This window comes from uncultured Roseobacter sp. (assembly GCF_947495275.1).
Taxonomy (GTDB): Bacteria; Pseudomonadota; Alphaproteobacteria; order Rhodobacterales; family Rhodobacteraceae; genus Roseobacter.
Genome location: NZ_CANLYL010000004.1, coordinates 1 through 57,671 on the forward strand (window position 1 = coordinate 1; position 57,671 = coordinate 57,671).

A 57,671-nucleotide genomic window follows, 5' to 3' on the forward strand; every position below is an offset into this window, starting at 1 on the left:
GCCCGCCGCCTCGCCCGCAGGCGCCTGCCGTGGATGGTCTTCGACTACATCGATGGTGCCGCGGGGGGGGAAGTCGGTGCCGAAAGAAACCGAAGAGAACTGGATAAGATGACCCTGAGCCCGCGCATCTTGCGGGACGTCAGCAACCGGTCGCTGGCCACCACGCTGTTTGGTGCGGATGCAGAGCGACCCTTTGGCATCGCCCCCATGGGGATGTGCAACCTCTCCGGGTCCGGTGCTGACCTGATGCTGGCGCGGCTGGCTGCGCGATACAAGGTGCCGCATGGGGTGTCGACCGTCGCGTCGACACCACTGGAAGAAATAATTGAAGTGGCACAGGGGCATGCGTGGTTTCAAATCTACTTCAGCGGGGACGGGACCGGAACATTCAAGCTGGTGGAACGGGCCAGGCAGGCCGGCTATCAGACTCTTGTGCTGACGGTTGATGTGCCAGAGGTCGGACGCCGACCGCGCGAATTGCGGCATGGGTTCAAAATGCCCTTCCGGATCGGGCCGCGACAGTTTGTGGATTTTGCCCTGCATCCGCGCTGGTCGCTGGCGGCGCTTTTTAAGGGCAAGCCACAAATGGCAAATTTTGACATGCCTGGCTATGAGTTCGATCGAACTGAAAGCCGTGCCCGAGCAGATTGGGAAACGCTGGCACGCATGCGAGACGTCTGGCCGGGCAAGCTGGTCGTCAAGGGCGTCCTCAATCTGGAAGATGCGGTGGCGTTGAAATCGAAAGGTGTAGACGGGATACAGGTTTCAAGCCACGGAGCCCGGCAACTGGAAAGTGCGCCATCGCCCTTTGCCCTGTTGCCGCAAATGCGTCAGGCTGTTGGCCCCGAATTCCCGCTGTTTTTCGACAGCGGATTGCGCAGCGGTGAAGATGCGCTGAAGGCCTTGCTTTCTGGCGCAGATTTTACCTTCTTCGGGCGGATACTCCAATTCGCCATCGCGGCAGGGGGCGAGGAAGGCCTGAACCGGCTCTGGGACATTCTGAGCGAAGAGATGAGCATTGCCATGGCCCAGATCGGCCTGTGCGATCTGCAAAACCTGCCTGATCCGAAAAGCTGAACCTGCGCCACAGGCGACGGGCTTTGTGAAAACGCGTCTTCCGTCAATCTGCCCGGTAATCCGGTGCCGAGGCCAGAAATTCTCCGTAAGCCGCCGCGTCGGGATACGAAAACTGCTCTGCCAGTGGATTGCTGCGCTTTGTTTTTCTGGCCCCCATGTCTGCGAGCAATTCATCGAAGTGCTTGAAATGAAAGGGCGCTGAACACAGGCCACCGTAGATTTTGGCCGCGGGCCGTTCATTTCGTTTCCAGTCCAACATCATGTCGATGTTGCTTTTCATCTCATCTGCGGTGGGCTGCCGGGCCAGCTTGCCATCTGCGTATCGGACCAACCAGTTGGCGATCAATTCAGCGGAGAGAACCGTGCAGAAGCTGGAATTGAAACCAACAAAACCCATGTCCGGTAAATCCGGGTTCACGGATAGGCGGTAAACCCGGTATTGCCCGTCAGCCTCGATCAGCTTGCCCTGACACTCTTTTGACAGATAGGGCACTCCGAGCTTCCAGCCCGTGGCCAGGATCGCCAGATCACAAGGGACCGTCTCGCCGGTGCTGAGCTTCAACCCCTCTTTCTGGTAGCTGTCAAACGTGCCGATCACCGGGATGATCGTGCCCGCATTCAGACACTCAAAAAGACCGGGCGTCACAATCGGAACGGAGCAGGAAACCTCTTTTTCAATTGGCGTTGTCGGCACCATATTGTGTTTCTTGAGGCCCAATTGGAACTTCAACAGCGTCTCAAGCCCGCGAAAATTGACCCATACCAGAGGTTTGAAAGCAGCAGCGATCACCCGCTGCAACGGGGTTTTGCCCCATTGATTGAACTGCTGCTCCTGCGCCCGCATGTAGAGCAGCCGTTTGAAATTTATCCCACCGACAAAATAAGGGATGCGCCAGACGTTTTTCAGATAGACCAGACGTACGGATTTCGCACCGGAATTGACCGCATTCACCGCGATATCTGTGGCGGATTTTGACCCACCCAGAACAACCACGTCCTTGTCCTTGACCATATTGGGGTCTGTGTAATCCGACGAATGCATCACCTGACCACCCTGCGCAATAAATTCATCCTGGCCGGGGTGGGAAAGCACGTTTTTATCCGAAAACTGCCCCGTGCAGACGGCAACAAAATCGAAATCTTCCGTCCATTCTCCACCGGTAGCCTCTAAGGTCAATGTCCAGCCCGGTTGGCCGTCAGTGCGGGGCTTCATCGCTGCGACGTTTGTGTTGAGCCGAAAGAGACGCGCCAATTTGTGTTTTGCGGCATAGGAATGAAGATAGGCGTGGACTTGCGGCCCTTTGGGCCATTCCGGATAGGTATCCGGCATTGGGTGGTCGGTGAAACAATAAAGATCCTTGGGAGATTGTGTCTGAACATCCGGGTAAGATCTGGACAACTCCCAAACCCCGCCAAAATCGTGGCTGCGTTCAAACCCGACCACGCGATGTCCTTTTTCATCAAAGGCTTTGGCGGCGGCAAGCCCGCTTACCCCGCCGCCGATGACTGCGACCTTTTTCCTTTTGGGCATGATTGTTCCCCTGAATTCAGTGTTGTTACGCGTCCGCAGGCGGCGGCAGGAAATCGACTTCGTGCAATGCAGAAAGGCGGACCAGTTCTTGCGGATCTGTAACGCCATCCAGTTCGATGAAAAGGTCAAAGAGTTTACGAGCGGGTGCCACGCCGAATATGCATTTTGCTTCCTTGCCGGAGCGGTTGAAAATGCCATGAGCTTCGCCTTTCGGCATCCGCACTGTATCGCCCGGTCCCGCTTTGTGAACATCACCTAGGAATTCCACTTCGAGAGCGCCTGATTGGACGATGATCCACTCATCCTGGGTCGGGTGAACATGTGGCGGGACGAAAGTATCGGGCGGCAATGTAGCTTCCCAGACGAACGCGTCATTGCTCAGTAATTTGGGCACGTAGGTCTGCCCGACCACATTCCACGACAACCCCTCAATTCCGTTGTTGGCCTTTGTGATGCCTTTTTCCATGAAATATCTCCCGTTGATTTGCCATAGTCTGCGACAGGTTGGTCAAACGACTTATCCAAAAAACGAACCTTTCCGAGGATTGCCGCGATCTTTCTTGCAAAAGACCTCTGTCTGATTAGGCTTCCGGATCAGCACGAAAGGATCAAATGACATTTGAGGCTTTGCAGACCAGCGAGGTATTTCTCGCCGACCATCCCCTGCTCAGAACGGGTGATCTCGACGAAGCGCGGTATTGTGTCGGCCAGAAATTCTGCGATCACCGGCTTGAAATCGCAGGTTGCGGTGCGCCGCTTGCGGTGCAACACAATCACGTTGCGGGTAAAAACATATCGGTGAACTACCTGCACTATGGGGCGGACGTGAATATTGATCCGGGACGTCTTGGCTCTTTTTACCTGCTGCAAATCCCGCTGTCCGGCCGTGCCCTCATTCAGCACCGAGGCACTGAGGTACAGGCCGGTGTTGACTGTGCATCGTTGCTTAATCCTGACCGGCGCACGCATATGCAATGGCAGGGCTCTTGCCGGAAGCTCTTGTTGCAAATCCGCAAATCACACCTCGATAACGTCGCCGAGGAGTTAACAGGTGTGCCCTTGCCGGGGCCCATAAGGTTTGATGCCGAGGTCGATATGACGACAAAAAGCGGGGCCGCTCTGAGGCAGATGGCGTTGTCATGTGCGAAGGCTATAGATGGCGGCCATTTGTTCCGGGGGCCGTTCAGCGGAAGAGACCTGCGGGTTGAATATGATCTGGCGCAAGCCCTGTTGATCCACCAAAGGAGCAACATTTCGCATGTCATCGACCGCGCGGACAGCGGTGTGTCGCCGCGTGGTATTCGTCTGGCAATTGAGTTCATCCACGTAAATCTGGGCGAGCCGATTTCCTTGCGAGATATTGCCGGGGCGGCGGATATGAATGTGCGTACACTGCAAAAAGGCTTCAAAAGGCGTTTTGGAGTGACGCCGATGCAGTTTGTGAGGAATGCACGCCTGGATGCGGCGCGCTACCACTTGAATGTGCGTCGGGATCCGCCGAGCGTGACCAGCGTCGCCTTTGCCAATGGCTTCTCGCATCTGGGCCGGTTCTCTCAGGAATATAAGCTCCGGTTCGGCCATCTGCCGAGCGCGCTGCATCGGTGAACGCCCGCGATTTTGGTCGCCGATCACAGCGGGGATGTGCATGTTGGTAATGGGCCTGTTGGCGGCCGATTGGCGGGAACAGCATTTGCAGCGTCGGATGGCAAATCAACTGTATAGCGAATCTTTCAGTGGCCAGTCTGTAGCTCAGGTCACGCGATAAGGGAGTTTTCTTGTGAAAAAAATCATCTGGTCGCCTGTGTTGTTTTCGACGCTTGTCTTTTTTGGTGTCTCCGCCGGGGCCCAGAATCTGGTTCTGACAAACGCCGCTGTATTCACAGTCAACGACACCAGAGACTGGGCGGAAGCGGTTGCGATCGATGCTGACGGTTTCATTGTTGCGGTGGGATCAGCGACCGAAGTGATCGCCCAGGCCGGGCCACAGGCGGATGTCGTTGATCTGGCGGGCAAGATGGTTCTACCGGGGTTCCAGGATATTCATGTGCATGCTGCCGAGGCCGGGATAAATGCCGTTTTATGCCCCTTCGAAGCATTTGATGATCTGGAAGGCCATATCGCGTCGGTCACGGAATGTACCAAAAACGGTGAAACCGGACCATGGGTGCTGGGCGCGAACGTGAATATGGTCAATCTGCTGGAGCTGCATGATAACCCCGTCGCCGTTTTGGACGTGGTTGTCCCGGACAGACCCGTCTTGATCCTGGATGACATCGGGCATGGAGCCTGGGCCAATTCGCGGGCATTGGAAGCGGTGGGATACGACCGGGCCGTGGATCAGAACAACGGCAACATCATTTTGCGGAATGCAGCGGGCACGCCCAATGGCATCGTTCTGGAAAATGCACCGCATAATCTGCGGTCGGCGGCCTTTCCGCCAACTCAGGGAAATCTGGATTTTGCTTACGACAGCCTGCTTGATGCAGCCGCAGAACTTAATCGCAACGGCATAACGTCCGTGAGTGACGCGGGTGGCTACTGGCCTCAGGGCCACCATCAGGTGTGGAACTGGGCGGAGGACGCAGGTGTGCTGACACTGCGTGCCTCCAACGCGTTCTATATCTATCCGGATCGCCCGTTGGATGATCAACTCTCTGAACTACGCGCGATTTTTCACAATGATCCTGACCGCAGGGTGCGGTTCAACGTGGCCAAAATCTATGTGGATGGCATTCTGAGCCAGGCAACAGGCGCCCTGCTGGAGCCTTATGAAAAAGCTTTGGCTCTGCCTACCGAGGAAGAACGCGGATTTCTGTATTTTGAAAAGCAAGCGCTCTTTCGAGCCGCGCGGGAGCTGAGTGCCGCTGGATTTCAGCTCCATTTTCACGTCACCGGAGATTATGGAACCCGCCTGGCGCTGGACGCGATTGAACAGGCCGACCCTCAATCCGGTCCACATCGGCTGACGCACATCTACCTTGCCCATCCCAGCGATTATCCACGCTTTGCCGAGTTAAACGTGATTGCTGATCTGCAACTTGCGCCAAGTGCGTTGAGTGCGGAATATCAAAACTTCATCGGCGCGTTTATCGGGGACCGTGTGGACCGCTTGCTGCCCGCCGGCGCTTTGCTTGACGCGGGTGCGACAGTCACCTTGAGCAGTGACTGGGACGCCGATGAGTTGAATCCCATGGTCAAAATCGCGGCGGCGGTCGGCCGGGAAAACAACGGGTTCCCGGATGTGGCCAGCGCCATTGAAGCGATGACAATCAATGCAGCCATTGCATTGCGGCACGCGGATCGCACCGGGTCTATTGAGGTCGGTAAATTTGCCGATCTTGTGGTGTTGAGCGGCAATATTCTTGACATGCCGATATCTGAGATCGCCACCGTCACGATAGAGGCAACACTCCTGCAAGGAGAGGTGGTGTTTGATCGGGTTGGTCAGTTCGAAAGGTAGAATGGCCGCGCCGTATGATCAGAATAATATTTTATTTTCAGTATATTAAATGCGTTATCTAATGTAACGCGTAGCGAATTTTTCTGATCCAAAATGCGCGCCGAGAGACAGGATTTGCGTGCGCGGCGTGTCGCATCTAAAGCTGGTGTTGTGCAGAACAGGAGAGGTGTAGGTCATGGTCAAAACTGAACGCCAGAAGATGGCGGCGGGTGAATGGTACACCTGCCTTGACGATGAACTTGAGGCACTTAGGGTGGCGGCCCGTGCAGCGGTCCATCAGCACAATTCTCTACCGCCTGAGGCGCGCGGTGCCATCGGGCCAAAGCTTGGCCAACTCATCGAGGCACAGGGTGCCATTATCGAAGCTCCTTTTCATTGCGCTTATGGGATCAATATCAAGCTTGGCCATCACGTCTTCTTGAATGCCGGCTGCACCATTCTTGATTGCGCTGAAGTGATCATCGGCGACCAATGCCAGCTTGGACCAAACGTTCAGATCTATTGCGCGGAACATCATAAGGATCCGGTCAAACGATGCGTGGACGGTCTTGAGATCGCGCATCCGGTGCATATCGGCCAACGCGTCTGGATTGGCGGGGGAGCGATCATTCTTGCGGGTGTTACGGTTGGAGATGGCGCGGTCATCGGCGCGGGTAGCGTTGTTACAAAGGATGTAGAGCCCGGACAGCTCGTCGCTGGAAATCCTGCGCGGAACTTACCGCCCCGGCATCGCTGAGCTTTCGCAATCATGGCGTTATGCGAAAAAGCTGCGTCACCCGACGCTGCCTGAAATCAGAGATTTCAACGCATTAGGTGCTGCGTGATGTCTCACGCATTTCGTCAAACGCTAAAATTGGGCAGATCGAGTTATTCTTGACCCGATCCGGGCAATCTGATCGCGCAGCAAAGGTCTGGCTTCAACTGCTACGGAGCGTTTGTGGCGGGAATACCCGGGGCTCAGATACAGGGCGATAAATCGGCCAACCACAGCTATCGGTTGTTTTTTTTCCGCTTACCGCGTTCAATGGGCCGAAGACTCAAAATGATACAGGAAGTTCAGCTCGTCATTTCGGTCAGTTGACATGCGTGGTTGTCGAACCTGTGCGGAACAAAGTCTTGAGTTACGCAGAACTGATCATGGCAGGTCAGGGAATGTGCCCGGTTTGCAGGGCGCATGGGTTGCTCAAACGTCACGGCCATAACGGGAGGACATTTCATGAAACGACATCGAACCAGGTTTTCTGGGGCATTCATTGCGCTTGTTGCGGCAGCGGCTTTTCTGAGCGCTGCCTCGGTGCATGCGCAGACGGCAGAAGGTTCATCTGCATCGTCGCAACCGGAAATCACCTTCACTTCCTGGACCGGTCCTTACATGCGCAGCCAGATGCTGGGGTTTGTCAGGCCGTACGAGGAAGAAAACGCGGTCCGCATCCATGTCGACCATTACAATGGCGGCATTGATGAAATCCGAAATCAGGTGGAAAGCGCGAACGTCATCTGGGATGTTGTTGATCTGACGCAGGCGGATTCTTTGCGGGCTTGCAAAGAAGGGCTTCTGGAAGACCTGTCTGGGATCGCTTTGCCGAATGGTGCGGATGGTGCTGCATCGGGTGACGATTTCGTCCCGGGCGCGCTGAATGATTGTGGCGTTGGGGTGATCGTCTGGGCGACCGCTTTTGCCTATAGCAATTCGGAATTTGCCGACAACCCACCAACTACCATCGCGGATTTCTTCGACACGGATGCCTACCCAGGCGCGCGCGCCATTCGGGATGACCCCTCGGTGATCATGGAGTGGGCGTTGATGGCAGATGGGGTGGCGCGCAAGGACGTCTACCCGATGCTTGAAACCGAAGAAGGTGTCGCGCAGGCCTTCGCCAAGATGGACGAGATCAGGTCCGGCCTGCAAGTCTGGCAAGCGGGCCGGGAACCGGTGCGGATGTTGAACTCGGGCGACGTGACCATGTCGATGATCTGGGCCACGACGGGTGTGACGGCCTCGCAGGAAGAGGGCGCGGATTTCACCGTGAACATGGACGGGCGCGTGATTGAGCTGGACCTGTTCGGCATTCCGAAAGGCAGCCGCTACAAATCGCAGGCAATTGAGTTCATTCGGTATGCGAGTAGCACCAAAGCCCTGGCTGACATGGTGTCTCATCTGCCCAACGGGCCGACGCGCAAATCATCCCTGGCGCTTTTGTCGGACGCGACTTTGAATCAGATCCCCAACGGTCCGGCCTATGAAGACAAACAGTTCATTCGGTCGGATGCAGAATGGTGGGCCGAAAATCATGCCCGTCTGGAGGAGCAATTTGACATCTGGATGTCTGCCGGAGCCCGACAGGGTGCCGCTGGCACAGTCCGCTAAGCCGGAAAACAGGACATAGAGGTACTAACAAGATGAGTGATCAAACAAGTAACAGACCGGAAAATCTGGTCGCCAGCTCGGGGCTCTTCAAGGGGATGAACCCATTGATGGGAATCCTGTCGATGCTGATGATACTCGGCTTCGTGCTCTACACGATCATGGATGTGGAACGGTCGAGCGAGGTCTTTTCCGCCGGTAAGAACTTCATCATTGGGACAATGGACTGGTTCTATGTACTGGTGGTGAACGCGGCTCTTTTCTTCGTTTTCTGGCTGATGATCAGCCGGTTCGGAGACGTCAAACTGGGCAAGGATGACGATGAGCCCGATTTCTCCACATTTTCATGGATCTGCATGTTGTTCAGTGCGGGTCTGGGCTCCGGCCTGATCTATTGGGGCGTCGCCGAGCCGATGTACCACATTCAGGGCAGCCCGTTTCTGGACCGGACCGGTGCGGAAGCCGGGAGTGTGGATGCCGCAATTGCCGCCGTGACCGTGACCAATTTTCACTGGGGTTTTCATGGCTGGGGGCTCTACGTGCTGGTTGGTCTGTCGCTTGCCTATTTCTCTTATCGGCGCGATCTGCCCCTGACCCTACGCACCGCTCTCTATCCCGTGCTGAAGGAACGTATTTACGGGCCTTGGGGGCATCTCGTTGACCTGATCGGTGTCTTTGGCACGATCTTCGGATTGGCCACATCCTTGGGTCTGGGAGTGACGCCGATTGCAGCGGGTCTGGAAAGCCTCGGCTGGATGAGCAACACGCAGACCAATCAATTGATTCTGGTTGCCATCATCACCTGTCTGGGTACGGCTTCGGCCGCATCAGGGGTGGGCAAAGGCGTGCGTATCCTGTCTGAGGCGAATGTGATGGCCAGCATCGGATTGCTGATCCTCTTCATTATTCTGGGGCCAACCGCGTTCGTGCTGGGGATCACGATTTCCGGATTTGGCGACTATCTGTGGAATGTCATCCCGATGGGGTTCTGGATCAATGGCGATCCGGAGAACCAGTGGCAAAGCTGGTGGACCATCTTCTACTGGGGCTGGTGGATTGCCTGGTGCCCATTTGTGGGGCTGTTCATTGCGCGGGTCTCCAAGGGGCGCACGATCCGGCAGTTCTGTTTCTGCGTGCTGCTGATCCCGACATCGGTTGTGATGCTCTGGATGGGCGTTTTCGGCGGGGCCGCGGCGGGTGTCGATCTGTTCTACAAGGCCGGCGTGATGGATGCCGTGAACAACGATTACGCGGCGGGCGTGTTTCAGACCGTGGCAGGGTTTGGTTATACGTGGCTGACCTATCCGATCACCGTCCTGATCACCGTTCTGCTGATCTCATGGTTCGTGACCTCCTCTGACTCCGGTACGTTGGTCATGTGCACCATGTTGTCGATGGGTGACGAACACCCACCGGTGAAGTTCCGTATCTTCTGGGGGCTCACGGCGGGTATCGTGGCTGGCGTGCTGATGCTTGCCGGGGGCCTGAGTGCCCTGCAGACCGCATCCATTGTGGCCGGCCTGCCCATTGCGGTGATCTTGCTGTTCATGATCTACGGCATCGTGAAATCGCTGCACGAGGATCATCCGGTCCCGGATGTGGAGGATAAATACGCGCTGGAGTTCCTTAATCGCTAAAGGGGCGCAAAGCGTTGGAAAGGGGCAGGGGCGGATTTCCGCCCCTTGCTACATGAGGCATTCACAACCGGAAATGGACCCGGTTATGCTGCCGGTCGCAGCCTCGGACGGCTTGGGTGTTCAATCCGCCTGATACAGTCTAGGGTTGTAGTGTCACGCAGAAAGGAAATTCAACTTGGCAAGTTCAGTCATCGAAGAAGACCTGACGATTGAAGGCAACATCAAATCGGATGAAGGCAGTGTTGACGTCAAAGGCAAAGTCGTTGGTGATGTCACGGCGCAATCCGTCATTGTGCAGACAGGTGGGGCCATAAATGGGGCGCTGTCGGCGAAATCCGTTTCGATTGAAGGTAAGCACAAAGGGAAATTGCAGTGTGATGACCTGAAATTGGCCTCTACATCGACAGTGCAGGCGGATGTGACAGCCAAAACAATGACTTCCGAAAGCGGTGCAAGAGTGGCGGGCAACGTTCAGATTACTGGTAACTGACATCCATTCTGCTGGACCGACGCGGCGGGTTTGGACCTGTGTCGTCTGCCCCTTGGTCGGGGCAGAGCAGGGCCGTCAGATCGGTGGCAAGGCGCATTAGGTCCGCAGAAAATCTTCGACCAGCATATTGAAAATCTGTGGTTTCTCCAGATGCACCGCATGGGCGCATCCGGGGACCACAGCAAGATGCGCGTTCGGAATATGCCGCCAAAGAAGTTCCGGCTGGCTCCATTGATAGGTGCGGTCGCTGTCTCCCCAGATTACCAGAGTTTCGGAAGCGACCGTCTTCAGGAATTCCATGCCCGACCAGTCCCGCATCGCATCTAGACCTGTGGCCAGCGCCTTGGCTGCTGACTGTTCGGCAATTGCCGCGCAGGCGGGGTACTCGGGTGCGATGGTGCTGTCGACAAACCAGGTGGCGGAAATTCGGCGCGCTGTTTTTCGCACGCCGTCCTGTTGCGCGCGGATTTTGCTCCGCTCGATGGTCTCAAATCGCCCCGGCAAAAGGCCGTTGGGCCCCGTGCCATAGAGGACAAGCTTTTCAATTCGGTCTGGTACCTGATGCGCGATCTGTTGCGCAATCATGCCGCCCATCGAATGGCCCATCAGGTTGAACGTGCCAATCCCCTTGGCGTCGAGTTCTGCGACCACCCAATCAGCGAACCCCTTGATCGTGTTGATCACAGGCAGGTCGCGGTTCTCTCCAAAGCCTGGCAGATCAACCGCAATCAGCTCTCTTGAGGCTGCAAGCCTGTCCTGTTGCAGCGCCCATTGAGCGCTGCCGCCCATGAACCCATGGACGAAGACCAGAGGTGTCACTTTCGCTGACCCTGAACAATGCGGTCAAGGATCATCGCGCAGAACAGGATCGCAAATCCGGCCAGAATACCCTGACCGACGTTGGCATATTGCAGCGCCTCCAGGACGTCCTCACCCAGCCCTTTGGCTCCGATCAGCGAGGCAACGACAACCATTGCCAGCGACAGCATGATGGTTTGGTTGATCCCGGCCCGGATGGACGGGCTGGCGAGAGGCAGATCAACCCGCGTCAGCAGGTACCATTTGTTCGCGCCAAAGGAGATTGCCGCTTCACGCACGCTTTCCGGCACACCTCGCAATCCCAGCACCGTCAGGCGCACCACAGGTGTGCCGCCGAAGATCATCGTTGTCACAACCGCTGCCGGTTTGCCGGTGCCGAAAAAGGCGATCACTGGGATCATGAAAACGAAAGCAGGCATGGTCTGCATGAAATCCATGATTGGCTGGATGAAGGCATAAAAGCGCGGACGCCGGGCGCAGAACATGCCCAGCGGTATGCCGATCAGGATCGACAGGCAGGCCGCTGTGCCAAGCAGGGCCAGCGTTGTCATCGCTTTCTCCCAGAACCCCAACAGCCCCATGTAGGACAGAAACGCCGCCGACCATATGGCGGTGCGAATGCCCGCAGTCAGCCATGTCAGCAGGATGATCAGGCTGGCAATCACGATCCAGGGGGTGCTGACGAAGATCAGTTCCAACGCGTCGAGAATCAACCTGATGCCATAGGTGATGAGATCGAAAAGCGCTTCACCGTTGGCGACGCAAAAGGCGAAGAAGGCTTCGACCCAGGCAATGCTGTTCAGCCGGTAATTGGGATTTGTCGGGAAGTCGCTCAGAAGCGTAAAGCGTCCCGGCAAACTGTAGTGAAGCATGGCGGCACAGACGATCAGCACCATGAAAATCGCGCTGAAAACAATATGCGAAACCGGCAGACCAGAGCGGACTGTCCGGTCAGACAGCCAATCGGAAAAGCGGGCTTCGAGCGCCCAGTTGGCAACCGTTGCCTGAAAGGCCTTGGCGACGATCAGAATGGCCAGGCCCGAAAGGGCAATCCAGACACCCTGGCTTGCAATCACTTCCGCTTCGGCGCGAATACCGCCGATGGCGGCTTCCAGAGAATCCACGGTGCGCTGATAGACGTCCACCTTGTCCGAGCCGCTTTCAATGGCGGCTGCAAGCTGCTGTTGTCGCAGTTCCAGCGTCCCCTCGATAGAGGCGATGCGGGCGCGCGCATCTGCCGCGAGATCGCCAAAAAGACCACGTGCAATCTGAACGAAGGCCATTGTTTCCAGGATCAGGAAGGGCAGGGCCCAGGACCACAAACCCCGCGCGCCAAACCAAATGGGGCCAAACAGCCCCGCCATGGCATTGAATGTTGCGGTAAACTTCGCACTGGCACCGATTTTGTCGAATTGGGTGATGTAGTATTCCGGATTGGTACGCACGAAGGTCCGGATGTTTTCGCGGCGCTCGGCGGCATAGGCGCGTGCCACATCCGTGTCTGTCGCTTCCAGCGGGTTTTGAGCTGCGTCAGTCATGACATTTCCGTTCCTTCAACCACAGTGCGCAGGATGTCTGCACGGGTAATGACACCGATATCTTGCCCCTGATCCTCAACCAGAATGGGACTGTCGTGATCGATTGCGAGATTGATAAGCGTGCTGAGCGTTTCGCTTTCGTTGACCCGTGGTGCCTCCGTAGCGATGGGTCCGGAGCTTTGCACGAAGGCCTCGAGTTTTTGCATGACCGCATGGGCTCTGACGACTTTCAGACGGGAAATACCGGCTACGAAATCTGCAACATAGTCATCTGCCGGGTTCATCACGATTTCTTCCGCCGTGCCGATCTGAACCAGTCGACCGTCGCGCATGATCGCAATGCGGTCCCCGATCCGAACAGCTTCGTCAAGGTCGTGGGTGATGAAAATCGTGGTCTTCTTGAGGATTTGCGAAAGGCGGATGAATTCATCCTGCAACTGACGGCGGATCAGCGGGTCAAGCGCGCTAAAGGGTTCGTCCATCAACAAGACATCGGGGTTGGCGGCAAGGGCTCGGGCAAGACCCACGCGCTGTTGCATGCCGCCAGAGAGTTCATGCGCAAACTTTGACCCCCAGGCACCCAGTTCCACGATGTCCAGAATGGCGGCCGCCTGCCGCATGCGGTCATTCTTGCTGACCTGACGGATCTCCAATGGCATGGCGACATTGTCGAGAACAGAGCGGTGCGGCATCAGCGCGAAGTTCTGAAAAACCATCCCGATCTTGCGGTTGCGGAACGTTTGTAGATCGCCGGGTTCAAGACCCATCACATCCGTTCCCTCGATCAGGATTTTCCCGGCGGTCGGCTCCAGAAGTCTGTTGAAATGGCGCACTAGGGTGGATTTTCCGCTGCCGGAAAGCCCCATGATGCAAAAAATTTCGCCGCGATTGACCGACAGGCTGACATCAGCAACACCGACGACGGCGTTGTGCTGGGCCAATACCTGGGCTTTATCGAGACCTTGCTCTCGAATGGCTTTCAGCGCGGCTTCGGGGTGGGCGCCGAAAATTTTCCAGACATTGGAAATCTCGACAACAGTGTCATCGCTCATAGCGTTCCATCCATTGGCTGGCGTTTGATGGGGAGGCGCATTCGGGGCGCAGCGACCGGGCTCAAAGCTGTCAAGCCCGGTCGATGTTCAGAGGATCAGAGGCCCAGCCAGGCATCCACACGCTCCGGGTTCGCATCGACCCATTCACGCGCGACCTCTGCGGCATCACGGCCTTTGCCGCTGATCTCATAGGCAAAGTTGCTGACGTCATCCGCGCTCAGAGAGAACCGTTCAAAGAACTCTGTAATGGCAGGGGAGCGGTCGGCCAGTGAATTGGACCAAGCGATCTGCACGGCCTTCAGCGCGTCCTTGGAGGCAACATTGGATTTCTCATACCAATCCGCGTCATCGGATGGTTGCACCATCACGTATTTGGCCGGATCAAAGGCAGGCTCGCTCAACATCTCGACATCGAACTGATACCAGATGGCGTGCGGCTTGTAGCAATAGAATGCGTAGCCCTCTCCCTTGGCGATGGAATCTTTCACACGTGCTGTCTTCACGCTTTCCTCTGCGCGGATCGGTTCTACGAAGTCGAGCAGACCGTAGTCGCGCACCTTCACCTCGTTGACATTCGCCGAGGCCCAGCCGGGTGCACCGATCCACATTTCACCCTTGCCATTGCCATCACTGTCCATCAGCGCGGCCACATCGGGACGGCCCAGATCGGCGATGTCGGTGATGCTGTTGGCCTTTGCGAAATCCTGGGAAACGCAGAAACCCTGATTGCCCTCATAGGGATTGGCGGACAGGGTGACCGTGCCAGCTTCATCCACATACTTCTTGGTGAAGCTTTCCTGATTGGGCAGCCAGACATCAGGGTGCACGTCAATGTCGCCTTTGCCCTGATCCATGGCCTGGAAGATTGTTGCGTTATTGCCAGGCACCATTTCCGCGGTCCCGCCAATACGCATTTCAACAACGGCTGCCAGCAGATGCGCGATAGCCTGTGCACCGGTCCAGGACGGCACGCCGATCTTGACTTCCTCGGCTGCAAAAGCCGGGGCGCTGAACAAGCCAATCGCCGTTGTTGCCGTGATGAACGTTTTTCTAAATGACATGAATGTCTCTCCTTGTTGGTTCTTTTTTCGTGTTTATTGTTATTCGGTGTAGCCGTGCAGATCGAAGGTTTCAGGATAGCCGAAAAGCGCGGCACTTCCTCCAGTATGCAAGAAAACGACGTTTTCCATATCTCCAAAATGACCGCCGCGAACGAGATTTATAAGGCCATCCAGCCCTTTGCCTGAATAAACTGGGTCAAAAAGCAGCCCTTCGGTGCGGGCCAGCAACTTGACGGCTTCCTTCATCCCATCGGTTGGCAACCCATATCCGGGACCCACGTAGTCGCAATTGGCTCTGACCATGGCGCGGTCAATATTGATGCCGGTTCCCAGATAATCCGCCGTACGCTGGGCCAGATCAAAAACCATCTGCTCCTGCTTTTCCTGCGGCGCGCGCACACCGATACCGAGCAGGTGAATGTCGCTGCGGATTGCGGCCAATCCCGTCACGAGACCCGCTTGGGTCCCCGAACTGCCTGTCGCGTGCACGAAGGCATCAATTTTCAGGCCGATGTTTGTTGCCTGCTCCGCGATTTCACGGGCACAGTTGACGTAACCGAGCGCCCCGATCGGATTGGAGCCACCACCGGGGATGACGTAGGGCGCACGCCCGTCTTGCAGGAGTTTTTCGGCAAGCGTCGCCATTTCCGCGTTCATGTCGGTGCCACCGCCACGTTTTGAAACGGTCGCGCCATGCAGACGGTCCATGAGCACGTTGCCACTCAGATTGTAGCTGTCGTCGTTGTAGCCCGTGCGATCCTCCAGCAGGATGTGGCAGGCCATGCCCAGTTTCGCTGCCGCTGCCGCGGTTTGACGCGCATGGTTTGATTGCGTCGCACCCTGCGTAATGATCGTATCTGCGCCCTGAGCCTGCGCGTCGGCCATCAGGTATTCCAGCTTGCGTGTCTTGTTGCCCCCAGACGAAAGCCCGGTGCAATCATCCCGTTTCACCCAAAGCCGGGGACCCCCCAGAATTTCGCTCAGCCGGTCCATCGGTTCCAGTGGTGTTGGCAGATGCCCCAGACGCACTTTTGGGAACTTCGCTAGCGCGATAGAGAGATCCTTGCACAGGCTGAGCGTCAACTCCGGCGACTGTTGGTCATTCCGCTCAGACAAGAGATTGTTTTCAGGCACGCATCCATATCCTTCAAAATGTGATCAGGCAAAGAATGCCAAAGACCATGGCTTAAAAATAATGCTTTTTCTTTGGGCCACCCATACATATTGTTTGCCTGGGGGTGCCAAATGGATTTGCAATGGCTTGATGACGTCCTTGTTCTTTTGGAAGAGGGCAACATGACCCGCGCCGCGGCGCGCCGCAATATTACACAACCTGCCTTTTCCCGGCGCATCAGAGGGTTTGAAAACTGGCTTGGTACGCAGGTCCTGACACGCGCAGCAAACTCGGTTGAGATCAGCCCGGCTTTGGGTGCAAACGAGGCGGAAATACGGGCTTTGATCGGGCGCATCAGGGATTTGCGTGGAAAGATCGCCCATTTCGATCCGGCTAGCTCGACGGTCTCGCTGGCGGCCCAACATGCCTCCGTGATTTCAACATATCCAGACATGGCATTGCACGCCAAACGGCATTTTCCGTCTCTGAAATTCCGGTTGCGCCCGGGAAATCTGGGTGATTGCGTCACCATGTTTTTGCGCGGTGACGCGCATATTCTACTCTGCTATGAGGCTGATAACGCGACGCCCCTGCCTTTCGCCGGCACAATCAGACGGGCATTTTGGGGACATGACTATCTCGTGCCGCTTGTCGGGGGTGGGCTGCGCTACGCGGTCCGGGATGATGGTTCGCTACCCGTTGATGCGCCAGCCATCGTCTATCCTGAAAGCAGCTATTTCGGGGAGGTTCTGAACGCTTCGGAACGCCCGTTTGGCACCCAAACCTTCAGCAATAACGCCGTATGCGAGACCGCTTTCTCCAGTGGTATCAAGGAATTGGTTCTCAATGGTATGGGGGTGGGGTGGTTGCCATTCAGCATGTCGCACAAGGAGATCGAGAGTGGCGAATTGATCTCTCTGGCCAATCACATGGGCCGCGAAAGGCTCAAAATCGTACTCTATGCCGATATGCAGGAGCAGATCGCCATGTCGCTTTTGGATATCTGGAGCGCCGACCGGCGATAGAGCTATACCTATTTTCTTGTCAGCGTATTGATGGCATGCAGCAGATCGAGCGTATCGATCGGTTTGGCAAGCGTAATGTCCGCGCCCAGATCCCTTGAAATCTTCAGAAGATTGGACATGCCGGGATTATGGATGGCCCCGGATACCGCAATGATCGGCATTTTTTTCATCCAGGGTTCAAGTTGATTGTTGAGCGGCCCGCGCAAGCGCGCAATCAGCGAGATGCCGCCATCGGGAATGGGGACCTTGTTTTTCTGGACAATGATATCCGTGATCAAAAGATCAAATTGGACTTTTTCCAGAGCTGCAAAGGCTTCGGTTGCGGATTCGCAAATGGTGACGGTATGACCTTCTTCACTCAAAACTTCCCGCAAAACCGACGCGAGATCCGCGTCATCTTCCATCAATAGTATGTCGAGCAAGAGCCACCCCATTAATTTTGCGACAACGGACCGTATTGCGAACCGATTGGGGTAAAAAACGCCGATGGTTGGTCGCCCGGAATCGATGATCCGATGATATTAATGCAATCTTAGATAGAAGATTTTGAATTGGCCAGCGCGTTACTCAGAACTTCTGCCAATTCCACCGGTGGGCAAGGTTTTTGTAACAACGGGGCCACGACATCGCCCATCTCCGCTGATGTGAACCCGGTATATCCCGACATGTAAACAATCGGCACATCCTCTCGGAGCAGTCGGATACGATTGGCAAGCTCAAACCCGCCAATGCCGCCGGGCATGACAATGTCGGTCAGGACGAGATCAACTTCGTCGCCGTTCTCTATGATCTTGAGCGCTTCCGCCCCCGATGCCGCGGGCACGAAATTGAAGCCCAGTTCCATCAGCAGATCTTCCATGACGGCTAAAAGGCTTGGCTCATCTTCGACCACAAGAATGCGTTGTCCCTGGCCCTGTCTGGCGGGCAAACGCACCATGGGGCCCTCGCGTTCATTTTCCGGCGTTCCACGCGGCAGGATCAGGCGAATTGTCGTGCCAAATCCCATTTCCGAATAAATGCGTAACTCGCCATCGGAATGCTGAATGAACCCGTAGACCATCGACAGGCCGAGACCGGTGCCAGAGTTGCTGTCTTTGGTGGTAAAAAACGGGTCTATGGCGCGGCTTTTGACTTCCTCCGACATGCCGGGGCCGTCATCCGTGACCGAGATTTCAACGTAGCGATAGGCCTTGGCGTCGTGCCGGGCCACATCCTCGGCGTGCTCTTCGCGCATGCCTTGAGTGATATAGGCGTGTGGATTTTCACGGCGCAGCAGGAGGTCGACATCAACCTCGTCAATAGCGCGGGCCTTGATCATGATCTTGCTGCCTTTGCCGCTGCGCATGATCGCGTCGCGGCTGTTCAGCACAAGGTTCAACAGAGCGTTGTCCAGCTGCCCATGATCGCAGTAGACAAGCAATTCCGGATTGGGCGCTGCCAGCGATATCTCTACCGTTTCCTCGATCGCAGGGCGGGCCAGCGCTTCGAATTCCGCAAATGTCTCGGAAAGGGGGCGTGATCGTTCAAGGCCGGGCTGGCGTTTGGCAAAGGCAAGCAGACGTCCGGTCAGGTCGCGACCGCGTTCAACCGCTTTCAGGGCTGTGGCAAGCACCCGGTCAGACCGCTCGGAAATATTGTCAGCCCGGGTCAGCTGCATCGCATAAAGAATGGTCGCGAGCAGGTTGTTGAAATCATGTGCAATACCGCCGGTCAGCTGACCCAGTGCATCCAGCCGCCCTTTACGTTCGATCTGCTGGCGGTTTTTCTCCAGCAGCGAGACGTCGTCCAGCACGATTACGGTCCTCAAGGGGCTTGTGGGGTCGCTGACAATGGCGCTGGAGATTCGAACATAGCGATTTTCGACCTGTCCAAGCCTTGTCATGAGATGGGTCTCGCCCTTCAGGATTTGCCCGGCCAGCGCGCGGTTGATCGGATCGGAAGACGCATCCAGCGGATGCATGTCCGCGATGTCGAGAAACTTGATTGGCGATGGCCAGCTAAAGGGGGTGCTTTCGGATTTTCCGGCCAGCATGTGACGGGCAGCGGGATTGATGACCTGAACCATCCCCTCAGAGTCCAGCCCGATAATGCCGTTCACCGTGGTATCCAGAACAACCCGAAGCTGGGCGGAGGCCGCACTCAGGTTCTTGTCATAATCGACCATGCGGGCGCGCGTTTCATTGACCGCCTGAGAAATCGCATCGAGGTCGTCTTCTCCGGAGATATTTTGGCGATCCAGTTTGAGTTCCGGTCCCTCCGTCAGCCACTTGGGTTGCGACACGTAAGATGCGATGTCGCGCAGGTGACGGCTGACAATGCGCTGAAAGATGACAAGAATGGCAATCGCCGCAAAACCTGTCTTTGCAAGATTTGACAGAAACACCACCAAAACGAGCGCGTAAAGGTTTGACCAGATGCGCGCGCGGCTCAGCCCCAGTTCCAATTGCCCCAGAACCGTCTCGCCCAGGACAGGGTCCGTGTAAGATAACTGGACTTCCTGCATTTGCAGCTGCTCGTCAGGATCAACCGGCCCGCGTTCCCAGACCAGATCATCTGATGACAGTTTCAGAGATGAAATATCGGCTTCGGCGAAAATACCGTCCAGCAGCAGATCGACTTGCTCTGTGTCGTAAGACCACAATGCCGAGCTGAGGCTCTGGGCAAAACCGTTCTTGATCTGTGCGGTGACGTCAAAGAGAGCTTCCTCCTGACGCTGGAAGTTCGCATATAGCTGAACTGTCGTCGCCAAGGCGGAAAGCAGGGCACTGCAGACCAGCACCCAGACCAGTAGCCGTTTTGCCAGGCGGTTGTTTAATGGATCCCCCACGTGCTGCGCCTAATCGATCTGGTGTTTTTTGAGAAGTCGCGCAAGCGAACCGTCTTCCCGCATTTCTTGCAGAGCTGCATTAAAATCAGACACGATACGGTTGTGATCGTCCCGAAAGCCTGAAACGGCCATGTGTATTTCCTGCCGCGCAAGGGCAGGGTCCAGAAATTCGATCTGATCAAGAATGTCCGGGTCTTGCAACCGGATCGAATGCCGGACAACCTCCATACTGTCCAGCGTCAGGTCAACCCGGCCGGCAGCGACCATTCGCAGGCCCTGAATGGGTGTTGTGACTTCTATCTTGTCGAGGAAATCGGCGGTATCGAATGCCTCCTCATAGACATAACCGGCAGCAACGGCGATGCGATATGCCTGCAGGGAATTCAGCCCTTCGAAGGTGATCGGCCCACCTTTGCGTTGAACGAAGCGAACGGTTGTCTCAAAGAAGGGCTCAGAATAGGTCATTACCTTTTGTATCTCAGGGTCGCGAAACAGGCTGGTAATAACATCATATTCGCCGGTCTGCGCGCCGCTCATGATCCGCGCCCAGGGTAGCACGGCAACTTCTACATCGTAACCTGCGCGCGTGAGAGCCGTACGCGTTATATCGAGCGAGAGACCCTTATCTGGCAGGTTTTGACCTGAGAAGGGCGGCCATTCATCGGCGACAATCAGGAGGCTGTCCTGCGCCATGCCGGGCGTGGTGGCGAGGGACATGAGCACCGCACAGCTCAGCAAAAGCCGTTTCAGACCAATCATTTCAGGAATTCCCATTTCCACCCCAGAGGCGCTAGAACTACGCAATTTTGCAGTATATTTCAAGTGATGGTTGTATTGTCGGCCATGAATACTCCCCAATTGAAATATTCTGCGCAACCAGCCTCATCCGTAGATTGATCTAGAGCAAAGTCACGTCACGGAGCAGGGGGTAGTGTTGTCACGCGCGAGGGATTTTTCAGACATGACTGAGCACCTCTACTGCCTGTGATGTGAGAAATGGTTTTCTCGCCCTTGTTTGAAGAGGAGGAAAGCATGACCACGATGATCGTTTATGCGACGATAGAGGGCCAGACCGGAAAAATCGCCCGGTTCGTAGAAGACCAGCTGCGCCGTCAGGATATTGCGGTTCAAGTTGTCGATGCAGGGGATAAGGCGGTCTCGGTTTCCTTTGAGGGGGTCGACAAGGTCATTCTCGCCGCGTCGGTGCATGAACGCCGTCACCCGAAACCTTTCGAAGTTTTCCTGACCGCGCATCGGCACGAGCTGGCCCCGATCGACACGCTTTTGCTGTCTGTCAGTCTGAGCGCTGCCTTCCCGGAAGGCCTTGAAGAGGCCAGGGAATATGTGATCGAGATGAACATGCGCACCGATATGAAAGCCGATAGGGACGTGCTTGTGGCGGGGGCCGTTCGCACCAATCAATATGATTTTTACGCCCGCCAGGTTCTGCGGCACGTCGTTCTGCGCGACAAGGACTTCGATCCCAATGTGGAAGAATACGAGTTTACCGATTGGGACGTGCTGGCCGTTGAGGTTTCAAAATTCATGGAACCGGCCACATCGGCCGCGTAATTCGGGGGCGCTTCCCCCACATGGGGATCAGTCGGAGCTTTCCAGATAGGCTTTGAGGGCAACCCGGTCGTCATCCGGTCGAAGTCTTGCACTGCCCATATCGGGCAATTCATGCGCAATGCCCTTGTGACAGGAAATGCAGGTCTTTTCGCCCGTCAGCAGGAACCGTTCATGCGCCTCCGAGGCGCGTTTACTCTGCAAGGTGATGTCCATACTCTCAGCGGAATGGCAATTGCGGCATTCCAGGCTGTCATTGGCCTCAAAGCGGGCCCATTCGTGCTGGGCCAGTTCCAAACGCTTTTCAAGAAACTTTTCCCGGGTGCTGATGGTGCCGAAAATCTTGCCATAAACCTCCTTGGAAGCGGCCATCTTGCGGGCAATTTTTGAGGTCCAGGCGTGCGGAACATGACAGTCGGGGCAGGTAGCACGGACGCCAGAGGCATTGGAGTAATGCACGGTGGGTTGCAGTTCGACAAAAACATTGTCCCGCATTTCATGGCAACTGACGCAGAATTCTTCGGTGTTGGTCAGTTCCAGGGCCGTATTGAAACCGCCCCAGAAAATCACGCCCATGACAAACCCGCCCATGGTCAGAAACCCAAGGGACAAATGGGTTGCGGGCCTGCGCATGATCCACCAGATGCGGGAAATCAGGCCACGCATCAGTTATTGCCCCCACCATGCGACTGTATGTAGTCGAGAACCTGATCCACATCGACAAATGTGTTGTCCAGTTTCGGTGCGGCTTCGGACTGTGGCACGTGACATTGGGTGCAAAAGAAACGACGTGGGGACACAGACGCGAGGAATTGCCCTTCGCGATCCATGAAATGGGTAATCGACACCATCGGCGCCTGGCTGACGTCGATTGCGGAGCGGGCATGACAGGTCAGGCATTGATTGTAATTGGTGTCGATCTGATAGCCGTCAATCTTATGAGGGATCACGGGGGGCTGTTCGGGGTAGTTGCGCACCTGACGAATATCCGAGTTGACGACCTTGGGAATGACCGGTGCGCGCTCGGTCTCATCCAGTGGCGCCGCGCCGCGCAGCGTGGCCACCTGGTTTTGCGCGGCAGCTGCGGTGACAGACAATGTAAAGAGCATCGGAATCAAGATAGTTTTCATGATCTTACCCCACCACCGGCTCAATTTTGACGGCACATTTCTTGAAATCCGTCTGTTTTGAGATTGGATCGGTCGCGTCCAGTGTGACCTTGTTGATCAACTGGCTGGCGTCGAACCATGGCACAAAGACCAACCCGCGTGGCGGCTTGTTGCGTCCCCGGGTTTCAACGCGCGTGATTATCTCGCCGCGCCGCGAGGCGACCCGCACTTCGGATCCACGCCTGAGACCCTGCGCCTTGGCGTCATCGGGGTGCATGTAGCACAGCGCATCCGGGACGGCCTTGTAGAGTTCCGGCACCCGTTGCGTCATGGAGCCGGAGTGCCAATGCTCCAGCACACGGCCCGTTGAGAGCCAGAAGGGATATTCGTCATCCGGGCTTTCGGCAGCAGGCTCAAAGGGCAGGGCAAAGATGACCGCCCGCCCGTCCGGCTTGCCGTAGAAATCGAAATCCGAGCCCGGTTTGGCGTAAGGATCAGAGCCTTCCTTGAACCGCCAGAGTGTTTCCTTGCCGTCCACAACCGGCCAGCGCAGCCCGCGCGTTTCGTGATAGGTCTCAAACGGGGCCAGATCGTGTCCATGACCGCGCCCGAAGCGCGCATATTCCTCAAAAAGGCCTTTCTGGATGTAGAAACCGAATTCGGCGGCTTCATGGTTTTCATAGTCTGTGCTGGTCTCTTCCAGCGGGAAGGCGTCAACCTGACCATTGGCGAAAAGCACGTCATAAAGCGTCTTGTCTTTGTATTCAGGGTTGGCATTCAGGATATCCGCCTCCCAAACCTCATCGGTCGTAAAGCGTTTGGAAAACTCGACCAGTTGCCACAGATCGGACCGGCTCTCACCCGGCGCGTCCACCAGTTGGTGCCAGAATTGCGTGCGCCGCTCTGCGTTGCCATAAGCGCCTTCCTTTTCCACCCACATCGCCGTGGGCAGGATCAGGTCGGCGGCCTCTGCAGTGACGGTGGGGTAGGCATCCGATACGACGATGAAATTGTCGGGATTGCGGTAGCCGGGATAGCCTTCTTCGAGCATGTTCGGGGCGGCTTGCATGTTGTTGTTGACCTGCACCCAGTAGCAATTGATCTTGCCGTCTTTCAGCAGCCGGTTCTGCAACACTGCATGCGCGCCCACTTTGCCCGGAATGGTGCCCTCGGGCAGTTTCCAGATGTCTTCGGCGAACTTGCGATGCGCCTCATTGGCGACCACCAGATCAGCCGGCAGGCGGTGGGAAAACGTTCCCACCTCCCGCGCGGTGCCACAGGCGGATGGTTGACCTGTGAGGGAGAAAGGGGAGTTGCCGGGGGTCGAGATTTTCCCGGTCAACAGATGGATATTGTAGATCATGTTGTTGACCCAGACACCGCGTGTGTGCTGGTTTACCCCCATGGTCCACAGCGACATCACCTTGGTGTCGGGGTCGGCATAGAGTTTTGCCATTTCCTCCAGACGATGAGCTGGCACGCCCGACATTTCGGCGGCATATTCCAGCGTGTAGGGTTTCACGAAGGCGGCAAAATCCTCGAAAGTCATCTCGGAGGAGCCGCCCACTTTGTCATTGTTCGTCGCGGCCTGTTCCAGGGGGTGTTCGGGGCGCAGCCCGTAGCCGATATCCGGATTTCCCAGGCGGAAATTGACATGTTTGCCGACGAAATCATGGTTCACCGCGTCATTTTCGATCAGGTAATTGGCAATGTAATTGAGGATCACCAGATCGGTCTGCGGCGTGAACACCATGGGGATGTCCGCCAGATCGAAACTGCGGTGCTTGAAGGTCGAAAGGACCGCGACTTTCACATGTGGGTGACTGAATTTGCGATCCGCGATCCGCGTCCAGAGGATCGGGTGCATCTCTGCCATGTTTGACCCCCAGAGCATGAAAGCATCCGCATTCTCGAAATCATCATAACAGCCCATCGGCTCGTCGATGCCGAAGGTGCGCATGAACCCCCCCACGGCCGAGGCCATGCAGTGCCGCGCATTCGGGTCGATGTTGTTCGACCGGAACCCTGCTTTCATCAGTTTTGACGCGGCATAGCCTTCCCAGACCGTCCACTGGCCGGAGCCGAACATGCCGATGCCCTTGGGGCCTTTGTCCTTCAGGGCCGCTTTCCATTTCTCGGCCATGATGTCGAAAGCTTCGTCCCATGAGACGGGCGTGAATTCCCCCTCCTTGTCGTAGACCCCATCGGTTTTGCGCAACAGCGGTTGGGTCAGGCGGTCCGCGCCATACATGATCTTGGACAGGAAATAGCCTTTGACGCAATTCAGGCCGCGATTGACAGGTGCTTTGCTGTCGCCATGGGTTGCCACGACACGTCCCGCTTTCGTGGCGACCATGATCGAACAGCCCGTACCGCAGAACCGGCAGGGTGCTTTGGACCATTTCAATTCCGTCAACTCCGCGTCGGTCACAAGGTTCTGCGCCGAGGCAGGTATCGCAACACCTGCTGCGGCGGCCGCAGCCGCGACGGCCTGGGCCTTGATGACGGCACGGCGGGTAAGATCGGTCATGCTGGGTTCCCTTCAGCTGGCTGTAACGGCGGGACTTTGGCGAGAGCCTCCGCGTGGTGATAAACCAGAGCAGCGCTGACAACGCCGTCCAGAAGTTGAATGTCTGTGAGTGCCTGAACGATCACGCTCTCGTCTGGCGTTTCCAGAACGACGATGATCTTGCCGACCGCATCCGCGTGGGCCACGTCAGCGATCGTCATAGCGGATAGTTTCGATACCACCTGGGGGACCAGTTCAGGCCGCGCCGTGACCAGCAGGCTCGAAATATGGACCTGTTCCGTCATGCCGCATCAGCCCTGATAAATGGCTTCAGAGAGATGGCCGATGTCGGGCAGGCCGCGACGCACATACCGCAGCTTGTACAGGTTTCCTGATCGATGCGAAGCGTGCCGACGGGTGGGTGGTTCATATCAAACCTCAGTGCCTCTACGTCGCAGAAATCCGTGCAGAGCTGGCATGAAACACCGCTTTGCAAAAGACAGCTGGCTGACACGATTACATCCGCATCCCAAGCGGGTCCGTCTGTGATCTCGAAAACTTCGTGAGTGCAGGCTTTCGCGCATTCTCCGCAGAATGTGCAGCCGGTTTCAGTAAAATCCACTGCAGGCTTCCGATCGGCGTCCAAGTGCAAAATATCTTCCGGGCAGGCCGTCACACAGTCGCCACAAGAGGTGCAGGATCGCAGGCTCAGCTGCGTTACCCAAGGCGGACGCAGGGGCAGTTCTGTCGGTCGCGGTGTCCCGCGCAGGAATTGCCGACGGTTGATCCCGGATGGTTTCATGCGCGCCTCAATGGCTCGGAGGCCCGAGCAAAAGCTGCGACATCCAGATTGTGAAGCCATAGCCGCCAACAAGGACGACGCTCAGAATTGGGGCCAGGAATACCGCCAGAAAAACGAATGTTCGGCGTTCTTCGGCTTTGCTTGCTACATACGCTTCCGTTGGAACCGTTTCGCTGTCTTGGGTCACGCGACTCTCCCGTGCTAAGCGTCCACGGTAGGTCAGCTGCGATGAGCTTGCCTTGACTTATGTCAAGTGATTTGGGTTTTTTGCGGTGAGGTCATTCGTTGTCGAGGAATCTTATCAGATTTCCGATGTCGTCGATGGTGACGCGGGTTGCGTCGACCCGGACACCGTGTTCTTTCAGCCTGTTGAACGAGCGGGAAAGCGTCTCCGGCGTCATTCCCAGCACACCGGCGATGACGACCTTGTCATAGGGCAACTGAACGGTGGCTGATCCGGTTGGCCCGTCGCACAGAGCGACCAGAAACCGTGCCACGCGCTTTCGCGCAGAACTTGCCTTGAGTTGCGCCACCTGATCGACCAGCTCATGCAGATGCTTGTAGGTGGCGGCCAATACAGCACCAATCGTTTCCTGCGAGTGCATCAGTGTGGCGCGAATTGTCTCGCAGCCAAAGGCCAGATAGCGGCTTTCGGTGAGGGCGGTGCAGGTGACCGGATATTCATTCGGGCTGAAGGCCAGCGCGGTTGCGATGCTGTCCCCCGGTCTTTGAATGGCAACCACCGCTTCATTGCCTTGTCCATCAATGCGGGACAGTTTCAGCTGTCCTGCCAGCACGACGTAAACATTGACGGCAGGGTCACCTTCACGGAACAGGACCTCTTGGGCATTCAGGCGCCCGGATTGCGCGATCTTGAGCAGCGTTCTTGCCGATGCTCCCGGCATGTTGCGCAGCAGCACGGAGCCCATTGCGACGGATTGATCAGTCATGCGCGGCCCACCGGAGTGTTCAAATTGATCCCCTCTTCATCTTTGCTGGTGACAAGGTATCAGCAGATTGACGTAAAAACAGGGGGCAAGCCACCGCTACAAGCTTAGCGATACAATTTAGGCTATGAATTCGGAGCGGGCAGTCCCACTGAGAAGGAACGCAGGAGGGGGCGCTTCCCCTCAATTTTCTGATCTCTCTTGCCAGGCGGTGTGCCACCGTCCTTGCATGCAACCGCGACGGCCGCTGGAAGGGTTGCCGCATCGCGCCGCCGACAGCCGCAATCTGTCTAAAAGTCCTACTTTCTTCGACGCGCACAATTAGCGGCTTGCAACACTATTTTAATCTTTGGTGTCTAGCCGAGATCTGCAAACCGAAAAGTGAGAGCTGGTCATGAATTCGCAGGTAACTACACGCCAGGCGTTCGCGCTTATGGCGCTCCGCATCAGTCTTGGGATGCTGCTGGTTTGGTGGGGCCTTTCTAAGATCGTTAAGCCAGGCATGGGCGTCAAGATTCAAGACAAGTTCTACTTTGGGTTCTTTCCCAGCGAAAACCTGCAATATATATTTGGGTATTTAGAACTGCTCATCGGATCGCTTGTCGTCCTGGGCCTCTTTCGAACATATGCTGTGCTGGCTCAACTTTTGGTCACCGGTTTTTCCGCGCTGACAATTTGGTCAGCCTTGCTTGATCCCTTCGCGCTCTGGTTGCCGGTCAGCAAGGTTTCAGGAATGCAGCATCTCTTTTACCCAAGCGTTATCGCCCTTTGCGGTGCAGCTGTGATGCTCGCATTTCGCAGTCAGGATCGCTTCAATCTTGATCAGTTTATCCAGCATCGTAGGCGCAACGCCATAAGCTCCACTGTCCCAGCAGAGTAACACCTTCGGATCATTGGTGCGAACGTTCGTTTTCCCTCACCTTTCCGGCATGGGAAGATCAAATACTAGGGCCCTTTAGCCGGCGGTCAGTATTTTCATGGGTTTGGCCAGCCGCCATTGCTTCAAAGGCGGTTCTCCAACCGTCCGCCAATTCCGCAACACGCGCGAGCTCCCTTGCGTTTTCCGCGGAGATTTTGCGTGACAAGCGGGCTCTGGTGACAAAAGCGACCGTCCAGGACGGGTTTGGGCGGTCCACCAGTTTGATTTCGTCCTCCACCGCGACCGATCCGGTTTCAAGCACGCGGTAATACCAGCCGGTACGCCCGGATTTCCGGAATTGATAGGCCATGGCGTCATTCGCCGTGTAGGCGTTCAGCTTCCAGCAAGGTTGCCGACCTTGACTGATCTGGATCAGTGCTGACCCAAAGTGGAAGATATCGCCGATGCAGATTTGGTCCTCCGTCAGGCCAAATGTGGAGATATTCTCGCCAAAGGCGGCGGGGGTCTGATCCTGAGGGATCATCCCTTCTTTCTGCCAGGCGGCGTAATGATCCGCCGCGTAGTGATGCAGTGCTTTGTCTGCGCCGCCATGAACACGCAGATCTGCCTGGGCGTCATTTTCGAATCCCAAGGACGTGATCACTTGTTTCCCGCTGACAGCAGTCTTGTGGATCGCGGAAGCGGGCTTGTCTCGCCAGGGGGTCTGGATTTTTCCGGTGAAGAGACCGGTGATGGCCGTTTTCAGGGCAGGGGACGTCATGTGCTGTCCTGTTCTATGCCGGCTGGGTCAGCGTTTTTTGACAGCCATCGGCTCGTTGAGACGATCTGGTATAGCGTGCTCCGACGGCGTTTAGATTTGCCCGGTGCGTTTGCAAGTTGCGGAAGATTTCAGTTGCTATGTCGTTGCCAGCATTGGTTTTGCAAATGGGAAAACGAATTGCAAATGGCAATTGGCAGGGAGCATCGACGTCGCTTGCGCAGGATGGCTTTGTGCGGTCATCCTTTGCGCGAAAACGGGTCGGGGGGTGTATTAAGCCGCAAATGGCGCATGAATGCTCGCGCAATTCGGGGGACGGGGCGCGTGTCCGAGGTCACAAAATAGCTCTGATACCGGATCGCTGACTGGAACGGCACAAAGGCCAGATCATCGGAGCGGTAGTGATAAAGCGGGAAGGGGTTGATGACGGTCAGCCCCAATCCTTCCTTCGCCAGATCCGCTGCCGCGAATGAGGTCGAAACCTCTGCAACGATGCGGGGTGCGCTTCTGCTCTGATGCAGCAGCCTTTCCAGTTGTCCACGCCGTGCATGACGGTGTGTGAGGGCGATCATGTTGTGCTCATGCAGGTCTTGCGGCTCAATCCCGGACCGCTCCGCCAGCGGGTGATCATGCGGCATCACACAGACCGCCTGCGACAGCCTGTAGGGAAGCAGTTTGACCCCGGCGCGGCTTTGCTCAACGCCGGTGACGCCCAGGTCGAACCGGTCATCCAGAATGCCGCGCGTGACTTCTTCGGAGGTATTCACCTCGAAGCTCACAAAGAAATTCGGGTTCATTGTCAAAAAGCTGTTGATCAGCGAGATCAGGAACCGATGCGCATAGGTCGGGGGTGCGATGAGCCTTAAGGTCTCCTGAACGGGTTCGGCCGGGCCATCAATCCGGTCGAGTGCTTCAAAGAGCGGATCAAGGCGCCGGTTCAGGCGCACCGCCTCCTGGGTGGGGCGTAGCCTGCCAGCCTCGCGTTCGAACAAGGCAGTGCCGAGACGGTCCTCAAGGTTGGCGATGGATCGGCTGACGGCTGATTGCGACAGGCCCAGATGATGAGCGGCCCCGGTTGTGGTGCCGGACTGCATCAGCGCGCGCAACGCGTTGTATTCCGGTATGGAATGCCAGGTTTTTGACTTGCTCACGCGGTATCCTTTAAAGCCACTAGCTCTATGAGTAAAACGCATAGCATTTCCTCTAACCAATGCAAAAAACTTTTGGTTACTGTGGCGATGTGGGAAAATCCGGGGGTTCTTCAGTGCCAGACACTGCACCGCTCATCTTTGACGGACATAATGACGTATTGCTGAAACTGTTCCGCGCAGGTGGGGTTGCACAGGCCGATCTTTTCGTGAACGGGCGCGACGGTGCTGTCGATTTGCCCAAAGCGGTCCAGGGTGGTTTTGGCGGTGGGTTTTTCGCCGTCTATGTGTCCTCGCCGACCGATCTTGATTTTAAGTTCCAGGAAATGACCAAGGACACCTACGACCTTCCTTTGCCGGAAGAGATTGAATGGGAAGACGCCATCCCGGTGGTTGCGTCGCAGGCGGCGATCCTCTTCGAGTTGGAACGCAAAGGCGCATTGAAGGTCTGCCGGAGCGTGAAAGATATCCGCAGCGCGTTCACCGATGAGAAGATTGCCGCAATATTTCATATCGAAGGGGCGGAAGGAATCGACGCCGATTTGCACATGCTGGATGTGCTCTATGCTGCCGGTCTGCGGTCTATTGGCCCGGTGTGGAGCCGCCCCACGATTTTCGGTCATGGCGTGCCATTTCGGTTTCCGTCGACGCCGGACATCGGAGATGGCCTGACCGATCACGGTATCCGGCTGGTCAAGCGTTGCAATGCGCTTGGCATCATGGTGGATTTGTCTCATCTGAACGAGGCGGGTTTTTGGGATGTGGCGCGGCATTCCGATGCACCGCTGGTGGCCACCCATTCCAATGCCCATACGATTTGCCAACATTCTCGCAATCTGACGGATGATCAATTGCGCGCGATTGCCGAGAGCGATGGTATGGTGGGGCTGAATTTCGCTGTTGCCTTCCTGCGTAAAGACGGCAAGATGTTGTCAGATGTCCCGCTCAGTCAGGTGCTGCGGCATCTGGATCATCTCATCAGTATATTGGGAGAAGACCGCGTCGGACTGGGGTCTGACTACGACGGAGCAGTCGTTCCGGAAGACTTGACGACAATCGCCGAGCTTCCGAAGCTTCGAGAAGTAATGGCAGAGCACGGATATGATGACACGCTCATCAGGAAACTGTGCCACGAAAACTGGCTGCGCGTCCTTGAAAAGACCTGGGGGTCTTGAGGGCGCGATTGGCCGGGAAATCAAATACCAACAGCAAAGAGGATAGATCATGAATGCTTTTAACAGACTGATGACCGGTGCCGCCCTTGGATTGGCGCTTGCGGTCACGTCAGCCCCGATGGGGATCGCTGAAACACCTGCGAACATGCTGGTGATTGCCAACCGGATTGACGACATTACGACGCTGGACCCGGCGGAAAGCTTTGAGTTCGCGGGCTCCGACGTCAGCCGCAATGTCTACCAGAAACTTGTCAATTTCGATCCGATGAACCTGGATGCAGGCTACCAGCCCGAGGTGGCGGAAAGCTGGACGGTTTCGGACGACGGCAAAACCATCACCTTTACCATTCGTGATGGTTTGACGTTCCATTCCGGCAATCCGGTGACGGCGGCGGACGTTGAATTCTCCCTGCGCCGCGCGGTGATCCTGAACAAGACACCTGCGTTCATTCTGACGCAGTTTGGCTTTACCGCAGACAACGTCGAACAGACCATTGTAGCAGATGGCAATACGGTGACCATCACGACAGACAAGCCCTATGCGACCTCTTTTGTGCTCAACTGCCTGACCTCGACCATCGGTGGTATCGTGGATATGAAAACCGTGATGGCCAATGAGGCTGACGGCGACATGGGCAACACCTGGCTGAAGACAAATTCAGCCGGATCAGGGGCCTACAAGCTGGTGAGCTGGAAGCCGAACGAGAGTGTCACGCTGCAATCGAACCCTGATTTCTATCTCGGTGCCCCGGCAATGGAACGCGTGATCGTGCGCCATGTGCAGGAAAGCGCCTCTCAACGCCTGCTGCTGGAACGCGGCGACATAGATATGGCCCGCAACCTCAACCCCGAAGACATCGCGGGTGCACGTGGCGCAGAGGGTGTTGTCATCACTGACGAACTGCGCGGACGTTTGATGTATGTTTCCATGAACCAGAAACATCCTGAGTTGTCTAAGCCCGAAGTGCGTCAAGCGCTGAAGTACCTGATTGACTACAAAGGCATGGAAGGAAGTTTCCTGAACGGCCAGTATGTGATTCACCAGAACTTCCTGCCGCGTACTTTCCTGGGGGCCGTGGATGAAAACCCGTTCTCGCTCAATGTGGAGAAAGCCAAGGAACTGCTGGCGGCTGCCGGAGTGGAAAGCATGGAGCTTGAGGTGGGCGTGCGTGAAGCGCAAGAGCGCATCGAGATTGCACAGACGCTGCAAAACACCTTTGCTCAAGCAGGCATCAAGCTGAACATTACGGTCGGCACCGCTAAACAGATCCTCGCACGCTACCGGGCGCGGGAACTGGATGTCTATCTGGGTGCATGGGGCCCGGATTATCCCGACCCGCACACAAATGCCGGCACTTTCGCCTATAATCCCGATAATTCGGACGAGGCTCAGGCCACAGGTCTGCTGGCCTGGCGCAACAGCTGGGACACGGGCGGGTTGACGGAGAAAACGGCCGCAGCCGTGGTGGAGAACGACCGCGATGTGCGCAGTGGCATGTACGCGGAAATTCAGGCCACTTTCCGCGAAACCGCCCCCTTCGCGGTGATGTTCCAGAAGATCGAGCAGACGGCGCAACGTGAAAACGTGGCAAACGTCAACCTTGGGGGTGCGACCACAGCGGTATCCTACTGGCCGATCACCAAGTAAATGGCCATTACAGACACCAATGGGGGGCGCCGCCGGGCGCCTCTCGCTTCGTGGATCAAGGGGACTTGTCTGACGCTCGGTTCGATTGCCGTGACCATGCTCGGGCTTCTCTTCATCACCTTTATCATCGGGCGCGTGATGCCCATCGACCCTGTTCTGGCGATCGTCGGTGAGCGCGCCTCGCAATCGACCTATGACGCGGTCTACCTGCAACTGGGGTTGGACAAACCCTTGCTGGTCCAGTTTCTGTATTATCTCTGGGACGTCGTGCGCGGCGATTTCGGTATGTCATTGCTGAATGCGCGGCCCGTGTCCGAGGACATTGCGCGGGTGTTTCCCGCCACGCTGGAGCTTGCCACACTGGGTGTCATTATCGGCATCGTTTTGGGGGTGCCTTTGGGTGTGATCGCCGCCGTGCGTCGCGGGTCGTGGATCGACCAGATCGCCCGCGTTGTCGCACTGGTGGGATATTCCATGCCGATCTTCTGGCTGGGCCTGATGGGTTTGCTGGTTTTCTACGGTATTCTCGGTTGGGTCGGGGGGCCCGGACGTCTGGATATCTTCTATCAGGACATCGTGCCCTCGCGCACGGGTATGATCCTGGTCGATAGCGCCATCGCCGGTGACTGGTCGGTGTTCCGAAACGCCTTTTCTCACATCGTGCTGCCAGCAGCGCTTCTGGGCTACTATTCGCTGGCCTATATCAGCCGAATGACCCGGTCTTTCATGCTCGAACAACTGTCGGCCGAATATGTCACTACCGCCCGCGTCAAAGGCATGTCGGAGCGCGCGGTGATCTGGCGTCATGCTTTTCGCAACATCCGGGTGCAACTGATCACCGTGATCGCGCTGAGCTACGCAAACCTGCTCGAAGGCTCGGTCCTGACGGAGATCATCTTCTCTTGGCCGGGCATCGGCAGCTACATCACCACGGCGCTGCTCAGTGCGGATATGAACGCCGTATTGGGTGGAACGGTTGTAGTAGGGCTGATCTTCATTTGCCTGAACATCCTGTCTGATCTGCTGTACCGCGTCTTTGATCCGAGGTCGAAATGAGTGACATGAGTGCCCCAAACCCAACCTGGCGCGAGTGGTTGCTGACCGATGCACCGACGTCGCGCCGCCATGCGCGGCTGGCCAATTTCTATCAGGGCTGGCTGTCGCTACGCTCCAACACGATGGCGATGTTCGGCCTTGGTATCCTGATTTTCCTGCTGTTGGTCGCGCTCTTTGCCCCGTTTCTCGCGCCCTATGATCCCTTCGTGCAAAGCCTCGGCAACAGGTTACAGCCGATGGGCGCGGAAGGGCATCTGCTGGGCACGGACAGCCTGGGACGGGACATCCTCAGCCGCCTGATCTACGGGTCGCGCATCACGTTATACATCGTCGCACTTGTGGCCTTGATCGCTCCGGTGGCCGGATTGCTGGTGGGGACGGTGGCAGGTTATGCGGGTGGGTGGACGGACACGATCCTGATGCGGATCACGGATATTTTCCTCGCCTTTCCCCGCCTTGTCCTGGCGCTGGCTTTTGTGGCGGCTTTGGGGGCGGGGATCGAAAACGCGGTGCTGGCAATATCGCTGACCGCCTGGCCGCCTTACGCGCGGATCGCGCGGGCGGAGACGCTGACCATCCGGTCTTCTGACTATATTTCCGCCATTCGGCTGCAAGGAGCAGGGGCGCTCAGGATCATCACGAAACACATATGGCCGCTGTGCATTTCTTCGCTGATCGTGCGGGTCACGCTGGATATGGCGGGCATCATTCTGGCCGCTGCCGGTCTTGGGTTTCTGGGGCTTGGCGCGCAACCGCCCAGTCCCGAATGGGGGGCGATGATTTCCGAAGGCCGCCGTTTCATCCTCGATCACTGGTGGGTCGCCACGGTGCCGGGGCTGGCAATTTTCACTGTCTCGCTGGCCTTCAATCTGCTCGGTGACGGGTTGCGTGATGTGCTTGACCCAAAGGATAGTGGCCAATGAGCTTGCTCGACGTTGAAAACCTCTGGGTCAAATTTCCCACCCGGCAGGGTGTCTTTGATGCGGTGCGCGGCGTGTCTTTTTCACTGGACCGTGAACGGCTGGGCATCGTCGGGGAAAGCGGATCCGGCAAATCCATGACCGGGCGGGCGATCCTGCGGCTTATTCGCAAACCGGGGATCGTGGAGGCCGATCACATCACCCTTGAAGGCCAGAACCTGCTTGCATTGAGCGAGCCGCAGATGCGCGAAGTACGCGGCCAGCGGATTTCCATGGTCATGCAGGACCCGAAATTTTCGCTCAACCCGGTGATGACGGTTGGCGACCAGATCATGGAAGCCTACCTGCTGCACAACAACACCTCCAAGGCACAGGCGCGGGCGAAATCCATCTCGATGCTGGAAGCCGTCTCCATTCGCGATCCGGAACGGGTGATGCGGGCCTATCCCCACGAGGTTTCGGGTGGCATGGGGCAGCGCATCATGATCGCCATGATGCTGATCCCCGATCCGCAGATCCTGATCGCGGATGAACCCACAAGCGCGCTGGACGTGTCGGTGCAGCGGCAGGTGCTCGACATCATGGACGGGTTGGTCAAGGAGCGCGGCATGGGGCTGATCTTCATCAGCCATGACCTCAACCTTATCTCGGAATTCTGCGACCGGGTGCTGATCATGTATGCGGGCCGCATCGTTGAGGTTTGCGATGCGGACAAATTGCATGAGGCGCAGCACCCCTACACGCGCGGACTGTTGAATTCACTGCCGCGGCTTGATCAGCCGCGTAAGCATCTCGAAGTCCTCAAGCGTGATGCGACATGGTCGGATGCACAAAGCGTGCGAGGTGGGAAATGACAGCACTCAGCATCGAAAATCTCAATGTCTGGTTTGGCGCTGACCATGATCGCGTTGATGCTGTGAAATCCGCAAGGTTCGACGTGGCAATTGGCGAGAGCTTTGGCCTTGTCGGAGAAAGCGGCTCCGGCAAATCCACCATCCTTCGGGCAATCACCGGGCTGGCACCCACATGGTCGGGCGAGATTACCGTGGAAGGCAAAACCCTTCTGGGGGCCAAACGGGATCGGGCGTTCTACAAGACCGTGCAGATGGTATTTCAGGATCCCTACGCCTCGCTGCACCCGCGCCACACCGTTGATCAGGTGCTCAGCGAGACCCTGCAATTGCATGGCATGCAGGACATCGACAGGCGGGTCGAAAAGCTGCTCGAAGATGTGGGCCTGGGCAAACGGTTTCGCTTTCGCTACCCGCATCAACTCTCGGGCGGACAACGGCAACGGGTGGCCATTGCGCGCGCGCTGGCCGGAGAGCCGGACATCCTGTTGCTGGACGAACCCACGTCAGCGCTGGATGTTTCCGTGCAGGCGGAAATTCTCAATCTGCTTACCGATCTGCGTGACGAACACAAGCTGACCTATCTGATGGTGTCGCATGATCTGCCAGTGATCGGCCATATGTGCGACCGGCTTGCGGTCATGAAGGACGGTGAAATCGTCGAAATCATGATGTCGGATGATTTGCGCAACAGCACCGCCAAACACGCCTATTCCCAATCGCTTCTTGCAGCTTCGGCGGCAATCTAGGCGGTTTTTCAGATTGTTCGGAGGCAGTATCCCGGGGGGCGGGGGACCGGTCCGAAAGGTCTAGGTCGTCCAGATGGACGCAGCGGCGTTTTTTTGGTTCAATAGGATCAGATCGACGTCCATCGGGGTACAGCCAGAGACGTTCGGACCAGGGGAGATCAGAAACATGTGCCAGGTATTTGCAGGACAAGATCCACATCGCTATGAACACACGACCCGGCGCTTGCGCCTGAACGGGCAAAGCACGAGCATCCGGCTTGAAAACAGCTTCTGGGACATCCTTGATGAGATCGCCGAAGCGAGCGACCAGTCCACGCCCGCTTTCATTTCCACTCTGCACAGCGAAGTTCTCGAACTGCACGGGGAGCCGTCCAATTTCTCATCGCTTCTGCGCTGCGCCTGTCTTGTGTTTCTGGACAAGAAGAAAGAGGACGCCGCGGTCAAATTCGCCGCTGAATAGCGCGACATCCCAAAAACAGGCTTGGTAGTACTCCGCTACTACCCCCGCCGATCTCCCCGTGTTCTGCTGGTCGCAAGCGAGGACGCTCAAAAAGGGAGAAAGGTTTTTGGCCAAAGCAATTCACAGCATGATCCGTGTGCTCGACGAGGAAAAGTCGGTCGCCTTTTACCGCGACGCCTTCGGGCTGGAGGTCGCCGACCGGTTGGACTTCACCGATTTCACGCTGGTTTACCTGTCCAACAGCGAAACCGCTTTCGAGTTGGAGCTGACTGTCAACAAGGGGCAGTCCGAGCCCTATGATCTGGGCAATGGCTACGGCCATCTTGCTGTCTCCGTGGACAATTTGGAAGCAGAACATGCGCGGTTTGAGGCCGCCGGGCTGGCCCCGCGCGCAATCGTGGAATTTGCGCCGGACGGCAAACTCGTCGGCAAGTTCTTTTTCGTGGCTGACCCTGATGGCTATCAGATCGAAGTTCTCGAACGCAGCGGACGCTTTCTCTGACGTTGCCAGCGGGACACAGAAATTCACCAAGATTGAGGGAGGAGACTCAATGACCAACCAACCTAGAGCGAAGGGAATAACCCGTCGCGAGTTGCTCAAAAGCAGCGTTGCGGCAGGCGGTACGTTCGTATTGGGAGCCAGCTTTGTAGCAGGCTCGGATGCGGCCTGGGCGATGGAGCTTCAGGCGCTGCAACCGCACACTATGGCCACGCTGATCCAGATGGCGCGCGATATTTATCCGCATGATCAGGTGCCGGACTTGCATTACGCGGCAGCCGTCAAGGGGTACGACACGGCAAAGGCTGCTCCCGGCATTGAAGCAGGCATTGCAGCACTTGATGCCGCAGCCCAAGGCAAGGGCCATGCGGATTACCTCTCCATCGGGTGGGAGCGCGACAGGGTCGATCTGTTGCGTGCGATGGAAGACAGCGCGTTTTTCCAGCAGATCCGTGGCGGGCTTGTGACCGGTCTTTACAACCAGAAAGACGTCTGGCCGATCTTCGGCTACGAGGGCGAGTCCTTTTCCAAGGGCGGCTACATCGAGCGCGGTTTTGACGACATCAACTGGCTTTGAGCCATAGCAGGGAGGATAAAAACTATGGCTGCACCTTTTGATCTGAACGACGCATCGGTCGTTGTGGTAATTGGCACTGGCGCGGGCGGCGGCGTGCTGGCAAATGAACTGGCCCAGAAGGGCGTAAGCGTTGTGGCGCTTGAGGCAGGCGGGCGCTATCTGCCCGAGGACTATGTCAACGACGAATGGGAAAGCTTTGGGCAATTGGCCTGGCTGGACCCGCGCACGACCTCGGGCGACTGGCGCGTGGCAAAGGATTTTTCCGGTCTGCCTGCCTGGATCGTGAAAGCCGTTGGCGGCACAACCACCCATTGGGCGGGCGCGTCGTTGCGTTTTCAGGACCACGAGTGGAAAGCAAAGACCAACTACGGTGACGTGCAGGGCGCGAACCTGCTGGACTGGCCGATCGACGGGGCCGAGATGGCGCCTTGGTATGATCTGGCCGAGAAAAAGCTCAACGTCACCCGAACCCATGGCAATGCGGGGCTACCCGGCAACAACAACTACAAGGTCTTCGAGGCAGGGGCCAAGGCATTGGGCTATGAAGAGGTCCACACCGGGCGCATGGCGATCAACAGTGCCGATACCGAAGACCGGCTGGCGTGCCAGCAAACGGGTTTCTGTTTTCAGGGATGCAAGTGGGGGGCCAAATGGTCGGCTGCCTATACGGATATTCCCGATGGCGAGGCCACCGGCAATCTGGAAGTGCGCGAGAAGGCGCATGTGTTGCGGATCGAGCACGGCGAGGACGGGCTGGTCAACGGTGTTGTCTACGCAGATGCGGACGGCAATGAGCACAAGCAGATGGCGCGTGTGGTCTGCGTTGCGGGGAACTCGTTCGAAAGCCCCCGGATGCTGCTGAATTCAGCGACCTCCATGTACCCTGACGGGTTGGCCAACAGTTCCGGGCAGGTCGGGCGCAACTACATGCGTCACATGACCGGGTCGGTCTACGGTGTCTTCGACAAGCCGGTGAAGATGTGGCGCGGCACGACCATGGCGGGCATCATTCAGGACGAGTCGCGACATGATCCGTCGCGCGGGTTCGTGGGCGGCTATGAGCTGGAAACGCTTGCCCTGGGTCTGCCGTTCATGGCGGCCTTCCTCGATCCGGGCGGATGGGGGCGTGAGTTCACCACCGCGCTCGACATGTATGAAAACATGGCCGGTATGTGGATCGTGGGCGAGGACATGCCGCAGGAAACCAACCGTGTGACGCTGAACCATGACGTCAAGGATCAGTTCGGCATGCCGGTGGTGAATGTCCATTTCGACGACCACCCCAATGACATCGCCATGCGCAACCACGCCTACAAACAGGGGGCTGCGGTTTATGATGCGGTGGGTGCCACTCGGACCTTCCCGACACCGCCCTATCCGTCCACCCATAACCTCGGCACCAACCGGATGTCGGAAAACGCGCGTGACGGGGTGGTGAACAAATGGGGCCAGACCCACGACATCAAGAACCTGTTCATCTCGGACGGCTCGCAGTTCACAACAGGGGCGGCGGAAAACCCGACGCTGACCATTGTGGCTCTGGCCATTCGACAGGCGGATCACCTGGCAGGAGAGCTTTCTGCTCAAAATCTCTGACCACCGACCTTCAACCAAAGGAAAAGCGGCGCATCCCTGTGCCGCTTTTTTTTTGGAATACGAGGCTCATGCGTCGGTAGCGGTCTTAAACGTGTCGAGGTCATTTTGCCGCGTCAAAAGGCACGTAGTCCAATTGGGCAATCCCCGCGATTCGACACGAAGTGTTCGTGTGGATAACTGTATTTTGTCATGTCGATTCCATGCGTGCGCGTTGCATTTATCAAGCACGAATGCAGCGCTCACCCAAAAAACTGATTGTTTTAATCAGGAAATTAATTTTTTTCCGACAAAAACACTCAGATAGCTTGATTTCGGTTTCGAAAAAGTATCTGAGTAATTTAGTAAATCAATTCCACAGGGGATATGCATGTCGCGTACCACTCAAATTCTGACCGCTACACTGACAACGGCAACCGTGGCTTTGGGCCCGATCGCCGCATCCGCAGAAGGCGAACTCAACCTTTACTCTTCGCGTCACTATGACACCGACGAGCGGCTCTATTCGGATTTCACCGAAGCAACGGGCATCACCATCAATCGTATCGAAGGCAAAGCGGACGAATTGATCGCTCGCATGGAAGCTGAAGGACCCAATAGCCCTGCAGACATCCTGCTGACCGTGGACACCTCCCGGCTGGAGCGGGCAAAGGACGCAGGGGTCCTGCAATCTATCGACAGCGCGGTTCTGGAAGCGCGCGTGCCGAGCAAACTACAGGATGATGACAACCAGTGGTTCGGGTTCTCGCAGCGCGCTCGGATCATTTTCTACGATAAGAATGATGTGACCGAGCCGCCGCTAACTTACGTTGATCTTGCTGATCCCAAGTATAAGGGCCAGATTTGCCACCGGTCTTCAACAAATGTCTATTCGCAGACATTGCTCGCCGCCGTGATCGAAAACCACGGTGCTGAGGCTGCCAAGAACTGGGCTCAGGGGGTTGTCGACAACTTCGCGCGCGATCCTCAGGGCGGTGACACGGACCAGCTGCGTGGCCTGGTATCGGGTGAATGTGATGTGTCGATCTCCAACACCTATTACTTCGCGCGGGCAATGCGCAAAGACGTGAGCGACCTGTCCGCAGAAATCGACATAATCGGATGGGTGTTCCCCTCTCAGGAAGCTGAAGGGGCGCATATGAACCTTTCGGGTGGCGGTGTTGCGAAACATGCTCCAAACCGGGACAACGCCATCGCCTTCATGGAATACCTCGCAAGCGATCAGGCGCAGGAATATTTCTCCGCTGGAAACGACGAGTTTCCTGCCGTGGCCGGTGTGGCGCTAAGCCCATCTGTGGCGAAGCTTGGTCTTTTCAAAGCGGATGATGTCGATCTTTCCAAAGTCGCCAAAAACGTTGCTGAAGCACAGAAAATCTTCAACGACGTTGGTTGGAAATAAAGCCATTTCACGTCGGGCGGGCGTTTGACAGCCCGCCCGATGTGCTCTCAGCAAGCCCCGGAGAGTTGCAGTTTCGAGGGGCGAAACCAGACTTCAGGTCGCCCGAGCCAGGAATGGCTCTGGCCGGAACCCGCCATCCCCGGAGGCATCCCGATGATCATCCTGACGCAAACGCCCCCCAAGCCGCTCGAGTCCACGCCGGAAGATCCACAACCCCCCGCGTATGACGCCCGCATGATGGTCGGGGATGGCACCCAGGCCAGGCTGGTGCTGGATGACCAAACCTATTTTTTGCGGATCACGCGCGCGGGGAAATTGATCCTCACCAAGTGAGGCAAGACACCATAATGACGCGCGCTAAGCGTCTGAAACGAAAACCAATACGACCACGAGGACATGAATTCATGACATTGAAACTTTCCGCCATTCTTGGAACCGCAGCACTGGTGGCCAGCCCCGCCTTGGCCGATAAGGCCGCTGTTCTTGATAACTACGCCGATATCGCTCAAGCGAAATACGCCGATAGTCTGACCACGGCGCAAGCGCTTCAGGAGGCGGTCAATGCCCTGATTGAAACCCCATCGGCAGACGCACTTGCCGCAGCCAAACAGGCCTGGATCAACGCACGTGTGCCTTATCAGCAAACGGAAGTGTACCGCTTTGGTAATGCCATCGTCGATGATTGGGAGGGGAAGGTGAACGCATGGCCTCTGGATGAAGGGTTGATCGACTACGTTGATCCTTCCTACGGCGGGGCGACCGACGAAAACGAATATGCCGTTCTGAATGTCATCGCCAACCCAAGCTTCAAATTGTCGGGTGAAACCATCGACGCCTCCGAGATCACACCCGCGTTGCTGGAAGGGCAATTGCACGAAGCGGATGAAGTGGAAAGCAACGTCGCTACCGGCTATCACGCGATTGAGTTCCTGCTGTGGGGGCAGGATCTCAACGGTCATGAAGCTGGTGCGGGTGCGCGTCCCTGGACAGATTATGCGATGGGGGAGGGCTGTACGGGCGGCAATTGCGACCGTCGCGGTGACTACCTGAAAGCGGCGACGGATTTGCTGGTTTCCGATCTGGAATGGATGGTTGCCCAATGGCAGGACGATGGTGCTGCCCGTGCCGAACTGGTGGCCGATGAAAAGGCGGGGATTTCAGCGATCCTGACCGGTATGGGCTCGCTAAGCTACGGTGAGCAGGCCGGTGAACGCATGAAGCTGGGCGTTTTGCTGAACGATCCCGAAGAGGAACATGATTGTTTCTCCGATAACACCTACAACAGCCATTTCTATGATGCTTTGGGCATTCGCAATGTCTACCTGGGCAGCTACACCTCTATCGACGGAACGGTCGTGTCGGGCGCGTCCCTGTCCTCGCTGGTTGCCGAGGCAAATGGGGATGTGGACGCGGAATTGCGCGGCAAGCTCGATGCAACGATGCTGGAGATGTCAGAAATGAAAACCGCTGCCGAGGCGGGTTTTGCCTATGACATGATGCTGGAACGCGGCAACGAAAAAGGCGAAGCGCTCATCATGGGGGCTGTCGATGCGTTGATCGACCAGACGCGCTCTATTGAACGCGCGGTCGCGGCTTTGGGCGTTGATGAGATTGCCTTTGAAGGTTCCGACAGTCTGGACGATCCCAACGCGGTTTTCCAATAAGGCTTTCGCTATCAGGTCGGCATGTTCCCCAATCGCCAACCTGTGCCCACCGCCTGATGGGGTGGTGGCGCGCGCGCCGGGCCGTTTTTGCGTTCGGCGCGTGTTGACGTTCGACGAAGCCGTCCCAAGTTCAATCGTGCGATTGCAAGGTTCACTTCATGCCTAAAACTCCAAGCCCCTGTATTGATGTCTGCAAATATAAACGGCAAGGCCATTGCATTGGCTGTTCGATGACCAAGGCACAGAAATCGCTGTATAAATCCTTGAAAAAGGACAGCCACCGGGCGGCATTCGTCAAGATGCTGACCTCTCAGCAACACCGGTTGGGAAAGTTCCAGCATTGGCATGAAGCCTATCGCAAGAAGCTCTCCAAACGGAAAATCGCGGTCGAGGAAATCCTCTGACCGCGTTTTTCAAGCTTATTTAGGGTTCAGCTCAGATGTGATCGCAGGAACCAAGCGAATTTTTCGTGAGTCTGGCCACGTGCGATGCACAAATCCTCGGTGAGCGTGTCACCGTGTGACGCTGCCAGTTCCCCCGCACCCGCCAGCGTGCTTGCAAGGGTCACCTGGGCCTCCATCATCAGGCGGATCATTTCCTGATCGCTGGCATGACCATCATGTTCGGTCACTTTTGAACGCGCCAACATACCGGCCAATGTGCCTTCTGCATGCGCGTCAATGGCTCTGACCCGTTCGGCCAGATCATCCTGGGCGATAAAATGGTCTTCGTAGATTTTCTGGAACAGATCGTGAAGCGGCCCGAATGCCATCCCTTTCACGTTCCAGTGAAAATTCTGTGCCAGCATTGTCGCGACGGCGGTTTCAGCAACAGATTGGTTCAACGCGTCGGCAATCTGGGTGCGTGCATCGGTGGTAAGCGCGGCGGCGGTCTGAGTCATTTGCAAACTCCCTCAATCGAATGAATTGTCGGCTGGCTTGCGGTTCGCTGGCTGGCTGTCTCCGAAACATAGTGTTTCAATAGCGCTTGCCAAGTCTTTTTTAGAACAATTCTAATCCAGACAGAATTGCTCGGAAATATGGGCGATCAGAAACCCGATATAGCGCCGGTCAGGGGGGGCGACCCGCGACCCTAGCAAAAATCGCAGCGAGCTTTGATCGTCTTGCCGGACCGCCTGGACGCATCGCAGAATCCAGGCTTCGTCAAAAGACAATTCCGCCACGCCGGGCCGATACCAGATCACCTGTTTGCTGACGGCTGTTGCAAGGCATTTGACCAGGGTTTCCGCAAAGGTACGCTTGGCTGTTTCGCCATCCAGATTGAGAAGGGCGCAGGCTTCAAAGAGATCAGCACGCGCCGCTGTGCGGCACTCAAGCGCGACGAGGCGTAGATGGGTAACAAGCTCTCGCAAGCCCGGATCAATTGCGGGCGCAGCCTCGTTGCGAGGTTGCCTGCGTGGCGGTGAAACTGAGAGTTTCGAGAGGGACACCATGTCGCGGTTCACCCGATAAAAATGGTCGGCGACAGACTCGCCATTCGTAATTCCTGAGTATACTTATAAAGTATTACGGAGAGATCAATGACCCATGAACAGATCGTGCGTAAACTGTGCCTCATAAGCGCGGTTTTTTTGACATCCCCCCTGCGGGCCGCCGATCTTCAGGACCTTCATTTGCCCGTGGTGCCGCGCACTGAAAGTGAGCGTGCGCGTATTGCTGCGATCGTGGCACCGACGCACGATTTTACAACGGCGGAAAAATTCGAAGCGAATTCGGGTGGGGCGGCGACCGTGCGCCCGACAAAGACCGCCGATGCCTTCAGCCAGCCTTCCGGCAATATCTCGTTTGAACGAGAGCTGGATTTCAAGGTCGGGAACGGGCTCTTTCGGAAACTCTGGGTGTCATCGCCGTCTTCCACGCTGGCCTCTGATGGGTTGGGCCCGCTCTATAACGCGCGTTCCTGCCAGCGTTGTCATCTGAAAGATGGGCGTGGCCATCCGCCGGAAGGGCCAGACGACACGGCGGTGTCGATGCTGGTGCGCTTGTCGGTCCCGGATGAAAGCCGGGCGATTGCCGAAATTGACGCTTATATCGCCACGGGGCCTGACCCAACCTATGGCGGGCAGGTCCAGGATTTTGGTGTGGCGGGCCATCCTGCCGAAGCACGCATTATCGTGTCCTATAGCGAGGCCTCCATCGCGTTGTCAGAGGGCGAATTCGCCTCACTGAGAACGCCGGCTTATGAGTTGGCCGATCTGGGCTACGGGCCTCTTGATCCGCAGGTGATGTTAAGCGCACGCGTGGCACCCCAGATGATCGGGCTGGGGTTGCTGGATGCGATACCTGCTTCGGATATCCTCGCCCTTGCGGACCCGGATGATCGCGATGGCGATGGAATCTCCGGGCGACCCAATATCGTTTGGTCGACGGTATATGATCAACCGATGCTGGGCCGTTTTGGTGTGAAGGCCGGGCAGCCCAGCGTGTGGGAACAATCGGCCGGTGCCTTTCATGGTGACATCGGGATTTCGTCATCGCTTCATCCGCAGGGCTATGGCGATTGTACCGAAGCGCAGGTGCTGTGCCGCGCAGCACCCGATGGGAATACGCCGGATCATGACAATTCAGAGATTTCCGATGTCGGGTTGGAACTGGTGTCGTTTTATTCCGCCAACCTTGGAGTGCCGGGTCGGCGGGATGTGGACGACAAGCAGGTGCTGCGGGGCAAACAGGTTTTCTATGAGACCGGCTGCACTGCGTGTCACACACCCAAACACGTCACACACCGTCTCGACGATCAGCCCGAACAGAGTTTTCAGTTGATCTGGCCTTATACCGACATGTTGCTGCACGACATGGGCCCCGGATTGGCGGACAACAGGCCAGAGGCACGGGCGACCGGACAGGAATGGCGGACCCCACCGCTTTGGGGGATCGGTTTGACGCAGCAGGTTTCCGGGCATAGCTACTTTCTGCATGACGGCCGCGCGCGCAGTTTGCTCGAAGCGATCCTGTGGCATGGGGGCGAGGCGGAAGCGGCCAAGACCCGCGTGATCGAGATGCCCAAAGCGGACCGTGCAGCGCTTGTTCGATTTCTGGAGAGCCTGTGATGCGTTGTTTGACCCTTGCCTGCGTTATTTGCGCGATCGGAATGCCTGCTTCGGCGGATCTCGAAGCCCTGCGTGACGATCACATCCTGCCCCGATACGCCGCTTTTGCAGAAGCGACGGATCACCTGAGGGCTGCGGCTACCGGCGATTGCATGCCAGGCTCGGTCCTGCCAGCTTATCACGATGCCTATGATACATGGGTCCGCATTGACCATGTGCGCTTCGGTCCCGTTGAAACGCAGGATGCAGCCCTGTCCATCGCCTTTTGGCCTGATCCAAAGGACCGGGTGGGTAAGGCGATGGCGCGACTGACATCCGCCCGGGATGAGGCGGTTACCGACGCGGCCGCATTTTCGCAAGTATCTGTTGCCGCCCAGGGGTTTACGGCATTGGAGCGGCTGCTGACAGAGCCACAGCCTGATCCCGACTACGCCTGCAGTTTCACACGGGCCATCGCGCGTCATCTTGCCCAAACGGCCTCTGATGTTTCAAAGGAGTGGCGCGACGAATACGGTGCGGTGCTGGTCTCCGCAGGGGCGGCTGGAAATACGGTTTTCCCGGGTGCAGAGGATGCAGAACGAGCGGCCTACACCTCCATTTCAACGGCGCTGGAGTTTCTGCACGACCAACGTCTGGGGCGCCCTTTGGGAACCTTTGACCGGCCCCGGCCCAACCGGGCTGAGGCGCGCCGGTCAGAGCGGAGTGCGCGACATGTCCTGCTCAATCTGAGTTCCCTCAAGGCGATGACAAATGCCTTTGCGGATGTTCCTCTGGAGCGCATCAACAAGGCCTTCGATGCCGCGATTGAGCGCGCCGAAGTGCTTGATGACCCGGCGTTCGCTGGCGTTTCAGACCCGGCGAAACGTTTGAAAATTGAGGTCCTGCAACGCGCGGTACGCGATTTGCAGGTCGTCATGGCCGAAGATGTGGGGCGTGCGCTGGGCATCAGCGCGGGGTTTAACTCTCTTGATGGAGATTAAGATGCCCTCACGACGCAAAGTGATCAGTGGGGCATTGGCTGCCGCGACCTTGTCAGGGCCTCTTTGGGCGGACGTCGGCAACCCCACGCATCTGAGCGCTGCGCGCACCCCAGAGGGGGCCTACATTTTGTGCGGGTTGCGCGCCGATGGGAGCCTGGCATTCTCGGTGCCATTGCCGGATCGTGGGCACGCCGCCGCAGCCCATCCCTCTCTCTCCCAAGCCGTCGCCTTCGCACGCAGACCCGGGGTTTTTGCGGTCGTGCTGGACTGCGCAACGGGAATTTCGCAACACAGGATTCAAGCGCCAGCGGGGCGGCATTTCTACGGGCACGGTGCGTTTTCGCGTGACGGCAAGACATTGTTCACCACCGAAAACGACATAGACACAGGGGCAGGGCGGATTGGTGTCTGGGATGCCGCTGACGGATATCGCCGCATTGCAGATCTGTCCTCTAACGGTATCGGCCCGCATGAGATCATTCGCTTGCCCAATTCGGACATTCTGGCGATTGCCAATGGCGGTATCCGAACCCATCCGGCATCCGGGCGCGACAAACTGAACGTCGATACTATGCAGCCAAACCTGACCCTCATGGATGCAGAGGGGCGCGTGCGCGACACTGCCGTGCTGCCCGCGGAATTGCATCAAAACTCGCTGCGCCACATTGCAGCTTTCCCTGATGGCCGCGTGGCTTGTGCCTTTCAATGGCAGGGCGATCCTTTTGCTGCGCCGTCAATAGCGGGTGTCTACGCCCCAGAAGACGGGCTGCAACTGGCCCCCATGTCGGATCAGACTCTGCGCGGGCTGGACGGCTATGCAGGCAGTGTCGCGGTGCTGGGAACGGAACATATGGCCGTGACCTTTCCACGCGGGGGGCTGATGCAACGCATCAACGTCAAAACCGACGAGACGCTGGATCTTTGGCGTGGCGATGTTTGCGGCGTTGCTCCGGCACGTTGGGGCGGGCTGGCGACGGATGGCTTGGGCGGGGTGCAACGTGTCGAGGCTCATGGGTTTACCAAAGTTGCTCAGTACAACCTGGCTTTCGACAACCACCTTGTGGCGGTGGGCGCATCGTCCTGAGCCAGAGCAGTCGGTTTCTTCTAGGCCGCCATTTGTGTACGTTTTTCCGCCTCGGTTCCCAAATTTGGCGTCACAATGATAACCGGCGCGCAATCAACATCGCGTTCGGTATCGTTTTTCGCGCGAGGATGACCACTCAAAAATGACAGAAAGCGCAGTCCAATCACTACAGCGTGTGCACGTTGAGTCCGCATCATATCTAGCATCGGTGGCCGATTGGCGAGGGAGCGAAGTAGATTAATAAACCTATATAAGTATCAGAATAATAATAAAATTCTTTGTTTCTGAGAGGCCACAATTGGCGCTAACGTTGATGGCATAATTTGTCCGGGTTCGCCAATTCATCGGCCATTTTTCGCCGACAAAAGCGTTGGAGGGTCGGTGCGACTCGGATTTTCAAGTATTAAGGGAATGCTTTTCTTAGGAATTTATCATGGTACGTCGCCCAACTCGTGGCGGCTCTGTCGGGGGTTTTCCACGATCCCGTCGGCGTGTTTCTGTCGGCCGGGATCTCTCGATAGGTCGGAATTTTCCAGATCGCGGTGTCTTTGTGCCGCGTCCGATCGATTTTGTGGGCAATCTTTTTGAGACACGACGCCGCGGAACGCCTGTCGTTCGCCCTACGGATCTTCTGGCTCTCAGAATTGAAATGCGCAATCTGCGCGTCAAATCGGGCAGTCCGCCGGTTTTGCGTAAAACCGGCAGCGGTGCTGCGCTACTGATCCTGCATTTTCCACCTCAGGCGATCACCGAAGAAACTTTTTTTGAGGCCAGTCGGCCCGGCATGGAAGAAACAATTGACGACCCCACGCTGGACCCGAAACCCGAGATTGATGCGCCCGGGGCACCAAGTGCCACCGTACCGCCCCCCTTTGGCCGCACGGCAAATGCGCGTATCGCCGACGAATCCAGGCTGGTCTTCAAGGTACCGGATGACGTGGTCATTCCCTATACGCTCGATGGTATCCTGACGGCAGTTCAGTCGCTTGAACCAAAGGTGGCGGCAAACGCCAGAGCCCGCCAAATACGCCGCCGTTTCCCGATTGTGGAAGCCTTATTGCAGGCCAATGTCGTGGCGTCTCTCAATCCAATTCGCCGTGCCGCCTTGTCCAACTTTGCTGCCGCCAGCATGCGTATCGCGGCCACCGATCCCGGTAATGCGACCCTTATGAGGCGCCAGATTGGCGGTGGCACCGGGTTTACCGACGTCTCGCGCCTAAAACCCGGGTTTCGCATCCCCGGGATTCTGCAAATACCGCCGAAACCTGCCAAACCCAATTCCACGACAACGGCCATAGAAATCCCCTGGCGGTTGATCCTGTCGCCGCACAAGGACACGCGCTGGCGTCATGCCACCCAGCCTGTCACGTCGACGGCGACCAATCACACCGAACTATGGCACTCGCGTCTGGTGGCACCGGACGAGGACGGAAAGGCGATTGAACCACCGGCGGCAGACAAGGCACGTACGGTGCGGGCAATCTGGGCCAAGACGGGGGAAGCCTCCAACGAGGCGATGACATCAAACGCGACCGAGATACCGGATTTGGAACCCAGTCTCGCGCCCTTCCGCATGCCCATGGACGATTTCGACCGGATTCAGATCGCCCATGAATCGTCGAATTTCTCGTTGGGAACACCAAACCCGATCGACACCAACCTGATGATGATGACCGCGCTTGGCGGCTGGCTGGATAGCAGGGGCACCTGGGATCCGCCCGGTGGATTTTCCGTTCAGGAGTGGGTGCATCGCGCCAGCATGGCCCGGGATCACTATGTGAAGGTGGTTTATAACGGGTGCCTTTGCCCGCTTAATTTTCACGTCTCATTGGTGAAAGTGACCGAGCGAAAGTTCCATAACGGCGCGCGGAACGACGAAAATGTGCCTCAGATCGAACAGATCGCGGGGAACACGGCCTATCTGCGCCAGCGCATGTTCATCGTGCCGCGCGAACGCGTGCGCTACTATGGAGAAGCGGATTTACGGAGCAACGATGGCAAGACCAACCTGCCGTTGAAATTTCCCTTCGCAAAGGTCGAGTTGCTGACAGAGCGAACGCCCAATCTTGATGATCCACAGGACTCTGACATAGACGGGAAATTGCAGCAGTTTTTCTGGCCGTCCGTTCTGGAGGAGCCCTACAAGTTCCAATGTGTCGGAACCGATCTGGACGGTCGCCGCGTAGCCTTTGAAATTCCAATGATTTTCATGGACAACACCTTCGCCACACCGTTCCATTTTGATGAAAACGGTAAACGCGGCCCGGATTACCACAGAGCTGAAATCAACGCGCACCGCGCCACCGAAGTCTTTCGCTTGGAGGGCGATCGCAAGACCGTTTCGATCAAGCGCCAGCGCGTCGCCCTGGCCAGTAGTCTGAAATCCGGGGACACCTCCGTAGAGGTCGAAGAGATGGATTTCGGCGGCTTTGCCGAGGAGTTCAATTCCGATCTGCGCAATGCGTCGAATGAGCTTGAACGCGCGCCATTTGTGCCGGTGATTACGGGAATGGACGTCCGCATCGGCGCTTTGTCGCATCTGACCGGGTCAAATGCCTCGAACAGGCTGACATATCATCCACATTACCTGGAACACGGGTTTAACCAGAAGGGCGAGGTCTTTGCCAAGGTTGAGAAAACCTTCAACATGGCCAAGCTGGATTTCTCTGCGCAGGCAGATCGGTCGGGTGGTTTCGTGCAGCCTAATCTGGAACCGCAGGCCCTGTCGCGTCTGGCAGGTCCCATCATGGGGGATGTCCAGAAATTTGCGGCCGACGGGATGGTCCCGCCGGGGGGCGGCTTTCCGGAGTCCATCAGCGATCTGCCACTACCTCTGATCTTTGGCTGCATACCCCTCAACAAGATCATCGAACTGGTCTCTGATCTGACCGACACGCCGGAACAGGTGCCAAAATTCGGCACCGAAGCCTCGACTCAGATCGAGAGCTTCATAAATGCGCTGGTGCGCCTGATCACACTGGCGACGGAAATCGCGTCGCAGCCCGCGAGCATCGCGAATGCCGCCCTGACCACATTCCTGTCAACACTGGAAGATCACATCCAGCAGACGCTTGGACTGGCCGCGGCGCAGGCGGCCGCCATCGAAACGGCAATAGATGATGCAAAAACGCAGGTCGAGGCCGTTGCGACCGAAATCGGGGCGTTGCTGGGCGCAACCCTTCAGACCGGGCAGCCAGCACCGGATTTCACAGATGTCCTGACCGCGGTATCGCAGGCCCGCAGCGCAATCGAAGACTTGCAGGATGCGGCAAATGCTCAGGTCGGCGGGGTTTCATTGCCAGCGGGGTTTCGGCAGCAACTACTATCGACCGCGCAGACCATTGATGCCTTCCTTCTGGACCTTCAGAAACTGCCTGCTTTGGTTGCAACGGGCAAAGACCTGTTCGATGCACTGGATGCCATCGTGGGCCAGCCGGAAGTTCTGGGCACGCTTTTTGAAGACCCAGGTGAGCTGGCCGCACGAGTTGGGACGGTTGAGACCGCAATCGGAGATTTCAAACCCGCCCTTGCAGACATCCAACTGCTGAACGGGGCACCGAAAACGGCTATTTTGGACGGGCTGCAACTGGTTCAGGAGGCTTTCGGTGTCGCCACCGATCTGCTTGAACTGGTTGAAATGCTGACCGGCGACGAGTTGACCATTCGCTTTGACTGGAACCCGAAAATCGGCAGTTTCCCGGCCAGTGACCCGATTTTCCGCGCCAATGATCCCAAGGGGTTTTCCGTGGCCGTCGAGGCCAAAGTCAAAAAAGACGGCAGTGCCTCGCCAAAAATTTCCGTCACCTGCGGGTTGAAGCACTTCGATCTGGTTCTGATCGCGCCCGCGAGCTTCATCGAGCTGATTTTTGAAAAGATCGAATTCCGCATCGACAGCGCGGCCAAGATGGATGTGGATGTACAATTCACGGACATCAAGTTCGTTGGCGTTCTGAGCTTCGTCGAAACGCTGCGCGACCTTATCCCGCTGGACGGTTTCAGCGATCCACCCTTCCTCGACATCACGCCGCAGGGAATTGATGCAGGTTTCTCCATCGCTTTACCGGGCATCACCTGCGGCATCCTGAATATCCAGAACCTGAGCCTCGGGGCCGGGTTCACGGTGCCCTTCATCGGTCAGCCACTTTCTGTGCGGTTCAATTTCTGTACGCGCGAACAACCCTTCCTGCTGACGGTCTATATGTTCGGTGGCGGTGGGTTCTTCGGGATCACCATTGATCCCAACGGCGTGCAGATATTGGAGGCGTCCTTCGAGTTTGGCGCGTCGATCTCTATTGATCTCGGCGTCGCCTCTGGTGGCGTGTCGGTCATGGCAGGCATCTATTTCCGGATGGAACAGGATGAAGCCTCTTTGACGGGGTATTTCCGTCTCGCAGGTCACGTGGACGTCTTGGGGCTGATTACCGCCTCGCTGGAGCTTTATCTGGAGCTTCGTTACGAATTCCAGTCTGGCAAATGCGTGGGCAAGGCCTCTTTGACCATCGAGATTTCCGTTTTCATCTTCTCCGGCAGCGTGACGGTTTCCTGCGAACGCAAGTTCGCCGGTTCCAATGGCGATCCGAACTTGCGCCAGATGCTGGGGCTGCAACCGGAACTGCCGCTGGCGCAGGAGTTGGACATCATTGACAGCGAAGATGTTGAATATGCCTGGCGCGACCACATCGAGGCATTTGCGTAAACGAAAGGAGTGAGACATGGCAAAACGAACGCTCCTTTGGACCGTCACACCGAACGGTCGGGTGCCCGAGGGTGAAGAGCATGAGGGCAAACTGCGTGTCTCCGCCATTCTCAGCCCGCGCCTGACCCCCGAAGCTGCTGATGAGCAGAGCCTGACCGCTTTCCCGGGATTTCTGGATTGGCCGGCGGAGCTGGCACAGGCCCGTTTTGGTCTGCGTATTGCGGCGGGCACATTGGAAATGCGTCGATTGTCGGAGCCGGATAGCGATCTTTGGAAAACGCTTTTTGGTCCGGAAACGCCGGTGGCGGGGTTCGAGTTCATGGATATGAGCGACAAGAATCTGCGCTCCTTCCCGGTGCGCAACATGTTGGGGTATCTGCGCAAGCACTACACCCGCCTGGCAGAGCAATCAGGGTCAAACCATCCGACCCTCCTGCCGTGGAAAAATGCGCACCCGAATCTCAAGGACATGTTGTCGGATGCGGGAACGCGCACCCGTCTTGTCCCGTTCAATGATCGCATGATCGAAGTTGCGCTGCCGGGCTTTTCGCGATTTTTCGGCGGCGAGGACAACCAGACCGAGGAACGCATAAACGGCCAAGTCTTTGGCATACGCAGCGTTTACAAGCTCGATGTGCCGCAGGTCGGTGCGGAAGAGGGGCAATTGCCATCAACCGGAAGCTCCGCGCCGCAGCGCGCCCTACCGCCTGACTGGTATGATCCGCGGCCTGGCGGCCCGTCGGGACCACTGGTTGCAAAGCCTGACGCTGCGCTGATGGACAATTTCAGCAGTCAGGCCGAGTACACCATGTATCAGGCCAACCGCTTTTACAGCCGTGAAATCGCCTCTGAAGAAGAGCGCAAAATGCGCTTTCCGAAATTCGAAAACCTGCCTGCACCGCCGGAGGTGCCGGAGTATGATTTCCACCGCATTGCCGCCTCTTATGGCAGCTATCCGCAACTGCAGCGGGCGCTTGGTCTGGTTGTTGATTTCGCCGTGGAGGATCCTGATGGTCTGCTGGTTTCGGGCGGATCTCCTGTTCTGGGGAACATGGCGCTTGCCGTGAATTGGGCGGATGGTCGCGACGACAGTGCGGATGGCTATCCGCGTACGGCTTTCTACCTTGATGACGAGCGGTTTGTGCCCCGGCCACGCAGTGATGATCTGGACCGTGGCCTGCTGCGGTTGGAGCACAGCGATGATGGCTGGGGGGTGGTGAACAAAGAGCATGACGGGCTCTTCGACATCTACCAGGTGGACCCGGATGGGGCGGCGCTGAAAACCGTCGACTTCACGCTTTCCACCCAGAACCTCGTTGCCAAACACCTCGATGTGCTGCGACCGGACGGTCAGGTGACATATACCACCGGCGACAGACAGCCCGTTGCCGCGCTCCGCACCGGAGGCCTGGGGGTTTCGCAACATGGGCGAGCGGAAAAAGTAGCGCTTGACGCTGCCGCCGCGGCCCAGAAAAATCAGGCCGTTGAGGCTGGCAACGCGCAGGATGTTGTCTTTTTTGCCGAAGACCTCATGCGGGGCTTCCGGGTCGATGTGGCGGCTGTTCCCAAGGAAGATGCTGCGGGTGACTGGTTCAGTCTGAATGCGCGGGTGGGGACCTATGAGGTCATTTCCTCCGGCCAGACCTTCGAGCTTGGCGCGGATGAGGGCCATGTTTCCGGAGCCTCCACGACCCGATCGGAATCGGATAGCGCAAACCCTGATGATCACTATCTGCACGAATCCCTCTTTCGCTGGACCGGCTGGAGCCTTTCGGCACCCCGTCCTGGCAGGACGATCAGATCCGGGACCGTCGAAGGCACGCAGCTACAGACGGAAACCCCCTCCGACGTTACGGACAAGGCCGAAAAAGGCAATAATCTTGCTGTCACCTACCGGGTGCAAAAGGGCAGTTTGCCAAAACTGCGCTTTGGCCAGCTCTACCGGCTACGCGCACGATATGTGGATGTGGCGGGCAACAGCCTTGCTCTGCACGACCCGACGCTGGACCCGCTGGAACAGGCGAGTGATGCTGTTGGTTATTGGCGGTTCGAACCGGTGGACCCGCCCGCCCTCATGGGGCGGGCGCATCTCTCGGAAGGCGAATCTCTGGAGCGCATGGTGATCCGGTCGAATTTTGACGCGACCCCGCAGCAATATCTGTCCACACCGGATTTCAGCACAGCCATCGCAGAAGATCCTTCGGCGGATTTCGAGTATACCGCGCAGAATGAACGCCATGTGGTTCCGCCGAAATCATCCCAGCAGCAATGCGAAACACATGGGCTTTTTGATCCGTTCTTCGGCGCATGGGATGACATCAAGAAAGGCTATGAAATCGCGGCACGCGAGGACGGCACGCTTTACGATTCAGGGCCGGGGGCGACCGTCGAACTGGTGACGCCGAAAAATCTGGAAGGCATCGCAAAGACCGAAGACGTGCCACCTGCATTACCCAGCCCGGATAATCCGGTCGGAGAGAGGATCGCGCCCGGTCAATACGTGATCCACCGCGAAGCGCAGATCATCCCGCCATATTTGCCGGATGGGGCCGCCGCGGGCGTAGCCCTGCGCGGGATGCCGGGAGAGAATATTCCCGGCGTTTCCGCGCCTGGGGCCATTGGGCCCGGCTGCGTTGTTCTCAAAGCGCCCAACGGCGAGCTGGTGATGATCATCAGCCATGCCAAGCCCTGGCCTGACAGCCTTGGGTTTCGCATCGTTCTGGCCGAACGTACAGCGGCGCTGACCGAATTGCCCTGCAAGGAAGAATTCCCTGATGACGGAGAACCGCAGTGGGATGATGAAAAACGGGTCCTGACGCTGTTTCTGCCCAAAGGCAGAATTGCGCGGTTGAGGTATTCCAGCTTTGCACATTCTGATCACATAGATTCATTTGGCATTGTGGAGTGGGCGCGCGACACGGTCGATCCCGATTTTGTGCGCGACATGGGGCTTCTTGGGTGCCACTGGATGCTGACGCCTTTCCGGGCGTTGACCCTTGTTCATGCAACGCAGCAGCCGATCTGCCTGCCGCAATTGATCAAACCTGGCATTCAGCGCGAAGTCGGCGCGCAATCCGCGCGGATCATTTGCCGCCAGATCAGGCTGCATGGTCCAACCACGGGCAAATTCGAGATACAGGCCGAATGGCATGAATGGGTTGACGATCTGAACAAGGAGGCGCCGGAACGTGTCTGGCGCAAAGGGCAGCTTTCGGAAATTCATCTCACTGAAAATCATGAAAATGTATTCCCTCTGGGGGCGGTTGTGTCGGCGCAGGATGTGGATCCTCAGCGACCCCGCGCCCGCGGCGATGTGCATGAGTTTGGCGATACGAAGTTCCGGCTGATCTCTTATCAGTTGCTTGCTTCAACCCGGTTCCGGGAGTATTTGCCGCCGTCGCTCTATGCGAAACCCGAGCTTGTGACGCGCCTCGGTCCTGTCCCGGTTGGCGATGCGGTGGTCACCGGTGCGCCGGATGATGCCGGTGCGCCCGTGCTCAGGCAATCTGGCGCTGACAGGAGTTTCAAGGTGGTGCCGGCCAGTGAGCCCCCTGACGACCCCCGGGTTCTTTACGTGGTGCCGACGTTCCGCTGGCGCAACCAGGAGACCCCCAAGGGTGCCGATATCACCCGGCTGGGCAACGGTTTGCGCATCTGGCTGGACAGGCCCTGGTTCTCGTCGGGTGATGGGGAGCTGCTGGGCGTTGTGTTGCACGCGGAAAACGGGCGTTTCACGGATATCCCTGACAAGATGCAGACCCACGTGACGCAATGGGGGCTCGACCCGATATGGGAGACGGCTGTGTCGAAATCCCGTGCTCGCAGCACCGATTTCAGCGCCCGTGTGCATAGTGAGCACGCGAGACTGCAGGAATTCCCCGATGATGCATCCGTCATGATTGTGGGACATCGGGTGCATTGGGATGCCGAGCGCAGGCTTTGGTATTGCGATGTCGAGCTGAACCCAGGGGCGTCCTACATGCCGTTTGTGCGGTTGGCCGTCGTCCGATATCAACCCAATGCGCTGCCGGGGCAGAAAATTTCCAAGGTCGTTACGGCGGAATTTGCGCAGGTCCTGCCGCGCAGGCGCGCGGTTTTCAGTCGCGACGGTGATACCGTGGGCATACGCGTATACGGGCCGGTGCCTGTTGGGGGCCCGATGAAGTTCAACGTGGAATCCCCGTTGGTCGGAATGTCCCCGGCGGACGGTCCTTTCGATACCGGGCGCAATCGCTTCGAGCTGGTATTGCAAACCCGTGATCCTGAGATCGACAGCGACATGGCATGGCGTGATGAAAAAACGCTGGAAAGCGCCGTTGTCAGCGGGTCAGGCGGTGGGTTTACTGTCACGCCGGGTTTCAACCCCGGCGGTATTTTTGGACGCCCTGCGGTGGCCGCACGCGCATCCCGCACGATTGCCACCCGCTCTAGCGGATCGGTCACGTTGAATGCGGAGCTTGCACGTAACATCGGCGCGCTGGGCACGCTGACCGACCTCATTGATCCACCGATCTGGAACCCTGAAGCGACGCTGCCAGATACCGGTCGTCGACCCGGCAGGCTGATGCTGCGGGAATTCGAGCGCTACTATACCGATCAGACGATTGGTGGCAGCCGTGGCATACGCGTCGGCCAGCGCCGGATTGTCGAAGAAAGGCTCGTTTACGCCACGATCTTTGAGTTATCGCCCTAGGTTATTCATCCAACGGAAAATCGACGTGAATGTGATTGCCGTCCGGATCCCAGATATTGAACTGCACGATATTGATCGAGGCCAGTTCATTGCGATGAAACTTCTCGCCATGCTCCTGAAGGCGCGCGACGAACTCCGCTGATCCTGTGGCTGAAAAGGCGAAGTGCTCAAGTTTCAGATCACTCTCGGAACCCACGCTTTCGTCTCCACCGGCAGCGACGAGATGAACAGCAGCCGTAGGTCCCGCATACATCCAGGCGCCCGGAAAGGGAAAGTCAGGGCGCGGGCCGTCCTTAAGCCCCAGAATTTCCCTGTACCACGTCACCATCTTGTCCAATTGATTGGTACGCAAATTCACATGATCCAGTTGCCCGATTTTCATTTTGAAGCCCCGCTTCTGATGGATGTTCGACCGATCATATCGCCGAGACCCTTCGGTGTCTCCTGTCGATCTTGCAGCCAAGATAAAGTACTATTTGCGATGCCATGGCATGAATGCATCAAAGAAGCCACCACCCGGCACCCTAGCCAGCTGTGGATGGATGCGCATTCTTTGGCAAGGGCAAGCACCCGGGCAAGCCTGCGGGCAGAACCACCCATGCGCCGCTGCCGTAGAGAGCACCGGCAAACTTCGGTTGGTCTGAAACCAGCGTCACGCTTACGCGCGACGACCCAATGATGCTCACGTCGGACGGCAGGTTCGCTAGAAATGACTGGCTGGGGAAAAGGACGACCGATGCAGGTGCGGCATCTGTCATCAACCCTACAAAGACCAGAACGGCGATCCAGCCCGCAAAAAGCGTCGGGAGGGCAATCAGGATGGTCCTAATAGTCATGGAT

Annotated in this window: 53 protein-coding genes (1 of these 53 running past the window's edge); 29 read left to right on the forward strand and 24 right to left on the reverse strand. The window is 57.2% G+C overall.

All coding sequences use genetic code 11. The features are described 5' to 3' along the window. A partial coding sequence (locus Q0802_RS09105) for an alpha-hydroxy acid oxidase (RefSeq protein WP_298916844.1) occupies window positions 1–1,077 on the forward strand: 1,077 nt, incomplete at its 5' end. A gap of 43 nt (window positions 1,078–1,120) precedes the next feature. Here Q0802_RS09105 and Q0802_RS09110 read toward each other — a convergent pair. After that, the gene (locus Q0802_RS09110) at window positions 1,121–2,608 is read right to left on the reverse strand and encodes an NAD(P)/FAD-dependent oxidoreductase (RefSeq protein WP_298916847.1); all 1,488 of its coding nucleotides are present in this window, start codon (window positions 2,606–2,608) and stop codon (window positions 1,121–1,123) included. 25 nt (window positions 2,609–2,633) lie between these two features. Then, a complete protein-coding gene (locus Q0802_RS09115; protein ID WP_298916850.1) occupies window positions 2,634–3,074 on the reverse strand; it encodes a cupin domain-containing protein in 441 nt (146 codons plus the stop codon). Window positions 3,075–3,220: 146 nt separating this feature from the next. Here Q0802_RS09115 and Q0802_RS09120 point away from each other — a divergent pair, with 146 nt between their 5' ends. The 6 genes from Q0802_RS09120 (at window position 3,221) to Q0802_RS09145 (ending at window position 10,560) form a co-directional block, all read left to right on the forward strand. Next, window positions 3,221–4,213 carry an AraC family transcriptional regulator gene (locus Q0802_RS09120; protein ID WP_298916853.1) on the forward strand — a complete coding sequence of 331 codons (993 nt, stop codon included), beginning with the start codon at window positions 3,221–3,223 and terminating at the stop codon, window positions 4,211–4,213. Between the two features lie 172 nt (window positions 4,214–4,385). Beyond that, the gene (locus Q0802_RS09125; protein WP_298916855.1) at window positions 4,386–6,068 is read left to right on the forward strand and encodes an amidohydrolase; all 1,683 of its coding nucleotides are present in this window, start codon (window positions 4,386–4,388) and stop codon (window positions 6,066–6,068) included. Between the two features lie 175 nt (window positions 6,069–6,243). Continuing rightward, entirely contained in the window at window positions 6,244–6,804 is a 561-nt protein-coding gene (locus Q0802_RS09130; RefSeq protein WP_298916858.1) for a sugar O-acetyltransferase, read from the forward strand. Between the two features lie 480 nt (window positions 6,805–7,284). After that, window positions 7,285–8,436 (forward strand): extracellular solute-binding protein, encoded by a 1,152-nt coding sequence (locus tag Q0802_RS09135; RefSeq protein WP_298916861.1) that lies wholly within the window; start codon window positions 7,285–7,287, stop codon window positions 8,434–8,436. Window positions 8,437–8,468: 32 nt separating this feature from the next. Further along, on the forward strand, window positions 8,469–10,070 hold the full coding sequence (locus Q0802_RS09140) for a BCCT family transporter (RefSeq protein WP_298916864.1): 1,602 nt from the start codon (window positions 8,469–8,471) through the stop codon (window positions 10,068–10,070). Between the two features lie 175 nt (window positions 10,071–10,245). Beyond that, window positions 10,246–10,560 carry a polymer-forming cytoskeletal protein gene (locus Q0802_RS09145; protein WP_298916867.1) on the forward strand — a complete coding sequence of 105 codons (315 nt, stop codon included), beginning with the start codon at window positions 10,246–10,248 and terminating at the stop codon, window positions 10,558–10,560. Between the two features lie 96 nt (window positions 10,561–10,656). On the opposite strand, the gene Q0802_RS09150 is transcribed toward Q0802_RS09145, so the two are convergent. From Q0802_RS09150 to Q0802_RS09170, 5 genes are all read right to left on the reverse strand, one after another. After that, entirely contained in the window at window positions 10,657–11,379 is a 723-nt protein-coding gene (locus Q0802_RS09150) for an alpha/beta hydrolase (RefSeq protein ID WP_298916870.1), read from the reverse strand. Further along, window positions 11,376–12,917 (reverse strand): ABC transporter permease subunit, encoded by a 1,542-nt coding sequence (locus Q0802_RS09155; RefSeq protein WP_298916872.1) that lies wholly within the window; start codon window positions 12,915–12,917, stop codon window positions 11,376–11,378. Before Q0802_RS09155 ends, Q0802_RS09150 begins: the two co-directional genes overlap by 4 nt. After that, window positions 12,914–13,969 carry a betaine/proline/choline family ABC transporter ATP-binding protein gene (locus tag Q0802_RS09160; RefSeq protein ID WP_298916875.1) on the reverse strand — a complete coding sequence of 352 codons (1,056 nt, stop codon included), beginning with the start codon at window positions 13,967–13,969 and terminating at the stop codon, window positions 12,914–12,916. The genes Q0802_RS09155 and Q0802_RS09160 overlap by 4 nt, the downstream gene beginning before the upstream one ends. Window positions 13,970–14,064: 95 nt before the next feature. Continuing rightward, window positions 14,065–15,030 (reverse strand): glycine betaine ABC transporter substrate-binding protein, encoded by a 966-nt coding sequence (locus tag Q0802_RS09165; protein WP_298916878.1) that lies wholly within the window; start codon window positions 15,028–15,030, stop codon window positions 14,065–14,067. A 39-nt stretch (window positions 15,031–15,069) separates the two neighbouring features. Continuing rightward, window positions 15,070–16,083 carry a D-cysteine desulfhydrase gene (locus tag Q0802_RS09170; protein ID WP_298917817.1) on the reverse strand — a complete coding sequence of 338 codons (1,014 nt, stop codon included), beginning with the start codon at window positions 16,081–16,083 and terminating at the stop codon, window positions 15,070–15,072. Between the two features lie 192 nt (window positions 16,084–16,275). Between Q0802_RS09170 and Q0802_RS09175 the strand changes: the two genes are divergently transcribed. Further along, a complete protein-coding gene (locus Q0802_RS09175) occupies window positions 16,276–17,169 on the forward strand; it encodes a LysR family transcriptional regulator (RefSeq protein ID WP_298916881.1) in 894 nt (297 codons plus the stop codon). An 8-nt stretch (window positions 17,170–17,177) separates the two neighbouring features. Here Q0802_RS09175 and Q0802_RS09180 read toward each other — a convergent pair whose 3' ends face one another. The 3 genes from Q0802_RS09180 to Q0802_RS09190 all read right to left on the reverse strand — a co-directional run bounded on the left by Q0802_RS09180 (window position 17,178) and on the right by Q0802_RS09190 (window position 20,770). Further along, window positions 17,178–17,591: a response regulator gene (locus Q0802_RS09180; protein ID WP_298916884.1), complete on the reverse strand. Its 414-nt coding sequence runs from the start codon at window positions 17,589–17,591 to the stop codon at window positions 17,178–17,180. Between the two features lie 110 nt (window positions 17,592–17,701). Further along, window positions 17,702–19,996 (reverse strand): ATP-binding protein, encoded by a 2,295-nt coding sequence (locus Q0802_RS09185; RefSeq protein WP_298916887.1) that lies wholly within the window; start codon window positions 19,994–19,996, stop codon window positions 17,702–17,704. Window positions 19,997–20,005: 9 nt separating this feature from the next. After that, a complete protein-coding gene (locus tag Q0802_RS09190; protein ID WP_298916890.1) occupies window positions 20,006–20,770 on the reverse strand; it encodes a transporter substrate-binding domain-containing protein in 765 nt (254 codons plus the stop codon). A 258-nt stretch (window positions 20,771–21,028) separates the two neighbouring features. Here Q0802_RS09190 and Q0802_RS09195 point away from each other — a divergent pair, with 258 nt between their 5' ends. Continuing rightward, on the forward strand, window positions 21,029–21,568 hold the full coding sequence (locus tag Q0802_RS09195) for a flavodoxin domain-containing protein (RefSeq protein ID WP_298916892.1): 540 nt from the start codon (window positions 21,029–21,031) through the stop codon (window positions 21,566–21,568). A gap of 27 nt (window positions 21,569–21,595) precedes the next feature. Here the strand turns inward: Q0802_RS09195 and Q0802_RS09200 are convergent, their stop codons facing one another. The 7 genes from Q0802_RS09200 to Q0802_RS09225 all read right to left on the reverse strand — a co-directional run bounded on the left by Q0802_RS09200 (window position 21,596) and on the right by Q0802_RS09225 (window position 26,935). Then, a complete protein-coding gene (locus Q0802_RS09200) occupies window positions 21,596–22,231 on the reverse strand; it encodes a NapC/NirT family cytochrome c (protein WP_298916894.1) in 636 nt (211 codons plus the stop codon). Next, window positions 22,231–22,695, reverse strand: coding sequence for a nitrate reductase cytochrome c-type subunit (locus tag Q0802_RS09205; protein ID WP_298916897.1), 465 nt, complete (start codon window positions 22,693–22,695; stop codon window positions 22,231–22,233). Before Q0802_RS09205 ends, Q0802_RS09200 begins: the two co-directional genes overlap by 1 nt. A gap of 4 nt (window positions 22,696–22,699) precedes the next feature. Further along, complete coding sequence (gene napA / locus Q0802_RS09210) at window positions 22,700–25,204, reverse strand: nitrate reductase catalytic subunit NapA (RefSeq protein ID WP_298916900.1); 2,505 nt, start codon at window positions 25,202–25,204, stop codon at window positions 22,700–22,702. Continuing rightward, the gene (locus tag Q0802_RS09215) at window positions 25,201–25,488 is read right to left on the reverse strand and encodes a chaperone NapD (RefSeq protein ID WP_298916902.1); all 288 of its coding nucleotides are present in this window, start codon (window positions 25,486–25,488) and stop codon (window positions 25,201–25,203) included. Before Q0802_RS09215 ends, napA begins: the two co-directional genes overlap by 4 nt. Beyond that, window positions 25,485–26,045, reverse strand: coding sequence for a ferredoxin-type protein NapF (locus Q0802_RS24740; RefSeq protein ID WP_366523312.1), 561 nt, complete (start codon window positions 26,043–26,045; stop codon window positions 25,485–25,487). Before Q0802_RS24740 ends, Q0802_RS09215 begins: the two co-directional genes overlap by 4 nt. Next, entirely contained in the window at window positions 25,993–26,172 is a 180-nt protein-coding gene (gene napE / locus Q0802_RS09220; RefSeq protein ID WP_298916904.1) for a periplasmic nitrate reductase, NapE protein, read from the reverse strand. The genes Q0802_RS24740 and napE overlap by 53 nt, the downstream gene beginning before the upstream one ends. Window positions 26,173–26,263: 91 nt before the next feature. Next, on the reverse strand, window positions 26,264–26,935 hold the full coding sequence (locus Q0802_RS09225) for a cyclic nucleotide-binding domain-containing protein (protein ID WP_298916906.1): 672 nt from the start codon (window positions 26,933–26,935) through the stop codon (window positions 26,264–26,266). A gap of 391 nt (window positions 26,936–27,326) precedes the next feature. Here Q0802_RS09225 and Q0802_RS09230 point away from each other — a divergent pair, with 391 nt between their 5' ends. Further along, the gene (locus Q0802_RS09230; protein WP_298916908.1) at window positions 27,327–27,812 is read left to right on the forward strand and encodes a DoxX family membrane protein; all 486 of its coding nucleotides are present in this window, start codon (window positions 27,327–27,329) and stop codon (window positions 27,810–27,812) included. Window positions 27,813–27,870: 58 nt separating this feature from the next. Here Q0802_RS09230 and Q0802_RS09235 read toward each other — a convergent pair whose 3' ends face one another. Beyond that, window positions 27,871–28,572, reverse strand: a complete 702-nt coding sequence (locus Q0802_RS09235; RefSeq protein WP_298916910.1) for an MOSC domain-containing protein — start codon at window positions 28,570–28,572, stop codon at window positions 27,871–27,873. A 236-nt stretch (window positions 28,573–28,808) separates the two neighbouring features. Continuing rightward, window positions 28,809–29,720 carry a LysR substrate-binding domain-containing protein gene (locus Q0802_RS09240; RefSeq protein WP_298916912.1) on the reverse strand — a complete coding sequence of 304 codons (912 nt, stop codon included), beginning with the start codon at window positions 29,718–29,720 and terminating at the stop codon, window positions 28,809–28,811. Window positions 29,721–29,833: 113 nt separating this feature from the next. On the opposite strand from Q0802_RS09240, the gene Q0802_RS09245 reads away from it, so the two are divergent. The 14 genes from Q0802_RS09245 (at window position 29,834) to Q0802_RS09310 (ending at window position 42,712) form a co-directional block, all read left to right on the forward strand. Next, window positions 29,834–30,892: a dipeptidase gene (locus tag Q0802_RS09245; protein WP_298916914.1), complete on the forward strand. Its 1,059-nt coding sequence runs from the start codon at window positions 29,834–29,836 to the stop codon at window positions 30,890–30,892. A 49-nt stretch (window positions 30,893–30,941) separates the two neighbouring features. Next, on the forward strand, window positions 30,942–32,540 hold the full coding sequence (locus Q0802_RS09250) for an ABC transporter substrate-binding protein (RefSeq protein ID WP_298916916.1): 1,599 nt from the start codon (window positions 30,942–30,944) through the stop codon (window positions 32,538–32,540). Beyond that, complete coding sequence (locus Q0802_RS09255; protein WP_298916918.1) at window positions 32,541–33,596, forward strand: ABC transporter permease; 1,056 nt, start codon at window positions 32,541–32,543, stop codon at window positions 33,594–33,596. It abuts the gene before it with no gap. Between the two features lie 5 nt (window positions 33,597–33,601). Beyond that, window positions 33,602–34,519 carry an ABC transporter permease gene (locus tag Q0802_RS09260; protein WP_298917820.1) on the forward strand — a complete coding sequence of 306 codons (918 nt, stop codon included), beginning with the start codon at window positions 33,602–33,604 and terminating at the stop codon, window positions 34,517–34,519. Next, window positions 34,516–35,370 carry an ABC transporter ATP-binding protein gene (locus Q0802_RS09265; protein ID WP_298916920.1) on the forward strand — a complete coding sequence of 285 codons (855 nt, stop codon included), beginning with the start codon at window positions 34,516–34,518 and terminating at the stop codon, window positions 35,368–35,370. The genes Q0802_RS09260 and Q0802_RS09265 overlap by 4 nt, the downstream gene beginning before the upstream one ends. Then, entirely contained in the window at window positions 35,367–36,116 is a 750-nt protein-coding gene (locus Q0802_RS09270) for an ABC transporter ATP-binding protein (RefSeq protein ID WP_298916922.1), read from the forward strand. The genes Q0802_RS09265 and Q0802_RS09270 overlap by 4 nt, the downstream gene beginning before the upstream one ends. A gap of 166 nt (window positions 36,117–36,282) precedes the next feature. After that, window positions 36,283–36,576, forward strand: coding sequence for a ribbon-helix-helix domain-containing protein (locus Q0802_RS09275; RefSeq protein ID WP_298916924.1), 294 nt, complete (start codon window positions 36,283–36,285; stop codon window positions 36,574–36,576). 106 nt (window positions 36,577–36,682) lie between these two features. Next, window positions 36,683–37,078: a glyoxalase superfamily protein gene (locus Q0802_RS09280; RefSeq protein ID WP_298916926.1), complete on the forward strand. Its 396-nt coding sequence runs from the start codon at window positions 36,683–36,685 to the stop codon at window positions 37,076–37,078. A 49-nt stretch (window positions 37,079–37,127) separates the two neighbouring features. Then, window positions 37,128–37,652, forward strand: coding sequence for a Twin-arginine translocation pathway signal (locus tag Q0802_RS09285; RefSeq protein ID WP_298916928.1), 525 nt, complete (start codon window positions 37,128–37,130; stop codon window positions 37,650–37,652). A gap of 24 nt (window positions 37,653–37,676) precedes the next feature. Continuing rightward, a complete protein-coding gene (locus Q0802_RS09290; RefSeq protein WP_298916930.1) occupies window positions 37,677–39,248 on the forward strand; it encodes a GMC family oxidoreductase in 1,572 nt (523 codons plus the stop codon). A 367-nt stretch (window positions 39,249–39,615) separates the two neighbouring features. After that, complete coding sequence (locus tag Q0802_RS09295) at window positions 39,616–40,644, forward strand: Fe(3+) ABC transporter substrate-binding protein (protein WP_298916933.1); 1,029 nt, start codon at window positions 39,616–39,618, stop codon at window positions 40,642–40,644. A 153-nt stretch (window positions 40,645–40,797) separates the two neighbouring features. Beyond that, window positions 40,798–40,977: a hemin uptake protein HemP gene (locus Q0802_RS09300; protein ID WP_298916936.1), complete on the forward strand. Its 180-nt coding sequence runs from the start codon at window positions 40,798–40,800 to the stop codon at window positions 40,975–40,977. 71 nt (window positions 40,978–41,048) lie between these two features. After that, entirely contained in the window at window positions 41,049–42,308 is a 1,260-nt protein-coding gene (locus Q0802_RS09305; protein WP_298916939.1) for an imelysin family protein, read from the forward strand. A 158-nt stretch (window positions 42,309–42,466) separates the two neighbouring features. Next, window positions 42,467–42,712 (forward strand): DUF1289 domain-containing protein, encoded by a 246-nt coding sequence (locus tag Q0802_RS09310; RefSeq protein ID WP_298916942.1) that lies wholly within the window; start codon window positions 42,467–42,469, stop codon window positions 42,710–42,712. A 26-nt stretch (window positions 42,713–42,738) separates the two neighbouring features. Here the strand turns inward: Q0802_RS09310 and Q0802_RS09315 are convergent, their stop codons facing one another. Both Q0802_RS09315 and Q0802_RS09320 read right to left on the reverse strand, forming a co-directional pair. Then, on the reverse strand, window positions 42,739–43,209 hold the full coding sequence (locus Q0802_RS09315; RefSeq protein ID WP_298916945.1) for a DNA starvation/stationary phase protection protein: 471 nt from the start codon (window positions 43,207–43,209) through the stop codon (window positions 42,739–42,741). A gap of 111 nt (window positions 43,210–43,320) precedes the next feature. After that, the gene (locus Q0802_RS09320; protein ID WP_298916948.1) at window positions 43,321–43,761 is read right to left on the reverse strand and encodes a hypothetical protein; all 441 of its coding nucleotides are present in this window, start codon (window positions 43,759–43,761) and stop codon (window positions 43,321–43,323) included. Between the two features lie 87 nt (window positions 43,762–43,848). On the opposite strand from Q0802_RS09320, the gene Q0802_RS09325 reads away from it, so the two are divergent. The 5 genes from Q0802_RS09325 (at window position 43,849) to Q0802_RS09345 (ending at window position 56,831) form a co-directional block, all read left to right on the forward strand. Next, the gene (locus tag Q0802_RS09325) at window positions 43,849–45,378 is read left to right on the forward strand and encodes a di-heme oxidoredictase family protein (RefSeq protein WP_298916951.1); all 1,530 of its coding nucleotides are present in this window, start codon (window positions 43,849–43,851) and stop codon (window positions 45,376–45,378) included. Between the two features lie 41 nt (window positions 45,379–45,419). Next, window positions 45,420–46,358: an imelysin family protein gene (locus tag Q0802_RS09330; protein WP_298916955.1), complete on the forward strand. Its 939-nt coding sequence runs from the start codon at window positions 45,420–45,422 to the stop codon at window positions 46,356–46,358. Window position 46,359: 1 nt separating this feature from the next. Continuing rightward, a complete protein-coding gene (locus tag Q0802_RS09335; RefSeq protein WP_298916958.1) occupies window positions 46,360–47,442 on the forward strand; it encodes a DUF1513 domain-containing protein in 1,083 nt (360 codons plus the stop codon). Window positions 47,443–47,875: 433 nt separating this feature from the next. Beyond that, complete coding sequence (locus Q0802_RS09340) at window positions 47,876–52,138, forward strand: hypothetical protein (RefSeq protein WP_298916961.1); 4,263 nt, start codon at window positions 47,876–47,878, stop codon at window positions 52,136–52,138. Window positions 52,139–52,154: 16 nt separating this feature from the next. Continuing rightward, entirely contained in the window at window positions 52,155–56,831 is a 4,677-nt protein-coding gene (locus tag Q0802_RS09345; RefSeq protein ID WP_298916964.1) for a hypothetical protein, read from the forward strand. 1 nt (window position 56,832) lies between these two features. Here Q0802_RS09345 and Q0802_RS09350 read toward each other — a convergent pair whose 3' ends face one another. The 3 genes from Q0802_RS09350 to Q0802_RS09360 form a co-directional block, all read right to left on the reverse strand. Further along, window positions 56,833–57,213 (reverse strand): VOC family protein, encoded by a 381-nt coding sequence (locus tag Q0802_RS09350; RefSeq protein ID WP_298916967.1) that lies wholly within the window; start codon window positions 57,211–57,213, stop codon window positions 56,833–56,835. 142 nt (window positions 57,214–57,355) lie between these two features. Continuing rightward, on the reverse strand, window positions 57,356–57,667 hold the full coding sequence (locus Q0802_RS09355) for a hypothetical protein (protein ID WP_298916970.1): 312 nt from the start codon (window positions 57,665–57,667) through the stop codon (window positions 57,356–57,358). After that, window positions 57,657–57,671: the final stretch of a hypothetical protein gene (locus tag Q0802_RS09360; RefSeq protein ID WP_298916973.1), read on the reverse strand. It continues 1,029 nt past the right edge of the window; only the last 15 of its 1,044 coding nucleotides appear in the window; its start codon lies off the right edge, out of view; the stop codon is at window positions 57,657–57,659. The genes Q0802_RS09355 and Q0802_RS09360 overlap by 11 nt, the downstream gene beginning before the upstream one ends.

Bases quoted from the DNA above. Each gene is read 5' to 3' on its own strand.
- Q0802_RS09110 (WP_298916847.1), bottom strand. From the start codon at position 2,608: ATGCCCAAAAGGAAAAAGGTCGCAGTCATCGGCGGCGGGGTAAGCGGG.
- Q0802_RS09115 (WP_298916850.1), bottom strand. From the start codon at position 3,074: ATGGAAAAAGGCATCACAAAGGCCAACAACGGAATTGAGGGGTTGTCG.
- Q0802_RS09120 (WP_298916853.1), top strand. From the start codon at position 3,221: ATGACATTTGAGGCTTTGCAGACCAGCGAGGTATTTCTCGCCGACCAT.
- Q0802_RS09130 (WP_298916858.1), top strand. From the start codon at position 6,244: ATGGTCAAAACTGAACGCCAGAAGATGGCGGCGGGTGAATGGTACACC.
- Q0802_RS09135 (WP_298916861.1), top strand. From the start codon at position 7,285: ATGAAACGACATCGAACCAGGTTTTCTGGGGCATTCATTGCGCTTGTT.
- Q0802_RS09140 (WP_298916864.1), top strand. From the start codon at position 8,469: ATGAGTGATCAAACAAGTAACAGACCGGAAAATCTGGTCGCCAGCTCG.
- Q0802_RS09155 (WP_298916872.1), bottom strand. From the start codon at position 12,917: ATGACTGACGCAGCTCAAAACCCGCTGGAAGCGACAGACACGGATGTG.
- Q0802_RS09160 (WP_298916875.1), bottom strand. From the start codon at position 13,969: ATGAGCGATGACACTGTTGTCGAGATTTCCAATGTCTGGAAAATTTTC.
- Q0802_RS09165 (WP_298916878.1), bottom strand. From the start codon at position 15,030: ATGTCATTTAGAAAAACGTTCATCACGGCAACAACGGCGATTGGCTTG.
- Q0802_RS09175 (WP_298916881.1), top strand. From the start codon at position 16,276: ATGGATTTGCAATGGCTTGATGACGTCCTTGTTCTTTTGGAAGAGGGC.
- Q0802_RS09190 (WP_298916890.1), bottom strand. From the start codon at position 20,770: ATGGGAATTCCTGAAATGATTGGTCTGAAACGGCTTTTGCTGAGCTGT.
- Q0802_RS09195 (WP_298916892.1), top strand. From the start codon at position 21,029: ATGACCACGATGATCGTTTATGCGACGATAGAGGGCCAGACCGGAAAA.
- Q0802_RS09200 (WP_298916894.1), bottom strand. From the start codon at position 22,231: ATGCGTGGCCTGATTTCCCGCATCTGGTGGATCATGCGCAGGCCCGCA.
- Q0802_RS09205 (WP_298916897.1), bottom strand. From the start codon at position 22,695: ATGAAAACTATCTTGATTCCGATGCTCTTTACATTGTCTGTCACCGCA.
- napA (WP_298916900.1), bottom strand. From the start codon at position 25,204: ATGACCGATCTTACCCGCCGTGCCGTCATCAAGGCCCAGGCCGTCGCG.
- Q0802_RS09215 (WP_298916902.1), bottom strand. From the start codon at position 25,488: ATGACGGAACAGGTCCATATTTCGAGCCTGCTGGTCACGGCGCGGCCT.
- Q0802_RS24740 (WP_366523312.1), bottom strand. From the start codon at position 26,045: ATGGCTTCACAATCTGGATGTCGCAGCTTTTGCTCGGGCCTCCGAGCC.
- Q0802_RS09225 (WP_298916906.1), bottom strand. From the start codon at position 26,935: ATGACTGATCAATCCGTCGCAATGGGCTCCGTGCTGCTGCGCAACATG.
- Q0802_RS09230 (WP_298916908.1), top strand. From the start codon at position 27,327: ATGAATTCGCAGGTAACTACACGCCAGGCGTTCGCGCTTATGGCGCTC.
- Q0802_RS09235 (WP_298916910.1), bottom strand. From the start codon at position 28,572: ATGACGTCCCCTGCCCTGAAAACGGCCATCACCGGTCTCTTCACCGGA.
- Q0802_RS09250 (WP_298916916.1), top strand. From the start codon at position 30,942: ATGAATGCTTTTAACAGACTGATGACCGGTGCCGCCCTTGGATTGGCG.
- Q0802_RS09255 (WP_298916918.1), top strand. From the start codon at position 32,541: ATGGCCATTACAGACACCAATGGGGGGCGCCGCCGGGCGCCTCTCGCT.
- Q0802_RS09260 (WP_298917820.1), top strand. From the start codon at position 33,602: ATGAGTGCCCCAAACCCAACCTGGCGCGAGTGGTTGCTGACCGATGCA.
- Q0802_RS09265 (WP_298916920.1), top strand. From the start codon at position 34,516: ATGAGCTTGCTCGACGTTGAAAACCTCTGGGTCAAATTTCCCACCCGG.
- Q0802_RS09270 (WP_298916922.1), top strand. From the start codon at position 35,367: ATGACAGCACTCAGCATCGAAAATCTCAATGTCTGGTTTGGCGCTGAC.
- Q0802_RS09275 (WP_298916924.1), top strand. From the start codon at position 36,283: ATGTGCCAGGTATTTGCAGGACAAGATCCACATCGCTATGAACACACG.
- Q0802_RS09285 (WP_298916928.1), top strand. From the start codon at position 37,128: ATGACCAACCAACCTAGAGCGAAGGGAATAACCCGTCGCGAGTTGCTC.
- Q0802_RS09290 (WP_298916930.1), top strand. From the start codon at position 37,677: ATGGCTGCACCTTTTGATCTGAACGACGCATCGGTCGTTGTGGTAATT.
- Q0802_RS09295 (WP_298916933.1), top strand. From the start codon at position 39,616: ATGTCGCGTACCACTCAAATTCTGACCGCTACACTGACAACGGCAACC.
- Q0802_RS09300 (WP_298916936.1), top strand. From the start codon at position 40,798: ATGATCATCCTGACGCAAACGCCCCCCAAGCCGCTCGAGTCCACGCCG.
- Q0802_RS09305 (WP_298916939.1), top strand. From the start codon at position 41,049: ATGACATTGAAACTTTCCGCCATTCTTGGAACCGCAGCACTGGTGGCC.
- Q0802_RS09310 (WP_298916942.1), top strand. From the start codon at position 42,467: ATGCCTAAAACTCCAAGCCCCTGTATTGATGTCTGCAAATATAAACGG.
- Q0802_RS09315 (WP_298916945.1), bottom strand. From the start codon at position 43,209: ATGACTCAGACCGCCGCCGCGCTTACCACCGATGCACGCACCCAGATT.
- Q0802_RS09320 (WP_298916948.1), bottom strand. From the start codon at position 43,761: ATGGTGTCCCTCTCGAAACTCTCAGTTTCACCGCCACGCAGGCAACCT.
- Q0802_RS09325 (WP_298916951.1), top strand. From the start codon at position 43,849: ATGACCCATGAACAGATCGTGCGTAAACTGTGCCTCATAAGCGCGGTT.
- Q0802_RS09330 (WP_298916955.1), top strand. From the start codon at position 45,420: ATGCCTGCTTCGGCGGATCTCGAAGCCCTGCGTGACGATCACATCCTG.
- Q0802_RS09335 (WP_298916958.1), top strand. From the start codon at position 46,360: ATGCCCTCACGACGCAAAGTGATCAGTGGGGCATTGGCTGCCGCGACC.
- Q0802_RS09340 (WP_298916961.1), top strand. From the start codon at position 47,876: ATGGTACGTCGCCCAACTCGTGGCGGCTCTGTCGGGGGTTTTCCACGA.
- Q0802_RS09345 (WP_298916964.1), top strand. From the start codon at position 52,155: ATGGCAAAACGAACGCTCCTTTGGACCGTCACACCGAACGGTCGGGTG.
- Q0802_RS09350 (WP_298916967.1), bottom strand. From the start codon at position 57,213: ATGAAAATCGGGCAACTGGATCATGTGAATTTGCGTACCAATCAATTG.
- Q0802_RS09355 (WP_298916970.1), bottom strand. From the start codon at position 57,667: ATGACTATTAGGACCATCCTGATTGCCCTCCCGACGCTTTTTGCGGGC.